This window comes from Streptomyces sp. NPDC001220, assembly GCF_053597895.1.
Window position 1 is genome coordinate 222,830 of sequence record NZ_JBSFJE010000013.1, and the last position, 57,671, is coordinate 280,500.

General features: G+C 73.4%; 45 protein-coding genes (2 of these 45 running past the window's edge). 26 read left to right on the forward strand and 19 right to left on the reverse strand.

Going from position 1 to position 57,671, the window contains the following annotated elements; translation table 11 throughout:
* On the reverse strand, positions 1–593 hold the 5' end (the start) of the coding sequence (locus ACWDGI_RS29725) for an SGNH/GDSL hydrolase family protein (RefSeq protein WP_450764153.1). 724 nt of this gene lie to the left of the window's left edge; 593 of the gene's 1,317 nt are visible here — the first part of the coding sequence; it begins with the start codon at positions 591–593; the stop codon falls past the left edge of the window.
* Between the two features lie 422 nt (positions 594–1,015).
* Between ACWDGI_RS29725 and ACWDGI_RS29730 the strand changes: the two genes are divergently transcribed.
* Positions 1,016–1,810 (forward strand): pectate lyase, encoded by a 795-nt coding sequence (locus ACWDGI_RS29730; protein ID WP_450764155.1) that lies wholly within the window; start codon positions 1,016–1,018, stop codon positions 1,808–1,810.
* Between the two features lie 198 nt (positions 1,811–2,008).
* On the opposite strand, the gene ACWDGI_RS29735 is transcribed toward ACWDGI_RS29730, so the two are convergent.
* Positions 2,009–3,307, reverse strand: a complete 1,299-nt coding sequence (locus tag ACWDGI_RS29735) for a lanthionine synthetase LanC family protein (RefSeq protein WP_450764157.1) — start codon at positions 3,305–3,307, stop codon at positions 2,009–2,011.
* Between the two features lie 100 nt (positions 3,308–3,407).
* A complete protein-coding gene (locus ACWDGI_RS29740) occupies positions 3,408–4,163 on the reverse strand; it encodes a PaaX family transcriptional regulator C-terminal domain-containing protein (protein ID WP_450764158.1) in 756 nt (251 codons plus the stop codon).
* 71 nt (positions 4,164–4,234) lie between these two features.
* Here ACWDGI_RS29740 and ACWDGI_RS29745 point away from each other — a divergent pair, with 71 nt between their 5' ends.
* Both ACWDGI_RS29745 and ACWDGI_RS29750 read left to right on the forward strand, forming a co-directional pair.
* Positions 4,235–5,896 (forward strand): acyl-CoA dehydrogenase family protein, encoded by a 1,662-nt coding sequence (locus tag ACWDGI_RS29745; RefSeq protein ID WP_450764160.1) that lies wholly within the window; start codon positions 4,235–4,237, stop codon positions 5,894–5,896.
* 128 nt (positions 5,897–6,024) lie between these two features.
* Positions 6,025–8,004 (forward strand): HEAT repeat domain-containing protein, encoded by a 1,980-nt coding sequence (locus ACWDGI_RS29750; protein WP_450764162.1) that lies wholly within the window; start codon positions 6,025–6,027, stop codon positions 8,002–8,004.
* Between the two features lie 27 nt (positions 8,005–8,031).
* Here ACWDGI_RS29750 and ACWDGI_RS29755 read toward each other — a convergent pair whose 3' ends face one another.
* Positions 8,032–8,625 (reverse strand): Rv1733c family protein, encoded by a 594-nt coding sequence (locus ACWDGI_RS29755; RefSeq protein ID WP_450764163.1) that lies wholly within the window; start codon positions 8,623–8,625, stop codon positions 8,032–8,034.
* A gap of 295 nt (positions 8,626–8,920) precedes the next feature.
* On the opposite strand from ACWDGI_RS29755, the gene ACWDGI_RS29760 reads away from it, so the two are divergent.
* The 3 genes from ACWDGI_RS29760 to ACWDGI_RS29770 all read left to right on the forward strand — a co-directional run bounded on the left by ACWDGI_RS29760 (position 8,921) and on the right by ACWDGI_RS29770 (position 11,704).
* Positions 8,921–9,598: a uracil-DNA glycosylase gene (locus ACWDGI_RS29760; protein WP_450764165.1), complete on the forward strand. Its 678-nt coding sequence runs from the start codon at positions 8,921–8,923 to the stop codon at positions 9,596–9,598.
* 107 nt (positions 9,599–9,705) lie between these two features.
* On the forward strand, positions 9,706–10,635 hold the full coding sequence (locus tag ACWDGI_RS29765) for an N-acetylglucosamine kinase (protein ID WP_450764363.1): 930 nt from the start codon (positions 9,706–9,708) through the stop codon (positions 10,633–10,635).
* A 142-nt stretch (positions 10,636–10,777) separates the two neighbouring features.
* Entirely contained in the window at positions 10,778–11,704 is a 927-nt protein-coding gene (locus ACWDGI_RS29770) for a sirohydrochlorin chelatase (protein ID WP_450764167.1), read from the forward strand.
* Between the two features lie 155 nt (positions 11,705–11,859).
* Here the strand turns inward: ACWDGI_RS29770 and ACWDGI_RS29775 are convergent, their stop codons facing one another.
* Together ACWDGI_RS29775 and ACWDGI_RS29780 are read right to left on the reverse strand one after the other, a co-directional pair.
* Positions 11,860–12,891, reverse strand: coding sequence for a lactonase family protein (locus ACWDGI_RS29775; protein ID WP_450764169.1), 1,032 nt, complete (start codon positions 12,889–12,891; stop codon positions 11,860–11,862).
* Positions 12,892–13,010: 119 nt separating this feature from the next.
* Positions 13,011–14,498, reverse strand: coding sequence for an FUSC family protein (locus ACWDGI_RS29780; protein ID WP_450764365.1), 1,488 nt, complete (start codon positions 14,496–14,498; stop codon positions 13,011–13,013).
* Between the two features lie 238 nt (positions 14,499–14,736).
* Between ACWDGI_RS29780 and ACWDGI_RS29785 the strand changes: the two genes are divergently transcribed.
* Both ACWDGI_RS29785 and ACWDGI_RS29790 read left to right on the forward strand, forming a co-directional pair.
* Entirely contained in the window at positions 14,737–15,213 is a 477-nt protein-coding gene (locus ACWDGI_RS29785; protein ID WP_450764171.1) for an Lrp/AsnC family transcriptional regulator, read from the forward strand.
* 154 nt (positions 15,214–15,367) lie between these two features.
* A complete protein-coding gene (locus ACWDGI_RS29790) occupies positions 15,368–16,810 on the forward strand; it encodes an MFS transporter (protein ID WP_450764173.1) in 1,443 nt (480 codons plus the stop codon).
* Between the two features lie 52 nt (positions 16,811–16,862).
* Here the strand turns inward: ACWDGI_RS29790 and ACWDGI_RS29795 are convergent, their stop codons facing one another.
* Both ACWDGI_RS29795 and ACWDGI_RS29800 read right to left on the reverse strand, forming a co-directional pair.
* Positions 16,863–17,894 (reverse strand): methyltransferase, encoded by a 1,032-nt coding sequence (locus ACWDGI_RS29795; RefSeq protein WP_450764175.1) that lies wholly within the window; start codon positions 17,892–17,894, stop codon positions 16,863–16,865.
* A 219-nt stretch (positions 17,895–18,113) separates the two neighbouring features.
* The gene (locus ACWDGI_RS29800) at positions 18,114–18,893 is read right to left on the reverse strand and encodes a LysR family substrate-binding domain-containing protein (protein ID WP_450764177.1); all 780 of its coding nucleotides are present in this window, start codon (positions 18,891–18,893) and stop codon (positions 18,114–18,116) included.
* Between the two features lie 350 nt (positions 18,894–19,243).
* On the opposite strand from ACWDGI_RS29800, the gene ACWDGI_RS29805 reads away from it, so the two are divergent.
* The 7 genes from ACWDGI_RS29805 (at position 19,244) to ACWDGI_RS29835 (ending at position 33,515) form a co-directional block, all read left to right on the forward strand.
* On the forward strand, positions 19,244–19,636 hold the full coding sequence (locus ACWDGI_RS29805; RefSeq protein WP_450764179.1) for a DUF5997 family protein: 393 nt from the start codon (positions 19,244–19,246) through the stop codon (positions 19,634–19,636).
* Positions 19,637–19,848: 212 nt separating this feature from the next.
* Positions 19,849–20,703 (forward strand): DUF4132 domain-containing protein, encoded by an 855-nt coding sequence (locus ACWDGI_RS29810; protein ID WP_450764181.1) that lies wholly within the window; start codon positions 19,849–19,851, stop codon positions 20,701–20,703.
* The gene (locus ACWDGI_RS29815; RefSeq protein WP_450764182.1) at positions 20,700–25,649 is read left to right on the forward strand and encodes a hypothetical protein; all 4,950 of its coding nucleotides are present in this window, start codon (positions 20,700–20,702) and stop codon (positions 25,647–25,649) included. Before ACWDGI_RS29810 ends, ACWDGI_RS29815 begins: the two co-directional genes overlap by 4 nt.
* 76 nt (positions 25,650–25,725) lie before the next feature.
* Positions 25,726–26,889: an ATP-binding protein gene (locus ACWDGI_RS29820; protein WP_450764184.1), complete on the forward strand. Its 1,164-nt coding sequence runs from the start codon at positions 25,726–25,728 to the stop codon at positions 26,887–26,889.
* 4 nt (positions 26,890–26,893) lie between these two features.
* A complete protein-coding gene (locus ACWDGI_RS29825) occupies positions 26,894–30,376 on the forward strand; it encodes a vWA domain-containing protein (RefSeq protein ID WP_450764186.1) in 3,483 nt (1,160 codons plus the stop codon).
* Complete coding sequence (locus ACWDGI_RS29830; protein ID WP_450764188.1) at positions 30,373–32,451, forward strand: hypothetical protein; 2,079 nt, start codon at positions 30,373–30,375, stop codon at positions 32,449–32,451. Before ACWDGI_RS29825 ends, ACWDGI_RS29830 begins: the two co-directional genes overlap by 4 nt.
* A gap of 158 nt (positions 32,452–32,609) precedes the next feature.
* On the forward strand, positions 32,610–33,515 hold the full coding sequence (locus ACWDGI_RS29835) for a LuxR C-terminal-related transcriptional regulator (protein ID WP_450764190.1): 906 nt from the start codon (positions 32,610–32,612) through the stop codon (positions 33,513–33,515).
* 8 nt (positions 33,516–33,523) lie between these two features.
* Here ACWDGI_RS29835 and ACWDGI_RS29840 read toward each other — a convergent pair whose 3' ends face one another.
* Entirely contained in the window at positions 33,524–34,783 is a 1,260-nt protein-coding gene (locus tag ACWDGI_RS29840; RefSeq protein WP_450764192.1) for a DUF4241 domain-containing protein, read from the reverse strand.
* A 176-nt stretch (positions 34,784–34,959) separates the two neighbouring features.
* Between ACWDGI_RS29840 and ACWDGI_RS29845 the strand changes: the two genes are divergently transcribed.
* Positions 34,960–35,700, forward strand: coding sequence for a class I SAM-dependent DNA methyltransferase (locus ACWDGI_RS29845; RefSeq protein WP_450764194.1), 741 nt, complete (start codon positions 34,960–34,962; stop codon positions 35,698–35,700).
* Between the two features lie 52 nt (positions 35,701–35,752).
* On the opposite strand, the gene ACWDGI_RS29850 is transcribed toward ACWDGI_RS29845, so the two are convergent.
* From ACWDGI_RS29850 to ACWDGI_RS29865, 4 genes are all read right to left on the reverse strand, one after another.
* The gene (locus ACWDGI_RS29850) at positions 35,753–36,214 is read right to left on the reverse strand and encodes a hypothetical protein (protein WP_450764196.1); all 462 of its coding nucleotides are present in this window, start codon (positions 36,212–36,214) and stop codon (positions 35,753–35,755) included.
* A complete protein-coding gene (locus ACWDGI_RS29855) occupies positions 36,211–36,639 on the reverse strand; it encodes an ATP-binding protein (protein ID WP_450764197.1) in 429 nt (142 codons plus the stop codon). The genes ACWDGI_RS29850 and ACWDGI_RS29855 overlap by 4 nt, the downstream gene beginning before the upstream one ends.
* Before the next feature lie 318 nt (positions 36,640–36,957).
* On the reverse strand, positions 36,958–37,746 hold the full coding sequence (locus ACWDGI_RS29860; RefSeq protein ID WP_450764199.1) for a zf-HC2 domain-containing protein: 789 nt from the start codon (positions 37,744–37,746) through the stop codon (positions 36,958–36,960).
* A gap of 25 nt (positions 37,747–37,771) precedes the next feature.
* On the reverse strand, positions 37,772–38,374 hold the full coding sequence (locus ACWDGI_RS29865; RefSeq protein ID WP_450764201.1) for a sigma-70 family RNA polymerase sigma factor: 603 nt from the start codon (positions 38,372–38,374) through the stop codon (positions 37,772–37,774).
* Between the two features lie 616 nt (positions 38,375–38,990).
* Between ACWDGI_RS29865 and ACWDGI_RS29870 the strand changes: the two genes are divergently transcribed.
* The 4 genes from ACWDGI_RS29870 to ACWDGI_RS29885 are packed head-to-tail and all read left to right on the forward strand — an operon-like array spanning position 38,991 to position 41,038.
* The gene (locus tag ACWDGI_RS29870) at positions 38,991–39,287 is read left to right on the forward strand and encodes a plastocyanin/azurin family copper-binding protein (RefSeq protein ID WP_450764203.1); all 297 of its coding nucleotides are present in this window, start codon (positions 38,991–38,993) and stop codon (positions 39,285–39,287) included.
* A complete protein-coding gene (locus ACWDGI_RS29875) occupies positions 39,284–40,288 on the forward strand; it encodes a metallophosphoesterase family protein (protein ID WP_450764205.1) in 1,005 nt (334 codons plus the stop codon). The genes ACWDGI_RS29870 and ACWDGI_RS29875 overlap by 4 nt, the downstream gene beginning before the upstream one ends.
* On the forward strand, positions 40,285–40,737 hold the full coding sequence (locus tag ACWDGI_RS29880) for a hypothetical protein (RefSeq protein WP_450764207.1): 453 nt from the start codon (positions 40,285–40,287) through the stop codon (positions 40,735–40,737). The genes ACWDGI_RS29875 and ACWDGI_RS29880 overlap by 4 nt, the downstream gene beginning before the upstream one ends.
* A gap of 28 nt (positions 40,738–40,765) precedes the next feature.
* Complete coding sequence (locus tag ACWDGI_RS29885; protein WP_450764209.1) at positions 40,766–41,038, forward strand: hypothetical protein; 273 nt, start codon at positions 40,766–40,768, stop codon at positions 41,036–41,038.
* 6 nt (positions 41,039–41,044) lie between these two features.
* Here ACWDGI_RS29885 and ACWDGI_RS29890 read toward each other — a convergent pair whose 3' ends face one another.
* The gene (locus ACWDGI_RS29890; protein WP_450764211.1) at positions 41,045–41,467 is read right to left on the reverse strand and encodes a secondary thiamine-phosphate synthase enzyme YjbQ; all 423 of its coding nucleotides are present in this window, start codon (positions 41,465–41,467) and stop codon (positions 41,045–41,047) included.
* Positions 41,468–41,552: 85 nt separating this feature from the next.
* Between ACWDGI_RS29890 and ACWDGI_RS29895 the strand changes: the two genes are divergently transcribed.
* Positions 41,553–42,629 (forward strand): NAD(P)-binding domain-containing protein, encoded by a 1,077-nt coding sequence (locus tag ACWDGI_RS29895; protein ID WP_450764213.1) that lies wholly within the window; start codon positions 41,553–41,555, stop codon positions 42,627–42,629.
* Between the two features lie 33 nt (positions 42,630–42,662).
* On the opposite strand, the gene mltG is transcribed toward ACWDGI_RS29895, so the two are convergent.
* Both mltG and ACWDGI_RS29905 read right to left on the reverse strand, forming a co-directional pair.
* Positions 42,663–43,514 (reverse strand): endolytic transglycosylase MltG, encoded by an 852-nt coding sequence (gene mltG, locus ACWDGI_RS29900; RefSeq protein WP_450764215.1) that lies wholly within the window; start codon positions 43,512–43,514, stop codon positions 42,663–42,665.
* Positions 43,515–43,717: 203 nt separating this feature from the next.
* The gene (locus ACWDGI_RS29905; protein ID WP_450764217.1) at positions 43,718–45,649 is read right to left on the reverse strand and encodes an ABC transporter ATP-binding protein; all 1,932 of its coding nucleotides are present in this window, start codon (positions 45,647–45,649) and stop codon (positions 43,718–43,720) included.
* Positions 45,650–45,743: 94 nt separating this feature from the next.
* Here ACWDGI_RS29905 and ACWDGI_RS29910 point away from each other — a divergent pair, with 94 nt between their 5' ends.
* Positions 45,744–46,196 (forward strand): MarR family winged helix-turn-helix transcriptional regulator, encoded by a 453-nt coding sequence (locus tag ACWDGI_RS29910; protein WP_450764219.1) that lies wholly within the window; start codon positions 45,744–45,746, stop codon positions 46,194–46,196.
* Positions 46,197–46,288: 92 nt separating this feature from the next.
* Here the strand turns inward: ACWDGI_RS29910 and ACWDGI_RS29915 are convergent, their stop codons facing one another.
* Positions 46,289–47,716, reverse strand: coding sequence for a cation:dicarboxylate symporter family transporter (locus tag ACWDGI_RS29915; protein WP_450764221.1), 1,428 nt, complete (start codon positions 47,714–47,716; stop codon positions 46,289–46,291).
* Between the two features lie 186 nt (positions 47,717–47,902).
* Complete coding sequence (locus ACWDGI_RS29920) at positions 47,903–49,507, reverse strand: peptide-N4-asparagine amidase (RefSeq protein ID WP_450764223.1); 1,605 nt, start codon at positions 49,505–49,507, stop codon at positions 47,903–47,905.
* Between the two features lie 129 nt (positions 49,508–49,636).
* Here ACWDGI_RS29920 and ACWDGI_RS29925 point away from each other — a divergent pair, with 129 nt between their 5' ends.
* On the forward strand, positions 49,637–51,157 hold the full coding sequence (locus ACWDGI_RS29925) for a M1 family metallopeptidase (protein ID WP_450764225.1): 1,521 nt from the start codon (positions 49,637–49,639) through the stop codon (positions 51,155–51,157).
* Between the two features lie 213 nt (positions 51,158–51,370).
* On the forward strand, positions 51,371–53,362 hold the full coding sequence (locus ACWDGI_RS29930) for an N-acetylmuramoyl-L-alanine amidase (RefSeq protein WP_450764227.1): 1,992 nt from the start codon (positions 51,371–51,373) through the stop codon (positions 53,360–53,362).
* A gap of 24 nt (positions 53,363–53,386) precedes the next feature.
* Here the strand turns inward: ACWDGI_RS29930 and ACWDGI_RS29935 are convergent, their stop codons facing one another.
* The gene (locus ACWDGI_RS29935; protein ID WP_450764229.1) at positions 53,387–54,163 is read right to left on the reverse strand and encodes a L,D-transpeptidase family protein; all 777 of its coding nucleotides are present in this window, start codon (positions 54,161–54,163) and stop codon (positions 53,387–53,389) included.
* A gap of 199 nt (positions 54,164–54,362) precedes the next feature.
* On the opposite strand from ACWDGI_RS29935, the gene ACWDGI_RS29940 reads away from it, so the two are divergent.
* Together ACWDGI_RS29940 and ACWDGI_RS29945 are read left to right on the forward strand one after the other, a co-directional pair.
* On the forward strand, positions 54,363–56,246 hold the full coding sequence (locus ACWDGI_RS29940) for an ABC transporter transmembrane domain-containing protein (RefSeq protein WP_450764231.1): 1,884 nt from the start codon (positions 54,363–54,365) through the stop codon (positions 56,244–56,246).
* Positions 56,243–57,671, forward strand: the 5' portion of a protein-coding gene (locus ACWDGI_RS29945) for an ABC transporter ATP-binding protein (protein WP_450764233.1). Its footprint extends 353 nt past the window's final position; the window shows 1,429 of its 1,782 coding nt (coding positions 1–1,429); the start codon lies at positions 56,243–56,245; its stop codon lies off the right edge, out of view. Before ACWDGI_RS29940 ends, ACWDGI_RS29945 begins: the two co-directional genes overlap by 4 nt.

Consider the following 57,671-nt stretch of genomic DNA (forward strand, 5'->3'; position numbering starts at 1 on the left):
CCCTTGACGAGGTACGACGTGGTGCGCGACCCCGGATGCGAGGTGAGCGCCAGATCGGGCTGGCCCTGCGCGGTGTAGGCGGTGACGGTGACGTTGGATCCGGGGGCCAGCTCGAAGTCGACGGGATCGGAGACGACCTGGGCGCCGACCGGGACCACGGTCGCGGTACGGCCCGAGAAGGTGACCGGGTGCAGGCTGCCCGGCACGATCGCGCTGACCCCCGCCCGCCCGTCCCGCGGGAACACCACGGTCACCGCGGTGAGCGGGAGCGGGGTGTCGCCGTAGGCGTTGGAGAAGCGCAGCCGCAGCCGATGGCCGCCGGTGGTGACGCGGACGGTCTGGCGCAGGGTGGTGTCGACCAGTACCGACCTCTCCCCCGTGAAGGGCGTGGGCGGCAGGTTGCCGGCCTCGGTGAGCTGCGGCATGCCGGTCCAGGTGTTCACCCAGTGGCCGCCCCGGTCCGGCTGCGCGCCGGCCGGCCGGGGAGCGCGGACCAGCGCGGTGACGGCCGTGGCGGTCACCGCCAGGGCGAGAGCCAGGACGCAGGCGCTGAGGAGCGTGACGAGCGGTGTTCTGCTGGACTGCGGCTTCACGGGGGCCTTCCTGACGAGGGACGACGGCGACGCCGTCGTCGACTGACCGTGCAGGTGGTGCCGTCGCGGGTGTCTGCGGGTGGGGGCCGGGCCGTTGCCCGTCGTGGCTCCTTTCCGGTCGCGGCTCGGTGCGGCGTCGTGCGGGATCCACCGGCATCGTGGCATGGACATGGCCGCCATGGAAGCGCTCCCACGCGAGTTCGGGAGGCGAGGCCCGGATGAGAACCGATGCTGCGCGAGGCGTTGACTAGAAAGCGCTTGCATCCTACGTTCCGTTCAGCACCGTGACCACCGAGCCCGGCAATGGTCCCCGCCGGGCAGGTGACTGCATTCCCGGTTCGACCAGTTGGACGCCGTTCACATACACGTTCATTCGTCGAACCTCCAGAAGGACCCCCCACTCGACAGAAGGCATACGGGACATGACTTCACGAGCACGAACCAGCGCGCGGACACTGGCGGGCGGACTGGCCGCTTTCGGACTCTCGCTTGGCATGATCATGACTGGCGAAGGACGGGCGAACGCGGCCACCTGGCCGACCGCGAGCGGCAGCCAGGCCGTCACCGCGACCATCAAGCTGTCGGGCACGAAGGACTACGGGATGCTGCGCCTGTACGGCAGCGGCGACCTCGGCAGCGGTGGCCAGAGCGAGGACCAGGACCCGATCCTCGACCTGGCAGCCGGCACGGTCCTGAAGAACGTCATCATCGGCGCGCCCGCCGCGGACGGCATCCACTGCGAGGGCGGTTGCACCCTGCAGAACGTGTGGTGGGAGGACGTCGGCGAGGACGCGGCGACCTTCCGCGGCTCCTCCTCGTCCAACGTCTACACCGTCTCCGGCGGCGGCGCGAAGGAGGCCAGCGACAAGGTGTTCCAGTTCAACGGCGCCGGGACGCTCAACGTGTCGGGCTTCGCCGTGCAGAACTTCGGCAAGCTGGTCCGCTCGTGCGGCAACTGCTCCACGCAGTACAAGCGCACGATCAACCTCAACACCATCGAGGCGACCTACAAGGGCAGCGCGCTCGTCGGGATCAACACCAACTACGGCGACAGCGCGACGCTGAAGAACATCACGATCGTCGGGGACAGCGGCAAGAAGATCGTGCCGTGCCAGAAGTACATCGGCAACAACACCGGCGCGGAGCCTCCGACGAACGGAAGCGGGCCGGACGGGACGTACTGCAAGTACGCGAGCTCGGACATCACCTACAGGTGAGCCCGAGCGGTGGGGTCGTCGCCCCCTACCGGGCGGCGGCCCCACCGCAGCGGGTCCGTGTCCGCTCCGGGGCGGGACCCGCACCGGTGTACGGGCCGAACGAGGGGACGGGGAGCGGGAGTCGGGGATGACGGCGGAGAACGTCGAGCCCCGGCGGGTCATGCGGACAGGCCGGTCCCGCACCCCCGGTCCGTCACGTCACGTCACGGCGTCGGTGGCACCGTGGTGGGCCGTGGCCCGGGCGGGCACCGGAGGCTGGTCCGGCCAGGCGAACGCGTACCGGGGATCGCCGCCGCGGCTCAGCCGTACGAAGCGCAGGAGTTCGCGGACGATGCCCGCGTTGCCCATCGCCCAGCCGGTGCGCGGTTCGAGGTCGCTCGGGGTGGCCCGGTGTTCGGTGTTGGACCAGCGAGCGCCGTCCTCGTCCCGGATCGCGCGGGCGGCCAGGTCCGCGACGAGGACCTGGGCGAAGTCGTACGGGTCCTGCTGTTCGGCGATCCGGTCGCAGGCCAGGGCGAGGACGCCCGCGGTGCCGCAGCAACGGCCGTTGTTGTCCCAGAAGCCGGGGCGCAGCCGCTGGGGCAGGCCGGAGTGCGTCACCGTGTGCCAGCAGCGGTCGGCGAGGGCGGTCCAGCCGGGGTCGGCCGTGACGTCCCGCAGCAGCCGGAAGGCCTGGGCGTCGCCGGCCGGGCCGTGGCACCAGCCGTAGCTGACGGGATCGATCACGTCGGGGCGGAACTGAGGGGTGGAGTGCGGCACCAGGAAACCCTCCGGCCCCGCCTGGTCACGCGCCACGACGTCCGCGGCACCGGCCAGCGCCAGTTCGACCAGATCCGCACGGCCGGTGGCGCCGCCGACCCGGGCCAGCGCCAGGACGATACCGAGCCCGCCGTGTGAAATATGGTGCAGGCGGGAGTCGACACCCGTGCGATGGGGCCACTGGACACCCGCCGGAGTCGGCTCCGCCGTCCGCAGATACGGTTCCACGGCCAGGACGGCCAGTTCGGGGTCGCCGGCCGCGAGTGCCCCAAGGCCGATCCCCGCGTTCCCGCCCATCAGCTCGAACAGGTCGCCCCACCGGGTGCCGTCGAAACGTGACCGCACGACCGTCAGCGCCCGGTCGGCCGCGGCACCGGCGGCGTTGTCGCCGAGTTCCTCCTGAAGTGCCCGCAGGACGAGCGCCATTCCGGTACGGCCGAAGTACAGGGAATCGTCGTCGGCGCCGTCGACGGCGTCCGCGATGCTGCGGCCCGTGCGCAGGGCGGTGTCGGCGTAGGAGTCGTCGCCGAAGTGCCGCCACGCCTCCAGGAGCACCAGGACCTGCCCGGCCGTACCGCGGTAGAACATGGGGGTGAGTTCGTCGTCGGAGCGGCGGTCCGGCCAGGCGAGTGCCCCTCCGGATGTCTCCCGGGCGGACCCGGTCAGCCACCGCAGCCCGTCCAGCGCGAGTCCCTCGACTTCGTCAACCGCCACTGTCGTGGCCTGTGATGCAGTCATGGACCCACTCTTCCATGATCTCCAGGGGGCGCCCAGGCCGGAGCCCCTCGGAGCCCCGGAACCCGGGGCTCTTCACCGGCCGATCCGGCGTCCGGTGGCGTCAGCCGGCCGGATCCCCCGCCGGCTCGCCCAGTTCCGCACGGTAGGCCGCGTAGGCGGTGCGCAGTCGGTCGCCCGGCCAGTCGGCGGGCAGGAGTTCCGGCGGCAGGACGGGGTCCGTCAGCAAGTGACGTACGACCGCGGCGAAGAGCGTCAGGCGGTCGGGGGGACGAGGGGATTCGGCCGCGCGGGTCAGCAAGGCGCGGGCGGTGTCGGACCAGGCGGTCAACGGCCAGAGGTGCGCGGCCAGTTCGGGGGCGGGGCGGGAGGGACGGGCCGTGCAGGGCTCGGCGATCGCCAGCACCTCGTCGGGGAGGGGTCTGGTGAGGTTCGCCGGGCGCAGCCAGACGCCCTCGCGGAGTTCGGCCAGGCGCAGGGCGGTCAGCCGGTTGCGCAGGTCCGCGCGTTCGGCGGGGCCGCGGCCCGTGGTCGTGATGATCAGCATTTCCCAGTCGCCGTCCCACGCGCGCGTGCGGGGCCGTACCGCCTCGTCCTGACGCCGCTGGCGGGCCAGGAGCCGGTCGCTGAGGCCGTAGACGGCGTCGTCGGTGCGGCGCAGGTCACCGGCCGCCGTCATCCGGCTGAGCGCGGCCCGGAGTGCGGAGCCGCCGACCCCGAACGGCTCCACGAGGCGGAGCAGGTCCTTCACGGGCAGCCGCGGCGGATGCGTGCCCAGCAGCAGGCTCAGCACGACCGACCGGGCGGACAACGGCCGAAGGTCGACGCCGGCGGGCTCGGCGGACACGTTCATGCGCATGGTCACGTACTGTACGTGCGGCTTGTTATTGCATCATTGCTACAGTCGTAGCGGGAGTGCAACATGGATCCATGGACTCGACCGCCGCGCTTCCGCAGCCGCAGTACGCCACTCACGACGTCACCAACCAGCCACCGCCGCTCGCCCCGTACGACGCCTCCGACGATGCGGCCCTCCTGGAGGGGCTGCGCCGGGAGGGCGCCGAGTGGGCCGAGCAGGGGATCCGGCAGCTCGGGGCGCGAGCCGGGAGCGCGGAGGCCCAGGAGTGGGGCGAGCTGGCCAACCGGCACGAGCCGGAGCTGCGCAGCCACGACCGGTACGGCAACCGGATCGACGAGGTCGACTTCCACCCCAGCTGGCACCACCTGATGCGGACGGCCGTGGCCGAGGGGCTGGCGGGGGCGGCCTGGGCGGACGACCGGCCGGGCGCCCATGTCGCGCGGACGGCCGGCGGGCTGGTGTGGGGCCACACCGAATCCGGCCACGGCTGCCCCACCTCGATGACCTATGCGGCGGTCCCCGCGCTGCGCGCCACACCCGAGCTGGCCAAGGTGTACGAACCGCTGCTGACCAGCCGGGAGTACGACCCGGAGCTACGGGTGCCGACCGAGAAGCCGGGCCTGCTCGCCGGCATGGGGATGACCGAGAAGCAGGGCGGTTCGGACGTCCGGACCAACACCACGGCCGCCACGCCCACCACCGAGCCGGGCGTCTACACCCTGCGCGGGCACAAGTGGTTCACTTCGGCGCCGATGTGCGACGTCTTCCTGGTGCTGGCCCAGGCACCGGGCGGGCTGTCGTGCTTCCTCGTGCCGCGCGTGCTGCCCGACGGCAGCCGCAACACGTTCCGCGTCCAGCGGCTCAAGGACAAGCTCGGCAACCGGTCGAACGCGTCCTCCGAGCCGGAGTTCGACGGAACCGTGGCCTGGCTCGTCGGGCCCGAGGGGCGGGGTGTGAAGACCATCATCGAGATGGTCAACTGCACCCGGCTGGACTGTGTGATGAACTCGGCGACCCTGATGCGCAAGACGCTCGTGGAGGCCGGTCATCATGTGCGCCACCGCAGCGCGTTCGGCGCCCGGCTCGTCGACCAGCCGCTGATGCGCAACGTCCTGGCCGACCTGGCGCTGGAGTCGGAGGCCGCGACCACGCTCACGCTGCGGCTGGCCGGCGCCGCCGACCGCGCGGTGCGCGGCGACGAGCAGGAGCGGGCCTTCCGGCGGATCGCGACGGCCGTCGGCAAGTACTGGGTCACCAAGCGCGGCCCCGCCTTCACCGCGGAGGCCCTGGAGTGCCTCGGCGGCAACGGCTACGTCGAGGACTCCGGTATGCCCCGCCACTACCGCGAGGCACCCCTGCTGTCGATCTGGGAGGGCTCCGGCAACGTCAACGCGCTCGACGTGCTGCGGGCGCTCGCCCGTGAACCCGGCGCCGCCGACGCCCTGTTCGGGGAACTCGCCCGCGCGCGCGGGGCGGACGCCCGGCTGGACGCCACCGTGACCCGGCTGAAGACGGAATTGGCGGAAACCGATCAGGCGGGCGCCCGCCGGCTGGTCGAGCGGATGGCGCTCGCGCTCCAGGCCTCCCTGCTGGTCCGCTACGCTCCGGCCGCCGTCGCGGACGCCTTCTGCGCGTCCCGGCTCGGCGGCGACTGGGGGTACGCGTTCGGCACGCTGCCCGCCGGAGCCGGGCTCGACGCGATCCTGGAGCGGGCGCTGCCTGGCGGGGACTGACCCCTCCACGGAGGGTCGTCGCCCGGCGACCGCCGACGGATCGCACACAGTCGTCGTCCGATTCCGCATTGTTGTCAGTGCCGTGGTGCAGACTCCTGAGCAGGTGGTACTCGCCCGGGGAGGACAACGTGTTCACGGGGATCGACGAGGTCGACTGGGCCTCGCTGCGGCACGCGTACGGCAGCGCGGAGGACGTGCCCGGCCTGCTGCGCGCACTGGCCTCGCCGGACGCGGCCGAACGAGAGGTCGCGCTCGACGGGATGTACGGCTCGGTGCACCACCAGGGGAACGTGTACGACTCGACGCTCGCCTGCGTCCCGTTCCTCTTCGCGCTCGCTTCCCGCGCGGAGGTGCCGGACCGGGGCGCCATAGTCGAACTGCTGGTCAGCATCGGGGCGGAGGGCGCCGGCCCGCCGGCCCAGGCCGCGGTGCGCGCGGGGGCCGAGGCCTTCGTGCCGCTGGCCGACGACCCGTGCCCCGGGGTACGGCGGGCGGCCACGGCCGCGCTGGTCCGGTTCCTGGACGAACCCGTGCGGGTGCTGGAGCTGCTGCGCCGGCGGATCACGGTGGAGCGCGACGAACAGGTGCTGCCCACCCTGACCGCGGCCCTCGGCCTGTTCGTACGGCGCCATCCCGCCGACGCGGCCGGGGCGGTGGAGCTGCTGGTCGCGCAGAGCCGGCCGCCGCACTCTGCGGGGATGCGGCTCGCCGCGCTCGGCCAGCTGGCCCTCGGTGCGCCGGAGCGGCTGCCCGCCGGCCTGGTGCCGACGGCGGTCCGGCTGCTCCGGGAGCGGTCCGGGCGGCGCGCCGCACATCCGGACCGGATGGAGCCGGACACGCTGGTCGGCCGGATACGGCGGCTGCGGCCGTCGGACGAGGAGGGTTCGTATCTGCTGCGTACCCTCCACCGGGCGCTGGCCGACCGGGTGGCCGACCGGATCGCTCTGCTGGTGGGCCAGTTGGGCAGTCCGGACGCGATGGACCGCTGCAACGCGGTGCGGATGTCGGCGGGGCTGTTCCGGGAGTGGCGGGCGGACTTCAGCGCGCCCGTCTCGTTGATCGGCGCCCAACTGGGCTGCCAGGAAGACCAGTTGCGCGACGCGGCCGTCTCGGTGCTCGCGGAGCTGTTCGGGCTGGCCGCGCCCGCCGCCGACGAACTGCACGCCCTGGTGATCGCGCGGCCCGACCTGTGGGTGCACACCTGGGAGCGCGGCAGACCCTCGCTGGGCGGACCGCTCAAGGCGCTGGCCAGAAGCGGCGATCCGCGCGCGGTCCCGGTCCTGGCCCAGTTGCTGGCGGGCCCGGCGGCTCCCGCCGGGCTGGGCTTCGAGGTGGTCCGGCTGGGCCCGGCCGCGGCTCCGCTCGCCCCCGCGCTGCGGCACCGGCTCGGCCAGGTCCCGCTGGACTCCCCCGAGGCCGCCGAACTGGCCGCTCCGCTGTTGGCGGCGCTCACCGCCCTCAGGGATCCGGCAGCGGTGCCCGAGGTGCTGCGGCTGCTGCGCGGCGCGCCGGACGGACTCGGGGCGCGGGAGGCCCTGGCAGGGCAGGCGGTGCGCGCACTCGACGCCCTGGGTACGGCGGCCCGGGCGGCGACGCCGGTCCTGCGCGGGCTCCTCGACACCGGGCACGCGGCCCTGGCGGCGGGGGCCCTGTGGGCGGCGGAGGGCGACGCCGGCGCCGTACTCCCTGTGCTGCTGCGGGAGTTGACGCACGGTCACGGCCGTAGCACCCGGACGGCGGCCGAGCAGCTGGGGCGGCTCGGGGCCGCCGCCCGCGACGCGCTGCCCGCGCTGCGCGTGCTGGCGGCATCGGGCCGGGTGTGGGAACGGACCGCGGCGGCGCAGGCCTGGTGGCGGATCGACGGGGATCCGGATCCGGTGCTGCCGGTGCTGCGGGCCGCCTGGGCGGAGAATCCGTACGCCCGCGGTGCGATCGCCGAGTGCCTGGCGGAGATGGGCCCGGCGGGCGCACCGCTGCGCGACCTGCTGACGGCCGAACTCGCCACCGGCCGACGGCACACGGCCCGGCCGGGCGGGTACGGCAGCCACGACATCGCCCGGGACGAGCGACTGCTCGCCAACTGCCGTACGGCGCTGGCGAGTCAGTGACCCCGAAGCCCCGGAGCGGGCGCCGGCTCAGCCGATCGTCCGGCCCCACTGCGGCCCGAGCCGCGACCACTCCGCGTCCCAGCGGTCCATCCGCCGCCGCTCCAGCCGGCCGCGCACCACGAGCCCGGCGACGAAGGGGACGGCGGCCGAGCTCAGCCCGACCAGAGCACCGATCAGCACGGACCGGAAATGCGCCTCGGACGCGGTGGCGGGCCGCGTGACCAGATGCCCCTGGAGATCCGTCCAGACGGTGACCGGGGTGCCGACCTTGCTGCCGGCCGGGACCCGGGCCTGGCCGGTGTGCGCGGAGCCGTCGTCGACGGTCCAGCCCACCCTTGCCCAGACCCGTTCGCCGCCGGAGGACTCGGACTTCGGCCCGGAATTTCCTGGGGCCTTGTCCATGACATGGGCCACGACCGGGTGCCATTCGGCGCGCTCACGGGCCAGACCGTCCTCGACCGACCGGGCCGCCGCGAGCCCGCCGAGCACCCCGGCCAGCAAGGTGAACAGCCAGGCGCCGAGCAGCACCCAGGCCTCCAGTGTGTCGGCGCGCCGCTTCAGCGGGTTGCTCCGCCAGCGCCACAACCAGACCTTCGGACCACGGAACGCCTTCAAAGGCATCCTCCTCACGCGCGCACGGACAGCCCGGACCGCCCTCCCATACGGGAGAGGCCGCCCCGTTGCTCACGGCGAACCTCCGAGTCGACGGTCGCACGACTGAGCCCGCTCGCGCAGGCGTCTCCCGGAACGAGTCCCGGCACCTTGTTCGGCCGGGCCGGCACGGCCGCCGCGACCTGTGCCGGCGAAGGGTCCGGAGGCCGCGGTTTCTGTCATACGAGCCGACGGTCCGGTCATCCTCGGTCGTCCCGCGACCGCGGCTTGATCACCGACCTGTGTACGGCAGTAGGGTGACGCCGTGGCACCACGACCCTTGCATGAAATCGTCGAACCGGGCTGGGCGAAGGCCCTGGAACCCGTGGCCGGGAAGATCGCCGCGATGGGCGACTTCCTGCGCACGGAGATCGCCGCGGGACGCACCTACCTCCCGGCCGGGCCGAACGTCCTGCGGGCCTTCCAGCAGCCCTTCGACGACGTTCGCGTCCTGATCGTCGGCCAGGACCCGTACCCCACCCCGGGGCACGCGGTGGGCCTGTCGTTCTCGGTCGCGCCCGAGGTACGCCCGCTGCCGGGCAGCCTGATCAACATCTTCCGCGAGCTGAACACCGACCTGGGGCTGCCCCAGCCGTCCAACGGCGACCTCACCCCCTGGACCCGGCAGGGCGTCCTGCTGCTCAACAGGGCGCTCACGACGGCTCCACGCAGTCCGGCCGCGCACCGGGGCAAGGGCTGGGAGGAGGTCACCGAGCAGGCGATCCGGGCACTGGCCGGGCGTGGCAAGCCGCTGGTGTCCGTCCTGTGGGGCCGCGACGCGCGCAACCTCCGTCCGCTGCTGGGCCAGTTGCCGGCGGTGGAGTCCGCGCACCCCTCGCCCATGTCGGCGGACCGCGGTTTCTTCGGCTCCCGCCCGTTCAGCCGGGCCAACGACCTGCTGATCCAGCAGGGGGGACAGCCGGTGGACTGGCGTCTGCCGTGAGCGCAGGCGGCGGCAGGGTCCCCGGCGTCCAGGGCCGCGCCGTCGGTTCCGGGGGCACCGAGGGCCTCGGATCCGGCTTTCTCGCCGTCGACTCCGGCGGTTCCGGGCTGCGAGCCGTCGTAGGTGTACCGGGGCGGGAACCGTCGGTGCCGCGGGAGTCCCGGGAGCCGGTGCGGACGGGCGCGCGAGGCCTCGACCCCGGGCATCTGCTGGAGCAACTCCTGCCCATGGCACGGGCGCTGATCGGCGAGTACGGCCTGGACGGGGTGCCGACGGCGGTCGTCGGCGCCGCCGGACTGGCCAGTCTCGGGGACGCCCTGCGCGCCGACCTGCCGGACGCGCTGGCCCGTGAACTCGGTGTGCGGACGGTCGCCCTGGCCGCCGACGCGGTGACGGCGTACGTCGGCGCCCTGGGCCCCCACCCGGGCGCGGTGATCGCCGCCGGTACGGGGCTGATCGCGATCGGCACGGATCTGGCCGGGTGGCGCCGGGCGGACGGCTGGGGGCATCTGCTGGGCGACTGCGGCGGTGGCGCCTGGATCGGCCGGGCGGGCCTGGAGGCGGCGCTGCGCGCCTTCGACGGGCGGGACGGCGGCTCGGCGGCGCTGCTGGCGTGCGCCGAGGAGCGGTTCGGGCCGCCGGCCGGGCTGCCCGGGCAGCTCTATCCGCGCGCCGACCGGCCCGCCGTACTGGCCTCCTTCGCCCCGCTGGTCGCCGACTGCGCCGCCCACGACCCGGTCGCCGCCGGGATCCTGCGCGCGGCGGCCCGGCACATGGCGGAGTCGGCAGCCGCCGTCTGCCCGACGGCCGGTGCGCCCCGAGTCGCCCTCACCGGCGGCCTGTCCGAACTGGGCGACCCGCTTCTGGTGCCGCTGGCCGAGGAGTTGGCGAGGCTGCTGCCGAGGGCCCGGCGGGTTCCGGCGGAGGGCGGTCCGCTGCACGGAGCGGTACGCGTCGCGAGTGACCTGGTCACCGGACGGCTCACTCTGCCGGGTGATGAAAAGCTGCTCTCCGTAGTACATACAAAAAGGGATTGATCCCACTGCGACACGAAGTGTCCGACACCTGACGGGATCACCTCCGAATCATGCGTAACTCATCAGACAAAACCGGACGGATACCGCTCACCTGCACCCTCCCCGAACAGGGGAGCCCAATAAGCCAGTAACATGCGTCGCCATGAGCTCCCCCACTGGGCCCGCGTCCGGCCTGCCAGTACGAATGCCGCGACCTCGCCAGCCCGGGCGGCACCGCCGACCCGAGCCGCTGGTGGCTCCCGAGGACGCGCCCGCGCTCGTCCTCGCGGTGCCGGGTACGCCCAGCGCGGTCACGCGCTCCCTCGCCGAGGAGGTCGTGAGCATCGCCCGCTCCGAGCTGCCCGGCCTGGACGCCCGGATCGGGTACCTGGACGGGGACGACGCGGAGTTCCCCACCCTCCAGTCCGTGCTCGCCCGCGGCGCCGAGGAGCGCGCCGCCCGCTACGAGCAGGCCGTCGCCGCCGGTGTCGAGGGCGTCAAGATGCCCGACGGCCCGGTCGCGGTGGTCGTGCCGCTGCTGGCCGGCCCGGACAGCGCGCTGCTGCGCCAGGTCCGCCAGGCCGTCATGGAGAGCCGGGTCGCCGCCGATCTGACCGACGTCCTCGGCCCGCACCCGCTGCTCGCGGAGGCGCTGCACGTGCGTCTCTCGGAGGCCGGTCTGGCCCGCGCCGACCGCGCCCGCCTGTTCACCGTGGCCACGGCCGCCGACGGCATCATCCTCGCCTCCGTGGGCGGCGAGGAGGCCGTGCAGGCCGCCGGGATCACCGGCATGCTGCTCGCCGCGCGCCTGGCCGTGCCGGTGATGGCAGCGGCGCTGGACCAGGAGGGTTCGATCTCCTCCATCGCCGAGCAGCTGCGGGCGTCGGGTTCGCAGCAGCTGGCGCTGGCGCCGTATCTGATCGGTCCCGAGATCGACGGGGGCCTGCTGACGGCGGCCGCCGAGGAGGCGGGGTGCGCCACGGCCGAGCCGCTGGGTCCGTACCCGGCGATCGGCAAGCTGGCGCTGGCCAAGTACACGACGGCGCTGGGGATCGCTCCGCAGCAGCCGCAGGGTGCGCCCGTTCGCTGAGTTGACGTGTGTGCCTCGACGGGTCCCTTCCCGGAAGGGACCCGTCTGCCGTTTCGGGAGTGGCGCGGCGGGTCTTCGACCGGCCGCCCGGTGGGGTCCGAGGGCGCCCACCCGGCGGAGCCGCGCGCCCCTTACGGGGCGCCGTCCGGCCGGGCTCAGTCGAAGATCACGCAGGACGCCGCCGGGAGTTCCACCGAGCCGTCGTAGCGTGGTACGCCCGTCTCCTGGTCGACGGTGAACCAGGTGATGTCCCCGGACCGTTCGTTGGCCGAGTAGAGGAAACCCCCGGATTCGGTGAGGTCCCGGGGCCAGTGGCCGCCGCACGGGACCGTGGCCGTCAGGTGGAGTTGGTCCCCGTCGACGGCGAACGTCGTCAGGACGTCCTCGCCCCGGGTCGCCGTCCAGACGAAGCGGCCGTCGGGCGATACGACGATGCCGGACGGATAGGCGTCGCCGGCCGGGGCGCCGGGCAGTACCGGGGTCTCGGCCAGCGGCTTCAGGGCGCCGGTACCGGCGTCCCAGCGGCAGACCGTGACGGTCGGGGTGAGTTCGTTGACCACGTAGGCGTACCGGCCGCCGGGGTGGAAGGCCAGGTGGCGTGGGCCGGAGCCGGGGCGCAGGGCGAACTCGCGGTGGACGGCGAGGGTGCCCTCGTTCAGGGTGCAGACCCGGACCGAGTCGGTGCCGAGGTCGACGCTGACCGCCCAGCGGCCGCTGGGGTCCGGCTGCACCTGGTGGGCGTGCGGGCCGCGCTGACGGCGCTCGTGCGGGCCCGAGCCGGTGTGCCGGAGCACTCCGGAGGCGGCGCCGGCGAGGGTGCCGTCGGGGCGGACGGGGACGGCGCTGACACTGCCGGAGCCGTAGTTGGCGGTCAGGACGTGACCGTCGAAGACGCTGAGGTGGGTGGGGCCGCTGGCGTCGACCGGGACCGGCGGTCCGGCGAGCCGTGGCTTGTCGTCGTGGACGTGGTACGCGGCCACCGCGCCGTCGGCGGTCTCGCTGACCGCGTACAGGGTGTGGCCGCCGGGTGCGAGCGCCAGGAACGACGGGTCGGGGACGCCGTCGACGCCCTCCAGGAGGGCCAGGGCACCGCTGTGCGGATGGACCGCCGCCGTGACGACCCCCGGCCCGCCCGCCGCCGTGAACGATCCGATGAACGCCCTCCGCCGCCTGCCGCCCTCTGCCACCGGTGTCCCCTCTCGGTCTTCTCGGTTCTCGCCACGAGCCGGTACGAGTCAGTACGAGCCAGTCCCGGGCCGACGGTAGCAGTTTGCGGTCTAGACCAAGATGTCCGGGGCGGCGCGTCTCAGGCGCCGACCAGGGGTGAGCCCGAGGGGGCGCGCAACGGCTCGGCGAGTTCGGCCAGTGCGCGCTCCAGGCCGTGCAGATGGGCCAGGGCGGGCTCGGTGGGCGGTTCGGCCGGGCCGGTGCTGTGTGCGGAGCCCAGGGTGAGCGCCTCCACGGCCGCCTCGACCCGCCAGCAGGCGGCGGCCAGCCGGGCGTCGTGGGAGGCCTCGGGGTCGGCGGCGACCGCGACCAGGCCACGGATCTCCCGAGCGCAGTCGTCCAGCAGGGCGAGGACGCGGCGGGCGCGGCGCCTGCGGCCGGGCATCGGGGTGAGCGGATGGACGAGGGGCGCGACCGAGAGCCGTACCCGGCCGAGCAGCTGCTCCAGTTCGGCCACCCGGGGTGCCGGGTCGGCGATGGCGGACCCGGCGAGCCGGGCGGCGGCCTCGGCCGTGCAGGCGTGGACACAGCGCAGGGCGCGCTGGATCCAGGCGTCGGTGATGAGGTGGGTGGTGACCGGCAGCACGAACAGCACGGCGAGCCCGGCGCCGACGGCGCCCACCGCGGTCTCGGTGAGCCGGAGCGCCAGCAGGCCGGGGGTGAGGACGCCGAGGAGGCCGTAGAGGAGCTCGGCGAGCAAGGTCACCCAGAGCATCATCCAGGTGTAGGAGACGGCGGCCGAGTAGAAGATGCCGAAGACGGCGACCGCGACCAGCACGGCGGTGGGGACGGGCGCGCCGTGCACGGGGACGGCGACGAGCAGGCCGAGCGCGATGCCGAGGACGGTGCCGAGGACCCGGCGGAAGCCCCGGACCAGGGTCTCGCCGCGCGAGGCGGTGTTGACGAAGATCCACCAGGTGGCGCCGACCGCCCAGTACCAGCGCTGGCCCGACACCGCCTGGCCGACGACCAGCGCGAAACCCGCGCCCGCGGTGGCCTGGACCGCCTGCCGGGTGGTCACCCGGGCCAGGCCGCTGCCGGCGGGCGGGGCGGGTACCGGCACCGGGGGCAGGCGGCGCTCGTAGCACCACAGGCCGAAGCGGACGGCGGCCGCGCCGAGCACGGAGAGCAGCACGGCGGCGTACAGCTCGGGCAGCTGTCCGGGCGTGGCGTGCAGGAACTGGGCCACGAAGTAGGTCATGAAGGCGAACACGCCGAGGCTGTGGCCCCGCGGCCCCCAACGGCGCGCGTACACGCCCGCGCCGACCACGGCGAGGAAGACCAGGTCCCGCGCGACGGGCACGTCGTGCAGTCCGGCCGCGGCGGCCAGCACGGGGAGGCCCACGGCGGGCAGCAGCGCCGTGGTGACGGCCTGCCCGCGCACGGTGGCGTCGGCGACCGTGAACAGGGTGAGCAGCGCGGCGAGCCCGCCGGTGACGGCGCCCGTGAGGGAGTGCCCGGCCGCCCCGCAGAGCACGACGGCGAGGCCGATGCCCAGTACGGCCCGGGCGGCGAAGCGCAGCCGCACCCGCCCCGGGTCCGGAGCCGTGAACACCCTCTTCAGCACTGCTTTCCCTCCCATGGACCGCACCGAATGGCGCCGCGTGGACGGCACAGAAATGGCGCCGCGGGGATCCGCAGCGCCATCGACACCCCCATGAGAGCATCGCCGGGGCGATCGGCTCAAGTGTTCCCGATGTGACTGAGCCATCGGCCCACTCCCAGCCCACGAGTCCGGCCACTGGGGGCACCAATGGCCCAGCTCGGCGCGGACCGGCTGTGAGCCATTGGTACAGTCGCGCTCCATGACCGTGGACGAGCTCGACACCCGCATCCTGCGCCTGCTGCTGGAGCAGCCGCGCACCAGCGTGCGCGAGTACGCCCGGATCCTCGGTGTCGCCCGCGGCACCCTCCAGGCCCGCCTGGACCGGCTGGAGCGGGACGGTGTGATCACCGGCAGCGGCCCCTCCCTCTCCCCCGCCGCCCTCGGCCACCCGGTGCTGGCCTTCGTGCACATCGAGGTCACCCAGGGCCACCTCGACGACGTGGGGGACGCGCTGGCCGCCGTGCCGGAGATCGTGGAGGCGTTCTCGATCACGGGCGGCGGGGACCTGCTGACCCGGGTGGTGGCGCGGGACAACGCGCACCTGGAGGACGTGATCCAGAAACTGATCAGCCTGCCGGGAGTGGTACGCACCCGCACGGAGGTGGCCCTGCGCGAACGCGTCCCGTTCCGCCTGCTGCCCCTCGTGGAGTCGATCGGCCGGACGGCACGGGCGTAACGGCCTGGGCGAAGCGCACCCCACGAGAACGCCCGCAGGGCCGCACGCTCATCGCCGGCGGGCGCCCGCCGAGGGTCACCCTGACGGACCTGTACCGCCAGCCGTTCGCTCCGCCGGTCGTGCGACGTCTGTGGTGACTGCATAGCGTGGCGGCATGACCACGACCTGGGCAAAGCCGCAGCGACCGGCCACCGAGGACCGGCGGTGGCGGGCGCTCGGGGTGTGTCTGGCGGCCGGCTTCATCTCGCTGCTCGACACCTCCATCGTGAACGTGGCACTGCCCTCGATCGAGCACGGGCTCGGCGCGACCGAGGCCGCCCAGTCCTGGGTGGTCTCCGGCTACGCCCTGACCTTCGGGCTGGCGCTCGTACCGGCCGGCCGGCTCGGCGACATGCGCGGCCGGCGCCAGGCCTTCCTCCTCGGGCTGGCCGCGTTCACGGTGGCGTCGGCGGCCTGCGGCCTCGCCGCGAGCCCCGACTGGCTGGTGGCGTGCCGGCTGATCCAGGGCGCGGCGGCGGGCACGGTGGCCCCGCAGACCTCGGGGCTGATCCAGCAGATGTTCCAGGGCGCCGAACGGGCCAGGGCCTTCGGGCTGCTCGGCAGTGTCATCGGCGTCTCGACGGCGGTCGGTCCGCTGGCGGGCGGCCTGATCATCGACGCGGTCGGTACCGGCGACGGCTGGCGCTGGGTGTTCTTCGTCAACCTGCCGATCGGGGTGGCCGCGTTCGCCGCCGGACTGCGGCTGCTGCCCCGGTTCCCCGCCTCGCCCGGCCGACGGGAGGAGTTCGACCCCGTCGGGGTGGTGCTCCTCGGCGCCGGGGTGCTCGCGCTGATGCTGCCGCTGGTGCAGGAGCAGCAGTGGACCGGGCGGCTGAAGTGGGCGCTGCTGCCGGTGGGCGGAGTGCTGCTGGGCCTGTTCTGGGTGTGGGAACGGCGGCAGGGACGGCTCGGACGGGCACCCCTGGTCGATCTGGAGCTGTTCTCGCTGCGGTCCTTCACCCTCGGCGCGCTGATCAGCCTGAGCTACTTCGCGGGCTTCACCACGGTCTTCTTCGTCCTCGCCCTGTTCCTGCAGAACGCCGCCGGATACAGCGCGCTGGCCTCCGGACTCACGGTGCTGCCGTTCGCGGTCTCCTCGGCGGTCGGTGCCGCCCTCGGGGGCCGGATGGTGGTGCGGCACGGGCGCAAACTGGTCGTCATCGGCCTCAGCGGGGTGGCGGTGGGACTGCTCGGGATCGCCGCGGTGGCGTGGCTGGTGCCGTTGGAGGACCTGGGGTGGGCCGCGGCGGTGCCGATGATCGTCGGCGGGATCGGCTCCGGTCTCACGGTCTCCCCCAACACGACGCTCACGCTCACCCGCGTCCCGGTGAAGCGGGCCGGCGCGGCCGGCGGGGTGCTGCAGACCGGCCAGCGCGTCGGCTCGGCGGCCGGGATCGCCGTGGTGGGCTCCGTGTACTTCGCCCACCTCGCGAACGGCGGCCCGGCCACCGAGGCGCTCCAGCTGGGCCTGCTCACGTCCGTCGGACTGATCCTGGTGGCGCTGTGCCTGGCGACCGCCGACATGCGCGAGCGGTCGCGGGTGCCGGAGGACGACTGAGCCCAGGGTGTTCCGGGCCGGGATCTCCTGAGCGGCACCGCCTCGGGATCTCCTAGGCGGCCACCGCCTCCAGCACCGAGAGCACGGTCGGGGTCGGCACGATCCTCGACAGCTTCAGACCGGCGGACTCGAACAGCTTGGCGAACTCCGGTGCGGTGCGTTCCCGGCCGACCAGGGCCGCCATCAGCAGCAGGTCGAGCGCCTTGGCCTGATGGGGTGCGTTGCCCGGCGGAACCACCGCGTCCACCACCAGGACCCGGCCGCCCGGCGCCAGCGCGGCACGGCAGCGGTCGAGGAGGGCCACACACTGCTCGTCCTCCCAGTCGTGCAGGATCCGCTTGAGCACGAGGACGTCGCCCTTGGGTACGGCGGTGAAGAAGTCGCCGGACTCGGTGCTCCAGCGCCCCACGGTCCCGGGTGTGTCCAGGCGGTGCCCGGCCAGGACGTGCGGCCGGTCGTACAGCACGCCGTGCAGACCGGGGTGGTGGTCGAGGACCGTCAGCAGGAATCCGCCGTGGCCGCCGCCCACGTCCACGACCGTTCCGCCGGGCGGGAAGTCGCAGGCGGTGGCGATGGGCTCGTTCTCGGCGTCGGACATCGCGGCCATACCGCAGTGGAAGACGTCCGCGGTGTCCTCGTCCTGCGCGAAGTAGTCCCAGAACGGCAGCCCGAAGAGGGGCTCGAACGCGGATGTGCCCTCGCTGACACAGCGGCTCAGGTCGGCGGTCGGCAGCCACATGCTGCGGTCGGTGTTCATCAGGACGGCCGAGCGTGCCGAGCAGGGTGCGTCGCTGCGCAGGGTGTCACCGGCGGAGGTGAGCCGGAAGCGGCCGCCGGCGTCCTCCTCGAAGACGCCGCGCGTGGCGAGCAGCCGGAGCACCCGGTAGAGGCTCCGCGCGTCGGTACCGGTGGCCGCGGCCAGTTCGGCCGGGGTACGGGGGCCGTCGGCCAGATGGTCGGCCACCCCGACGACCGCGGCGGCGCGCAGGGCGGCCGGGAACAGGTAGCCGAGCGATTCGTTGACGAGGAACGCGGACGACGTACGGGGGTCGACGGCTTCGTCCGGGGCTACTTCGGGGCTCACGGGCGCCTCCAGCGCTGATCTCCGGGATGTCCGGAGGCATCGTGACATCGCGGGGGCCCTGGATCGGGGAGGGTGATCGGGGCGCGCGGGAGCAGACCGGGAGCGGTCACGAAGCCCGGCCCCGACGGATCCCGTACGGCGTATCGCCCTAGCCCTGCGCCCGAGGCCCGCGGGCTGGTGACCGGCCGACCGGCGACACGTGACCGGCCTATCCGTGACTCATGACCGGCGGCGGGGCTTTCCGCGTTTCGCGGGCTTGGCGGACTGGGTGCGCTTGGCTCCGCCGGTCCCGGACCGGCCCTGCGCGCCGCGGCCCGCCGCGGTCGCCTTCTGTGGGCGTTTCGGCTGCGTCCGCCCGCCCTGGGATCCCTGCGGCGCCTGTTCGGCCTGGCGGCCGCGCGTGCTGTTGACCGTGCGGCCGCGGACGATGCCGATGAAGTCCTCGACCAGGTCCGTGGTGGCCTCCTCGGGCCAGGACAGGGCGACGGTCGACTGGGGGGCGTCGGTGAGCGTCCGGTAGGTGAGGTCCCGGCGGTGGTGCAGCCGGGCCAGCGACTGCGGGACGACCAGCAGGCCGACGCCGGCGGCGACCAGTTCGACGGCGTCCTCGGTGGTGGCCGGGCGTTCGAAGGCGGGCTCGCCGGGTGGCGCGTCCCAGTCGAAGACGTCGTCCAGGGGGTGGAAGAGGACCTCGTCGGCGAGGTCGGCGACGGTGACCTCCTCGGCCGCCGTGATCACATGGTCCTTGGGTACGACGACCACCGAGGCCTCGGTGTAGAGGGGGATCGCGCTGAAGAACGTACGGTCCACCGGGAGCCGTACGAAGCCCGCGTCCGCGTCCCCCGCGCGCAGCATGTCGGACGCCTCGGCGGCCGTGACCTGGTGGAGGCTGAGGGGGATGTCGGGCAGCCGCTCCTGCCAGATCCGTACCCATTTGGCGGGCGTCACGCCCGGGACGTACGCGAGCCGGAACGACGGTGTTTCCTCCGAGCCTGTCACCTGGCCAGGTTAACCGGCCGGAGACGGCAGCCCCGCATCGGCCGGAGACGGCAGCCCCGCATCGGCCGGGGGCGGCAGCCCCGCATCGGCCGGAGACGGCGGCCCCGCATCGGCCGGAGACGGCAGCCCCGCATCGGCCGGGGGCGGCAGCCCCGCATCGGCCGGAGACGTCGGCCCCGCATCGACGGTGCTGGCGCCCTCGCGTCAGCCGTGGCCGGCGCGGCCCAGGTCGGCCGTGGCCGGCGGGCCCCGCGTCGGCCGTGGTCGGCGGGCCCCGCGTCGGCCGTGGTCGGCGGGCCCCGCGTCGGCCGTGGTCGGCGCCTTCCTACCCGGCCGATACCCTTGACCTCATGAGTTCGCACCAGACCACCCAGACGATGAAGCCCGCGACCGCGGCGAAGAAGCTGGGTGTGTACCTGCCCGCCACGCCCGCCGCTTTCCAGGAGGGCGTCGTCTCGCGCGCCGAGCTGACCGAACTCCAGGCCGACCCGCCCGAGTGGCTGCGCGAACTGCGGGCCAACGGGCCGCACCCGCGTCCGGTGGTCGCGGAGCGGCTGGGCGTGTCCATCGCGGGGCTGGCCCGCGGCGGGGTCACCGAGCCGCTCACCACCGAGCAGATCGAGGAGCTCAAGCGCGAGCTGCCCGAGTGGCTGGCGAAGGAGCGCGCCACCCAGGCGGAGGTCCGCAAGGAGGGCGCACGGCTGAAGAACCTGAAGCGTGAGAAGGAGGCGGGGCAGGGCTGACGTCCTCCCCCGACCGACTTCCGCACGGCCCTGGTCCAGGCGTCTCCGCCTGGACCGGGGCCGTTCCGGTATCCCGCCTCACGCCTCCCGGCGGCCCCTGTCACCCCTGATGAGGGGCGGTTCTCCGCCGTCGCCGGGGACCGTGGAGGGCGTTGTCAGTGGTCTCCCCTACAGTCGCCATCACTTGATCACTGCGGTGCGGGGAGGCACGCATGGGGTGGGTGACGGCCGGGGACTACGAAGTGGCCCTGGACGACGGGAAGGTGGTCTGCCGCAACGCGGCGGGACGGCGGCTGAAGTCCGTGCCCGCGAAACTCGCGGACGATCCGGCGGTGGTGGGACTGCGGCAGCTCACCGAGTGGCTGGAGCGGCACGAGCGGCAGTGTCTGACCGATGTGGAACGGTGGTTGACCCGTTCGCTGTCGGTGCCGCTGGAGGTCCTCACCCGGGTCTGGCCGGACCCGGCCTGGCAGGCCGCGCTGCGCGACCTCGTGGTCACCGGCGCCGACGGCGAGGTCGCCGGCTTCCTGCGGGACGCCGACGCCGAGCGCGGGCTCGGCCTGGTGGATCTCGACGGCGACACCGTGCGCATCGCCCCCGACCTGGTCCGGCTGCCGCACCCGGTGCTCCTCGAAGACCTTGAGGAGCTGCGGGAGTTCGCCGTCGAGCTGGGCGTCGAGCAGAAGGCCCAGCAGCTCTTCCGTGAGGTCTGGCACCGCCCGGCCACCCTGGACGCGGACGCCGCCCAGGTCGAGGAGTACGCGGGCGGGGTGTTCAAGGAGCTGCGCTTCCTGCACGGCAGGGCCACGCAGTTGGGGTACCGGGTGCGCGGCGGCCATGCGGTGTGCTCCGTGCTGGAGGAGGGCCGCGGGATCGAGGCCCGGGTCTGGGTCGGCGACTTCGACGCCTACTACGAGACCGAGACCGGTCCGCTGGTGTGGACCGATCCGGCGGGCCGGGCGCTGAAGCTGGGTCAGGTCGGCCCGGTCGCCTGGTCGGAGGGCATGCGCATGGCGGCGGCACTGTACGCCGGACGGGACATCGAGGACGAGGAGCGGGCGGCATGACCACGTACGACGACACCACCACGGCCACGCTGCTCGACGCCGGCGCGATCCTGCCGTCGGGCACCACCCGGCGCGAGGACGCCGACGTCCTGACGGCCCGCACCTACACCCACCCCGCCCTGGAGGACCGCCCGGTGGTGCGCCTGGTGCCGGGCACCCTCGGCGAGGCCGAGGACCTGGCCCTGGAGTTCCTCGGCCTCGCCCGGGCCCCCGAGACGCCCGAAGTCGGCCAGGTGCGCCGGGAGACCCTGGGCTTCCCCGCCTGGGCGCTGGTCCACGACCCGGCCAACGGCCATCACGCCCTCGCCCTGGTCAAGGACGTCGAGCGGCTGGCCCGGCAGGCCAAGTCCAAGCCGGGCAATGCGAAGGAGGGCTTCGAGGCACTCGGCGAGCGGCTCGGCCGGGCGGTCCCGCACTTCCTGCCGACCTTCTACGAGCAGGCCGCGCGGGTCTTCCTCCAGCACGAGAACACCACCTACGCGGCGGCCTTCTTCGGCAAGGCCCGCGAGGCGGAGCGGGTGCACGCCCTGGCCGTGGACGAGGAGCGGCAGCGCGCGGTGTTCCTGGAGTTCGCCTTCGCCGGGGCGCTCACGGTCAAGGCGCTCAAGGAGTACGTGAAGGACCTCGCCCGGCGGCTCGAACCGGCCACCGCCTGGGCGCAGTTCCGGCAGCTGACGGTGGAGCGCTGCGCGGCCGGGATGCCCCCTTACGCCTCGCTGCCGCAGGACGCGCGCGGGCTGATCAAGGCAGCGGGTCTTGCCCGGGTCACCGAGGAGTGTGCCCTGGTCGCCGACCTGCTCGCCTCCCCGGCGGCCGTACGGGCGCCGGCCTCCTTCTGGAACGCCTACCGCAGTGTGCTGCCGGTCCTCGCCGAGGAGCGTCCGGAGATCCGGGTGCGGCTGCTGGAGATCATGCCGGCCGGGCTGGGCCGGGAGGTGGCGGACGACGAGTTCTGGCTGGCGCTGCTTGCGGAGTGCGGGGCGGACCTGCTGCTCACCGACGACGGCGGGGACGTGGACGCGGCGGACTGGCTGAGCCGCTGGGCCCAGCACCGCAAGCACGGGGCCGCGTACTCGCGCCGTTCCCCCGCGACGCTGGCGCTGGTCGAGCGGATGGCGCCCCGGCTGCGGGCGTCCGGACGGCCCGTGGACCTCTTCACCGGCCGCTGGCAGGCCGGCGCCGACCTCGATCTGCTGGACCTGTGCGTGGCGGAGGGCGTCGCGCCCGCCGTTCCGGACGCGGACGTGCAGGTTCATCTGCCGCTGAGCATCTGGTTGCGCGACGAGCGGCCCGGGCAGCGGGATCTGAAGGCGCTGGCAGCCGAATCCCGTTACCGGGCCATGCTGTTCGAGGCCGTCGAAGAGCTCGGGCGGGGTCAGGGGCCCGCGGATCTCCCCAGGGTGGCCGCGCATCCGGTCCTCGGCGACGTGCTGCGCGAGTGGCTGCAGGAGGCGACCTCGGAGTTCGCCGCCGCGACCGGACTGCCCGGCGCCGGCTCCAGGCTGGAGCGGCTGCGCCCCTTCCGGACGGTGGTGCAGGAGAGCCCGCTCGCCGTCGGCCGGCTCAGCGGGTACGACGTCGTCCCGGTCCTCGGCCGTACGCTCCGCGCCGGAATCCTCGACGAACTGGGCTGGCCCGCGCTGGAGGAGGCGCTGCGACTGCTCGACTCCGAGGTGCGCAACAACCAGGACAACGCGCTGTCGGTGACCGAGGCATGGCCCGCACTGATCCTGGCGCGCGGTCACAAGGCGATCGTGGTCGGCCCCGAGGGGGTGCTGCTCACGCACGACCTGCGGCTGCCGACGGACCTGGACCGCTGGCAGCGGCCCCGGTTCCGTTACGTCGACGGCGAGTTGCTGGTGCTGTGGCGGGACGGCTCGAAGCAGCACGGCTACTGGTCGAACCGCCCGTCCGAGGTGTTCGCGCTCGGCGGTGAGCAGGTGCCCGGCTGGTGGTCCGGCATGGACGCGGCCAACGCCTCGGTGCCGCTGCCCGGTGGCGGCCGGGCCACGGGCGGCCGCACCCTGCACGCCGGGGACACGGTCCTGCCGCCGAGCCGCCCGGTGCTGGGCGACGGCACCACCTACTGGCGTCAGGGCAGGCAAGGGCGGCAGTCGGTGTGGCTGGAGTACGACCCGGCGACCGGTGAGCACGGACGTGCCTCGCTGCCGGCGCTGCTGGCGTCGGCGGTCCGCGAGGACGCCTCGCTGCTGCACGGTTCCTGCGAGGTGCTGCCGTTGCAGCCCGGTCTTGAGCACAGCCCGTTCGGTACCGACGGCACGGTCCTGGGGCGCTGGGTGCGCACGGAGGGCGAGGGCGCCGAGGCCCGGACCGTCGCCGGCACGCCGGACGGTCGGACGGCGACCCTGCGGGCGGCCCGCAACGGCCGGGTTCCCGGGGTGCCGCTGGGCGCGCTGCGGCTGCCGGGCGGGGCGGAGCCGATCGCCACGCAGACGTACCAGAGCGTCGCCCTGCACGCGGGCGACGGCACCGAGCTCGGGCGGGTGTCCTTCGGCGAGTCCGGCGGGGCGTACGCGGCCGGTACCCGGCTGGTGCCGCCGGTCGCGTTCTGGCACGCGCTGCGCCCCCGCGACGAGCAGGGCTCGGGCGTGCTGCGTGCCCTGACCGACGAGGCGGCCGGTGCGCTGATGGCGGCGACGGCGACGGCGCTGGACGAGCGCCGGCAGGCGCTGGCCCGGGCCGGGCAGGACGACGGGGCGAGGGCCGCGGTGCCGGCCGCCGACGACGTCGCCCTGACCGCGGTGGCACGGTCCCTGCCCGGACTCACCGACCGGCGGCTGCTGACCGGTGTCGCCTCCCTGGTCCGGGCGGCGCTGCGGGTCGCCGAGTCGGCCGCGTCCCTGGCCACGCCCCCGAAGGAGCGGCCGCGACAGCCCCGGCAGCGGACCGAGGGCATGTTCGCGGACTACTCCCCGGAACATGGCGGGGACCGGACGCTGCACGACGCCGTCGCCGGAGTCGTGTCCCTGCAGAACGCGTGGCAGAGCGGCTGGGCCGCGCTGCGTCAGATCCGCTCGGTGAACCACGTGCTGTCCGGCAGGCCCGCCGACGGCAAGCCGCTGCCAAGACCCGAGCGGCTCGACGCCGTCGGCGACGGCTGGCTGAGTGATGAGCACACCGTCCCCGGCATCGGCGCGATCTGGCCGGCCGTCCTGGGCGCGCTGCGGCCGCTCGCCTATCGCGCCGCTTCCCCGGCCCTCACCGACGTCCAGCGCGAGCCGCTGCTCCTGCTGTTCGAGGCGCTGGCCGAGGGACCGCTCCCCGGGCTCGGGACCACGCTGCGCGAGGTGGTGCTGAGCGAGCCGCACGACAAGCAGCAGCGGACGGGCCAGGTGCTGCGCCGGGACGGCCGTACGGTGGTGATACTCGGCTGCCAGAGCGTGGACGCCCGGCTGGGCCAGGTCGAGTGGCTGGCTCTGGACCACGATCCGTCCGGGGCGTTCGGTGCCGTCGGGCACTTCACGCTGGTCCGGGAGACCCGGCATGCCGGCGGGATTCCGGCGGACCGGCTCGCGGCCCTGACCCGGCTGGTCCGCGAGAAGGGCGCCGCACCCTGGCGGCCCGGCGCTCCCGAGGCACTGGTGGCCGCGACGCACGACGGGCTCGGTCCGCTCCAGGCCACCGTGCTGCTGGCCGGCCATCCGCAGTCACCCGGTGCCGAGGGCCTCGCCACCGTCGGTCTCAAGCCTCGTCAGCGCGGCTTCGGGGCCGAGCTGCTGAACTCCCTGGGCCTCGACGAGCAGCGGGCGCTCCTCGGCGCGCTGCTGCCGGACGACCCGGCCGAGCTGTGGACGAGCGGCCCCGACACAGCGTCCGCGGCGCGGCTCTGGACCGAGCGCCTCGGCACCCTGGTGCGTCTGCCGGAGGACCTCAGCACCGAGCTGGCCGGCATGGGCGTCCGTCATGCCGAGGCCGTGCTCAACCCCGCGCGTACCCCGTGGCTCACCCGTACCACGGTGTTCCGGCCCGGCAAGGACGGCGACCTGGCGCCCGCCGACCCGTCGGCGGTACCCGGTTCGTATGCGCTGGCCGGGGCCGTGGAGAGCCTGGCGGCGCTCGCGTACCTGCTGCCGTACGGGCATCCGCTGCGGGCCGGGCTGACGGACGGACTCACCGCGCTGCGCCGTCGCCTGGCCGACCCCGAGCTGCTGCTCGAACTGGGCCTGGACTGGACGGAGAAGGGCGGCCCGGCCTCCGTCCAGCTGCGCAAGGTCTTCGGCCTGCCCGAGTCCGGCGGCGCCGACGCCGACGGACTGACCCGGGCCGGCGCCACGCTGGTGCTGCGCCCCTGGTACTCGGACACGGAGCACGTCATGATCCGGCCGGCCACGCTGAGCGGACCGGACGACTCCGTCTTCGGGCTCCTGGCGGGCCTGCTCGGCGAGGGGCGTACCACCTCGTTGCGCGCCGTGCAGACGATCCTCGGCGGTGACCTGGACCGCGCCCTCGCGGCCGAGGGACCCGCGGGGTACGCCCAGGACCCCACGGTCAGCGTGCCCGCCCTGGTCGCCGAGGTCGCTTCGGCCCACGGACTGGGTGAGGACGCGGCGGCGCTCTACCTCCAGTTGCTGGCGCTGCCCGATCCGACCGACCGCAACTGCGCGCGCTGGACCGGCTGGAAGCCCGCCCGGACGAAGAAGGCACGCGCCGAACTGACGGCGAGCGCTCTGGTGGTCGAGGCCAAGCGCCCACGAGCCGGCCGCACCCTCTTCCTGCCCGGCGGCTGGCGCGACCTCAAGGCCCCGGCCCTGCCGGTGGAGACCTGGAAGGAAGCGCTCTACCCGGTCTCCGACGGCGAACGCACCGTGCCGCTGGTCCCGGTGCCGGAGCTGTTCGCCCGCGCCTGGGAGCGCGTGCGGGCCGGGGACGCGCCCGCGTACGAGCAGCTGACCACGCGAGCGACCCGCGGCGGCCGCCGCCGATGACCCCGCACCGCGCCACCGCCCGCACCCGCACCGCCGCCGGCACCACCATCCGTACCACCGCGAAGGACGACCACCGATGACCGCCAGTGCCGCTCCGCTCCGCCAGATCGTGCCGCCCGAGGAACGGTACGCCACCGAACTGGCCTTCCTCGCCGCGTACGACGCCGGGCCGCGCCCGCCCGCCTGGCGGCTCACGCCCCGCGCCGTCGTCACCTTCGTCATGGGCAGCGGCGGCCAGGCGCTGCGGCTGCCCGACGACGCCCAGGCGCCGGCGGGGGTGCCGCGCCGGCTGGTCGTGGAGGACAAGTTCGTCGGCGACCGGGCCCTGGTCGAGCGCTGTGTGGTGACACTCGCGGGTGAGCGGGGTCTGCTGCTGGTAGGCGAGCCCGGTACCGCCAAGTCGATGCTGTCCGAACTGCTGTCGGCCGCCGTGTGCGGCACCAGCGGGCTGGTCGTGCAGGGTACGGCGGGCACGACCGAGGACCAGCTCAGGTACGGCTGGAACTACGCCCTGTTGCTCGCCCAGGGTCCCAGCAGGCAGGCGCTCGTCCCCTCCCCGGTGCTCACCGCGATGTCCCGGGGCGCCGTCGCACGGGTGGAGGAGGTGACCCGCTGCCTTCCCGAGGTCCAGGACTCCCTGGTGTCGCTGCTGTCCGAGCGGCGCATCGCGGTGCCCGAACTGGCGGGCACGGAAGACGCGTTGGCGCATGCCGCGCCCGGCTTCACGCTCATCGCCACGGCCAACCTGCGGGACAAGGGCGTCTCGGAGATGTCCGCCGCGCTCAAGCGCCGCTTCAACTTCGAGACCGTGGGCCCGATTCCGGACCTGGACGCCGAGACCGCGCTGGTACGCGGCCAGGCGCGGGCGTCCGTGGAGCGGGCCGGAGCGCCCTTCCAGGTCGACGACGCGGTGCTCGAGGCACTGGTCACGGCGTTCCGGGATCTGCGTGAGGGACGGTCGGCGGAGGGCTGGGAGGTGGAACGTCCGTCCACGGTGATGAGCACGGCGGAGGCGGTGTCGGTGGCGGGCGCGCTGGCCCTGGCCGCGGCCTACTTCCCCGGGGACCGCGACGTCCTCGGCCTGCTCCCGGGTCATCTCCTGGGCGTCGTGCGCAAGGACGATCCCGCCGACGCGGCCCGGCTGCGCGGCTACTGGGACGGCCCGGTACGGCGGCGCGCCGAACAGGGCTCGGCGACCTGGCGCACCCTGTGGGACCTGCGCACGGTCCTGGAGGCGTGACCTCGTGACCGACTCCCCCGAGGCGGCCCTCGCGGCCCTCACCGACCCCGCCGGGCCGTACCTGATCGGTGTACGGCACCATGCGCCGTCCCTGGCGGCGGCGCTGCCCGCGCTGCTGGACGCGGCGAAGCCGGACGTGCTGCTCGTCGAGCTGCCGGCCGAACTGCAGGACTGGCTGCCGTGGCTGGCCCACGAGGAGACGCGGGCTCCGGTGGCCCTGGCGGCGGCACCGGCCGACGGCAGCGCCGGCCCGGCGTTCTATCCGTTCGCGGACTTCTCCCCGGAGCTGGCGGCGGTGCGGTGGGCCGCGCGGGGAGGCGTGCCGGTCGTGGCCTGCGATCTGCCCCTGGCGGACCGGGGATGGCGGGAGAGGGAGGCTGCGGCGCAGGGTCCGGGCCACCTCACCCATGCCCTGCGCTCCCGGCTGACGGGGCGTCCGGGGGACGACCTCTGGGACCGGCTGGTGGAGGCGGCGGCGCCCGGTTCGACACCGGAGGCACTGCGCCGGGCGGCGCTGCTGACAGGGTGGGCGCTGCGGGAGGAGTCGACGGTCTCGGAGGTGGATCTGCGGCGGGAGGAGTGGATGCGTTCCAGGCTGGCGGAGGCCACGAAGGAGGGTGAGCGAGCGACCGTAGTGGTCGGCGCCTTCCACACTCCGGCACTGGTGCGTCCCCTCAGCGGCGCGGGGCTGCAGTCGACGTGCGGCTACCGCCGCCCGGACGCGAGCGGCCCGCACCCGGCCGCGCCCGAGTGGACAACCTCCCTCATCCCCTACACCTACGCCCTTCTGGACGAGCGCTCCGGCTACCCCGCCGGCATCCGCGACCCCGAATGGCAGCACATGGTTCTGGAGACAGCGGGCGATCCTCCTGCCCTGGAACACGCGCTGACCCGCGCGGCCGTCGGTGTCTGCGCCGCACTCCGGCAACAGTGCCACCCCTCGGGCCCGGCCGACGCCAGGGAGATCACCCGCCTCGCCGGAGACCTCGCCCGCCTGCGCGGGCTGCCCGCAGCGGGCCGCGGTGAACTGGTCGAGGCGACACAGACCGTGCTGGCACAGGGCGAGCCCTACGGGCGGGGCCGAGCCGTCGCCCGGGCGATGGAGGCCGTACTGGTCGGCACCCGCGTCGGCCGTCCCGCACCGCAGGCGCCCCGTTGCGGCCTCGCCCCAGCGGTGGAGTCCGAGTTGGCCGCTGTCGGCCTGCCCGGCCCGGCAGATCGCGGCCCAGCCCGTGACCTGCGGCTCGATCCCCTGCGCTCGGACCTCGACCGGCGCCGCGAACTGCTGCTGCGCCGCCTGGCGTTGTGCTCGGTGCCGTACGCCGAGCACAGGCCGGTGGCCGGTACCGGCGGTGCCGACGCCCTCACCTCGCGCTGGGAGGTGCGCTGGACTCCGGCCACCGCCGCGATGCTGACGGCCGCCGGGGTCCGCGGGGTCACCCTCGTCCAGGCGGCCGAGGGGCTGCTGCGCGAGCGGAGCCGCAAGGAGCACGAGGCGGGCGGCCCCACGGCGGCGCAGGTGCTCGACGGTCTGCAGCAGGCCGCCCACTGCGGTCTGCCCCGCCTGGTCGACGAGCGGCTCGACGACACCGCCGCCGTGCTCCCGGACGCCGGCACCCTGCCCGAACTCCTCGGCGGGCTGGCCCTGCTGGACCGCCTGCGGGCCGGTCATGTCGCCGGTCTCGACTCCGACGCGGACCGTGCGGCGCGGACGGTCGCCGTGGCCGAGCTGCTGACCGCCGCCGCGGTGCGCCAGGTGGACGGCCTCACCGGTTCCGAGGACCCGGCCGACGCTCACGCCCTGCTCGAACTCGCGCATCGTGCCGATCTGTTGGGGGGTATCCGGCTGGCCGACGCGCTGGCCCGGCTGGCCGCCGACGGGTCCCCGTTGATGCGGGGTGCCGCCGGAGCCGTTCGTGTCCTGCTCGGTCAGGAGGACCCGGGGGCCCTCGGGGGCAGGGTCGCCTCCTGGGTGGACGGGGCTGTAGACGCCGAGTCCCGGACCGCGCTCACCGCCCGGCTGACGGGGCTCCTGACGGCCGCCGGGCGGCTGCTGGAGGCGGCGGCCCCGGCGTTGGAACCCCTGGTCGGCCGGGTGTCGGAGCTGTCCGACCGGGACTTCCTAGATCGGCTGCCGGCCCTGCGCGGCGGTTTCGACACGCTGAGCCCGGCCGACCGCGGCCGTCTCCTGGCCGGTGTCGAGGAGCGTCTGGGCACCGACCGGGTGGCCGACACCGGCACGATCGACCCGGCGGCGCTGGCCACCTGGACCCGCGCGGATCTCGCCGCCCGCGAAGCCCTGCGCACGCTGGGCCTGTTGCCGCCGCGCCGGGAACGGACGGAGGCCGAGCCCGGCACCGCTCCCGCGCTCCCGGCGGACCATCGGCTGGACCCCGCCGATCGCTGGCGCCTGCTGCTCGGCCGCCGCACCGATCGACTTCCCCAGCGGGCACGCGCCTTGGCGACCGCGCTGGACGAGTTGTACGGCAGCGGGCGCGGCGAGGGCAGCCGGGGCGACCTCGGGGGCGGGGGCGGCGGCGGGCGCGAGGCGCCGTATCCCGGGGTGCGGGAATGGTCGGAGGAACTGGCGGCGCTGTTCGGGCCGGGCGTCCGGGAGGAGGTGCTGGCGGCGGCCGCCGCGACCGGCCGTCAGGACGTGCTGGCCGAGCTGGATCCGGACAGCGTGCGCCCCTCCGTGGACCTGCTGCGCTCGGTACTGCGGCACGCGGGCGGGCTGCCGGAGGCCCGGCTGGCCGCACTGCGCCCGCTGGTACGACGCCTGGTCGACGCGCTGACCCGGGAGCTGGCCACGCGGTTGCGTCCCGCGTTGCACGGTACGACGGTGCCTCGACCCAGCAGGCGTCCGGGCGGCGGCCTCGACCTGCCCCGGACGCTGCGGGCCAACCTGGCCACCGCCCGCCGGGCGGCCGACGGCACGGTCCAGGTGATCCCGGAGCGCCCGGTCTTCCGGACCCGGGCCCGGCGCGCCGCCGACTGGCGGCTGGTCCTGGTCACCGACGTGTCGGGGTCCATGGAGGCATCCACCGTCTGGGCGGCGCTCACCGCCTCGGTGCTGGCCGGTGTGCCGACCCTGTCCACGCACTTCCTGGCGTTCTCCACCGAGGTCATCGACCTCACCGACCATGTCGAGGACCCGCTGGCACTGCTGCTCGAGGTCAGTGTGGGCGGCGGCACCCATATCGCGGCCGGGCTGCGGCACGCGCGTGAGCTGGTGACGGTGCCGTCCCGGACGCTCGTCGTCGTGGTCAGCGACTTCGAGGAGGGCTATCCGGTCGGCGGGCTGCTCGCCGAGGTCAGGGCACTGGTCGGCGCGGGCTGTCAGGTGCTGGGCTGCGCCGGCCTCGACGACTCGGGGCGCCCCCGGTACTCCACCGGGATCGCCGGACAGCTGGTGGCCGCCGGGATGCCGGTCGCCGCCCTCAGCCCCCTCGAACTCGCCCGCTGGGTAGGGGAGAAGATCGCATGAGCCTCGAACTGCCCCCGGTCGCCCCGGCGGTGACAGCCGACCTGGTGACGGCCCTCTCGCCCCGGCTGCGCAAACGGCTGGACGCGGGCATCGCCAAGCTGGCGGCCCGCCCAGTGGTCCGGGACGGCGACACCGTACGCGTCACCGTCGACGACGAGGGCTCGGTGCTCGAACTGCACGCCCCCGAGGGCGTCGTGGCCGACGCGACGGCCATCCGCTGCGGCTGTCTGCTGGCCCCGGACTGCCTGCACCGTGCGGCGGCGGCTTCGGCGGCCCCGGTGGCGGACCCTGCCGCGCCCGCCCCGACGGCCGACGCCGGCATGGCAGCACAGAACACCGAATCGCTTCCGGCAGTCCCGGGGCCGGGGGCCGACTCCGTTGCGGCAGTGCCGGGCGCCGACGCGAGCGTGGCAGCACGGGGCGCCGACGCGGGCGTGGCGACGCCAGTCGCCGACGCGGGCGTGGCGACGCCAGTCGCCGACTCGGCCGTGGCAACTCAGGGAACCGACGCGGGCGTGGCAACGCAGGGAACCGACGCGGGCGTGGCAACGCACGACCTCGACGCGGGCGTGGCAACGCAGGGAACCGACGCGGGCGTGGCAACGCAGGGCGCCGACGCGGCCTCGGACGTGCCGGTGGCGGGCGTCTCCGAGACTGCCGGGAGCGCCGGGAAGCCGGGGGCCGACTCGGTCACACCGACGGCCCCCGCTCCCGCCTCCGAGGAATCGGCCACGCCCCCTCAACACGCTGCGGCCGAAGCGGTTTTCGACGCCGGGGCCGCCGTGCTCGACGCCGGTACCGACGGTTCCGGCGCCGTGCTCCAGGCGGAGCTGCTGCGCGCCGCGCACGCCGCGCGCCTCGCCGGGCTCCCCCGGGCGGCCACGGCGGTGGTCTCCGTGGTCACCGCGTTGCGTGCGGCCCGCGCGGCCGACCCGGCTTTCCGGCTCGCCGACCTGGTCGCCGCCCTGTCGGAGACCCTGTACGTGGCGCACCGCCTCCCGTTCGCGGCGGGTCCGGAACTGACCGGGCTGCGCGGCTCCGTACGGCAGCCGTACACCCCGGACGGTTCGCTGCGGCTGTACGGCCTGTTCTCCGAGCCCGTGCTGAGCGCGAGCGGTCATGCCGGTGCCGTCACCTGGACCGCCGACGCAGACGGCCGTCTGTACACGGTCTCGGACGTGGCCCCGGGCGGCGCGGGCCGGGCGGTGGGCGCCGCCGACCGCGCCGTACGCATCGGCGACACGGCTCTGACGCACCGCGAGTTGGCGCGGGCGGGACTCGCGGTGTCCGGGGCGACGGTGTCGCCGACCGGACGGCTGGGGGCGGGCGCGGGGGTACGGGCCGTGCGCGCGTCCGGTGCGGACTGGCGGGCCGAGCCGCTGGACCGGCTCTGGGCGGTGCCGGTGGCCGAACAGGTCGGGCGAGCCCTGAGCGGGGGGCACGATCTGCTGTTCCTGGAGGTCACGCCGGCCGGCGTGGTAGGTGAGGCGGCGGGCGACGCTCTGCTGGCCGACTGCGGCGGCGTGCCGCTGCGGCTGACGGCGGCGCACGACCATCCGGCGCTCCCGCACCGCCACAACCTGCGGTTGCTGTCCGCCGCCCGGGGCGGCCGGCTGCGCGTGATCGCGCGTCTGGTGGCGGCCCCGCACGCCCGCGCGCAGCTCCTCGCGACCGAGCACCCGACGCTCGCCGGGAACCGTGTCGACGTGGGCCTGGACCGGCTCCAGCACGCGGATCTGCCGGCTCCGGCGCAGGCCACCGCCGTGCCCACGGCCGAGGAGGCACCTCTGCACCTGCTGCACCGCCGGGTCGAGCAGGCGGCTTCGGGCGGCCGGCGTGTGCTGGCCTTCCCGGGGAACACGGCGGCGGACACCCGCCGGCTGCACCGGCACGGTCTCGCCACGGCCGGGGATATCCTCGACGAGTTGCTCGCGGCCGCGGCGGAACGCTCGCGCGACGTCTTCGGTCGCCTGCTGCCGGCGGACCCGGGCCGGTTCGCGCGGGCCTGGCTGACCGCGGCGCGCTACGCGGACGAGGTCGACCGTGTGCTGTGCGCCGCGGCCTGGGGCGGGTGACCGGGCCGACGACCGGTGCGGGCCGCCACTCCCCCGTGCCGGCGGCCCGCACGACCGGAGTCGTCGAACCCGGTCCCGGTGCCCGGTTGAAGCATGCGGCAGCGGGCTGTCGCATGGGTATGCGTATAACTGCGTAGGGCGCGGGCAGAGAGGAACACGTGTTACTGGGGCTGGAGGGGGCCTACGAACGCCTCACCGGGCTGGCCGTGGCCGCGTTGAACGAGCGCGAGCCCGAACGGCTGTGGCCGCTGCTCGCCGACGCGGTGACCGACCTGTGCGGCGGCGAGACGTTGATCTACAAGCTGGACGACTGGAACGAGGGCGAGGGCACCCTCGGTATGTCGGCAGCCGCGGCCGCCGAGTTGGGCCGGCTGGGCCACCGGGAGCTGGGCGTGCTGCGCTCGGGCTACCCGTTCGCCCACCACTACGCGGGCGGCCTCGGGCGTGTCCCCGTCACGGCCCGTCGGCTCGCGGGCAAGGCCTGGACGGCGAGCGAGACCGCACAGGTCCTCGGCCGGGCTCTGGACCTGGACCAGGTCCTGGCGCTCCCGCTGCCCGGCACGGTCACGCCGATCACCGGCTGCCTGGTCTACCGCTCCGGTGCGGACTTCACCGAGGACCACCTACGGACCGCCGAGCGCGCCCAGCCGCTGCTGGCCGCCGTCGAGCAGCAGCGCCAACTGCTCGAACAATGGCGCCGGTCGGCCGCGACGGCCGGCGAACCGGAGGAACGCGCGGCGGACTGCGCGCTGACGCCCCGTGAACTCACCGTACTGCTGCTGCTCACCGACGCCCTGACGGCGGACGCGATCGGCCGGCGGCTGGGCATTTCGGCTCGCACGGTGCACAAGCACGTCGAGAACATCTACCGCAAACTGGGCACCCGCGACCGTCTCAGCACCGTCCTGCACGCCCAGCGCCTGGGCCTGGTGCCCGCCCCCGACCGGTCGGCGGGCAGAAGGCGTGCGCCGGGCCACGGGCGTGCGCCGGGCCGCGGACCGTCACCGGGCAGTGGGCGCCCGAAGGGCAGTGGGCGGCCGCCGGAGGATCACAACGACCGGTAGCCGGGGACTCACAACGGCCGGTAGTCCGAGAGCCGGCCGGTGACCACGACGACGGCGACCACGTCACCGGAGGCCCCCCGGCCCAGCCACACCGGCCGGCTGCCGTCGCCGTCGGTGCAGAAGGTGACCAGGTCGCCGCCGGTCTTCTCGTCGGTGACCCGCAGGGCGCCGTCCCTGACCTCCTCGACGCCGTCGTCGCCGTCCCCGTCGATGTAGCGCCGGAAGGTCCCGGCCAGTGTCTCCCAGCCGGCGGCGTCGGCGAAGGAGCCCTGCGCCGCGTCGGTGCCGAATCCGTAGGCGTGGCCGTCCAGCAGCAGCCGGGGGTCCTCTCCCGCCGCGAGCCCCAACTCCCAGGTGACCGCCGGTTCGTCGGAGATCAGCAGTCGTATCAGGGGTTCTTCCGACACTGGGAAGGGTTCACCGTAGTAGTCGCCCTCGCCTACGAGGACAGCCGTCTGCAGGCGATACTCGCCGGGCGGGATGCGCTCGGTGAGTTCCCTGGGGGTGCCCGTCAGGGGGTCGGCGACCACCAGGCGGCCGCTCGGCACCCGGAGGGTGGTGATCTCCTCGACCCGGTCGACGGTCAGCTCGCCCTCCTTCTCGGTGACGAAGGTGTCGCCGGCGAACCGGTTGCCCGGCCGGAGGAGTTCCTGCACATCGAACTCCGGCCGGTACGGCCGGGGCGCTCTCCACAGGGATGCCGGCGGCTCCTGTCCGTCGCCGGACTCGTCCGGATCGGAAGCCGGGGTCTCGCCCGGATCGGAAGCCATCGACTCGTCCTGGCCGTCGGCCGTACCGACACCGAAGGCCTCCCGGGGGATCCACCACTGCGCTTCCGGCAACTCCTTCCAGCCGTGCCGGGACGAGCCGGTGTCGCCCTGTTCCTCGACGATGTACTGCGCCCGGCCGCCGGGCGTCAGGTTCAGCGTGGTCCGCCAGGCGTCGCGGGCCCGGTCGGGCTGGTCCGGTGTGGCGTAGCGCCGTTCCACGACCTGCCGCATGAACAGCCGGCCCGGCTCCAGCAGCCGCAGGTCGAACTCGCGGGTGCGGCGCCCCAGTTCGTCGTACATCCAGTGCCCGACATGGAGGTCGGACCAGGCCACGAGGTACACCGCCACGGGCTCGGCGCGTCCCGGCTCATGGTGGATCACCACATACGGTTCACCCTCGTCGTCGCGTCGCCGTGCCCCCGCCGCCGAGAGCGGCCGGTACGGGCGGCGGGTCCCGGCGTCCCAGCCCTGCGCGTACGAGATGTCCACCGTGGTCATGTCCCCCACCCGATCTGCCGTGATCCGTCCGTGCGGCCCCTGTGGAAAGACCGTACCGGCCGCCACCGACAACGCGGGGCTCAAGGGAATGCGATGGAATGCGAGCGAATCGGCGGGAATCGAAGCCGTGAAATTGCGTGGACGGCGGTTCCGGCGCCCCGGCAGAGTGGCCGCCCATGACGAGCAGTGAGCTGTGGAGCCGCGCCGAGGCCGACCGCTACGACGCGGAGGAGACCGAGATGACCTCGGCGGCCGTGCTCGGGCCGACCGTCGAGTTCCTCGCCGAACTCGCCGGAGAGGGGAGGGCGTTGGAGTTCGCCATCGGAACCGGCCGGGTGGGGGTGCCGCTCCGGGAGCGTGGGGTGCCCGTGGTGGGCATCGAGTTCTCCGAGCACATGGCGGCCGCGTTGCGCCGCAAGGTCGACGCCGAGACCCTGCCGGTGGTGGTCGGGGACATGGCGACGACCACCGTGCCCGGCGAGTTCACCCTGGTCTACCTCGTCTACAACACGATCTCGAACCTGCTCACGCAGGACGAGCAGGTCGAGTGCTTCCGCAACGCGGCCCGGCATCTGGCGCCCGGCGGCCGGTTCGTGATCGAGTTGGGGGTGCCGCCGCTGCGGCTGTTGCCGCCCGGCCAGGTGGCGGTGCCGTTCGACGTGTCCCCGGGGCACATCGGTTTCGACACCTTCGACCTGGTCGAGCAGATCCTCGTCTCGCACCACCTCACCCGCGACGGCGAGGACGGCCGCTACCGCCGTGACGACTCCCGGCACCGGTACGCGTGGCCGGCCGAGCTGGACCTGATGGCCAGGATCGCGGGGCTCGAACCGGAGCGGCGCGTCGCGGACTGGGACGGTTCCCCGTTCGCCCAGGACTCGACGAAGCACATCTCCGTGTGGCGCAGGCCCGGGTAGCCGGCGGCGGGGGGGCTGTTCAGCCCTGGGGCCCTGACGGGTCGGGCCGGCTTCAGGTGCCGGGCCGCCCGGCGGACGTCCAGGCTGCGTATTCCTGGCGGACGTAACGGCGGCGGCCGAGGCCTGGTGTGACCGCGTCGGGCAGGTGCGGCCCGGCCACCAGGTCGGGCCGGCGCCGGTCGTGCGCCACGAGTTGTCCGGCGGTCTGTGCGGCGGCGCCGGCCGGCCCGGGGTCGGAGCTCTGCAGGGCCATACGGTCCATGAGGGCCGCCCGGCGCAACAGCCAGACGCGTTCGGCGACCGCTGCGTCGGCCGGCGGCCCGGCGACGGTCCTGGCCTGACGGCCGTCGCGCTCGGCCCCGAGGGCAAGCACCTGGTGCATTTCGCGGCGCAGGTCGGGCGCGTTCGCGTACGCCTCGTGCGGGGCCGGAGCGCCGATCCCCTCGCCGGCGCCCCGGGTGACGCTCTCGTCCGGTACGCCGGGGCCGACGCCATGGCGTGCGGGGGCGGTCATGCCGAACACCTCAGGCAGGCGCGGACCTCGCGGCCGCTGCGCGTCTGGTGGATCTCGGTCGACTCCGCGAGGCACTGGACGATGCCGGTGCCGCGGCCGTGCTCGTCCGGGGCGATGTCGGGGCGGGGGCGCTCCACGGCGGTGCCGGAGTCGCTGACCACGATGTGCAGGGTGCCGAGGTCGAGCATGAGCAGCAGGGTCATGCGCTCGCGGCCGTACCGGGCGGCGTTGGCCGCGAGTTCGTCGACGATGAGAACGGCGGAGTCCCGCTCGCTCTCGGGAACGCTCCAGGTCTCCAGCAGGTCGGCCGCGAAGTGCCGAGCGGCGGGAACGTGCGCCTCCTGCGCGGGCAGGGTGAGCAGTGCCTCGCGGCGGCAGAGCGGGGAGAGCAGTGAGGTCAGTCGGGGCGAATCGGTTACAGACATGGTCTTCTGACTCTTCCGTGGATGTACGGAGACCGGAATGTGGGAGACCGGAATATGGGAGACCGGATCGTGGGAGACCGCCGAGACATTCGATGAGCGGTCGGTATGCCGGATCCTGTAGAGAAGCGTTCATTCAGTTCCACGGACGACGCATGCCGATCGGTTCGAGTAGTTCGCACCTTTTGTGACGTATTTCCTGTCAGGGCAGGGCCGGCGGAAGACACACGGATCGTCGGGCGGCCGGGGACGGACAGACCTGTCCCCCGACTGGACACCGACGCGTCGAGCAGGCCCAGGGGCGTGAGACCCCTCGCGACCTCACGCCCGGATCGTGACGAGCTTCTGACCGTCGCCGGCGACGATCTCGAAGTGCTCGATGGCACTCGGAGCCATGGGGACCGCACCTGGGACCGTGGTGCCAGGGGGGTATTCGCCCGCCCGCCAGGTGGCGCCGTCCGCCCTGACCCCGCCGTGCCCGACCGCCTGCAGCCGGCAGGTGATCCCGGCCGGCGCCCCCTTGGCGGAGACCAGCAGGACGCTGCCCCAGGCAGAGGGGGAGACCTTCACCGAGGCGGTGACGCCGGTGCTGGGATCGTTTCCGGAGAAGGTGCGCACGGGAGCGGTCGCGGTCGGTCCCGGCTGCCTCGCCTCACTGCTCAGGGACCCGGCGGTCGCCAACCAGGTGCCGACGGCCGCTCCCGCCATGAGCATCAGGGAGGCGGCGGCGCCCGCCAACTGCAGCCGCCACGTCCTGCGGCGCCGGGCCGCGGCCTGCCGCAGCAGCCTCTCCAGCACCCCCGCCTCGCGCGCCGGCGGCACCCCCGTCGGGGCAGGCCGCGCGGGCAGGGTGCCCTGCGCGCTCTCGGCCGCCCGCGCCACCAGCCGGCCCGCCAGGTCCTCATCGGCGGCCGGCACCGTCCGGCCCGCGGCTTCGGTCGCGGTCACCGTCGCCAGCAGTGCGGGCAGTCCCGCCAACTGTGCGTGTTCCGCCCGGCACTCGGCGCACTCCGCGAGATGGTCACGCACCTGTTCCATCTCAGCCGGCGGCAGCGTGCCCAGGACGTACCCTCCCAGCGCCAGCCGGAGGGCGTCGCGCTCCGCACTCATGGTCGCCACCTCCCGCACGGCGTGGTCATGGCTCGATGCCCCGTTCCCGCAGCGCCAGCCGCAGGGCGTGCAGGGCGTAGTACGTCCGCGACTTCACGGTGCCGAGCGGGATGCCCAGCACCTGCGCGGCCTCCGCCATGGTCCGGCCCCGGTAGTAGGTCTCCAACAGGACGGCGCGATGGTCCGGGGACAGCGCCCGGAGGGCGTCGGCCACCGCCCAGCTCTGCAGCGCCTGCTCGATCTCGTCCTCGCCCGGCGCCTGCTCCGCGGCCCGGTCGAGCGCCTCGCCGCCGACCTCGGCCGGCCTGGCCTGCCGGGCCCGGTGGGCGTCGATGACCAGGTGCCGGGCGACCGTGCACAGCCACGCCCGGGCCGGGCCCCGCGCGGGCTCGAACGCGTCGGGATGCTGCCATGCCCGCAGCAACGTCTCCTGCACGACGTCCTCCGCCCATTGCCGGTCACCCGAGGTCAGCCGAAGCGCGTAGTGGAGCAGTGGCCCCGCGTGCTCGACATACAGGGTGCGCAGCAGTTCCTCGTCCGTGGTCGAAAGTGTCCCTGTACCAGAGACACGGTCCGCGGAGCGATCCGGATCGGTCCTCGGGCCACGTTTTCGGGAACGCCAGGACATAAGACGATCGTCGCGCACACTTACGCCTTTGTCCTGTGATGCACCGCATCGTCGCGATCACTCTCCGTGAGCACTACCAGGCTCACGCGTGCGGGACACCGGAGGCCCGACCAGCCCGCGGCGGCCCCACGAAAGCACCAGCAGAAAACACCACAAAAAGGTGCGAACCGACCGAACCGTTCGCTCCCGCCGCCCGTGGAGTCACACAAGAGCCGACGTACGCGGTACGCCTTGCCCGCACCTCAGGCCGATCCCGGCCCTCGGACAGGGAACTGCCGCCTACCGCCCGAGACTTCGCTTCGTCCGCGCACTCGGTCGGCCTATCGCCCAACTCAACCGATCACGAGGAACGAACAGCATGTACCCGTACCTTCGTACACCAGGCCGGCGGTCACGCACCGCGGCCGGGCTTGCCGTCGCCTCCGCCGCCACCGCCGGCGCGCTGGGGCTCCTGAGCGCGTGCGGCCAGTCGCCGCATTCCTCACCCACCGGCGCCGGCGCCGTCACGCCGGGGCAGGGCCAGCATCGGACGGCCGGGATGCCCGGCGCCTCCGGCCCGGAAAGCGCCGCACGCTCCGCTCGCGGCGCCGCACCCATGCCCAACATGCGCATGCCCATGAGCCCCCCGAGCACCGGGACGCCGACCGAGCCGGTGGCCGGGGACGCCGTAGCGATCAAGAACTTCGCGTTCTCCCCGGCCACCGTGAAGGTCAAAGCGGGCACGACGGTGACCTGGACCAACCAGGACACCGACCCCCACACCGTCACCAGCTCCGGAACGGGCGGCCCGTTGCATTCGGCCGCCCTGACCACCCACGGCGCCTACAGCTACCGGTTCACCCGACCCGGCACCTACGCCTACCTCTGCACCATCCATCCGTTCATGACCGCCACCGTGGAGGTGACCCGATGACCGAGTACCTCGACCCTCACCAGGAAGCACCGACCGGCGGCGCCGAGCAGCCCGCCCGGGAACACGACATGTCCCGGCGCCAACTCCTCCGGCATGCGGGATGGTTCGGCGGGGCCGTCGTGCTGACCGTGGCCGGTGGCGAGGTGGTCAGCCACATCGCCGGCTCCCGGGACACCGCCGCAGGGGCCGCTCCGGCGGCACTCGCCACGACGGCGAACGGCGCACTGCGATTCGTGCAGGTCTCCGACAGCCACATCGGCTTCCAGGGTCCGGCGAACACGGACGTGGCCGGCTCCTTCACCGAAGCGATCCACCAGGTCAACTCGCTCGGTTTCCGGCCCGACTTCGTCATGCACAGCGGCGACCTCACCCACCTTTCCACGGCAGCACAGTTCGACCAGGTCAGACAGATGATGACCGGCATGGAGACCGACTGTGTCTTCACCGTGCCCGGCGAGCACGACTCCATCGGCGATGCGGGCCGCGCCTACCGGCGGACCTTCGGCAAGGGCACGCTCGGCGACGGCTGGTACAGCTTCGACACCCACGGCGTGCACTTCATCGCCCTGGTCAACACCCTGAGCCCGGAGAAGCTCGGTCATCTGGGCCACGAACAGATCGAGTTCGTGCGCAAGGACCTCAAGGGGCTGCCGTCGGACACACCCATCGTGGTCTTCAGCCACATCCCGCTGTTCGCCATGTACCCGCGGTGGGGCTGGAGCACGGACGACGCGTTGCAGGTCATCGCGTTGCTGCGGCGCTTCTCCTCCGTCACCTGTCTCAACGGGCACGTCCACCAGCTGTTCACGAAGACGGACGGCAACATCACCTTCCACTCCGCCACCACCACGGCCTACCCGCTGCCGAAGCCCGGCCGGGCTCCCGCCCCCGCCCCTCAGGTCGTCCCCGCCCGACAGCTCAAGGACGCACTCGGCATTCGCACCGTCGGCTACCGCCGGGGCGACCGGGAGCTGGCGATCAAGGATGAGAGGCTGACATGACACCCGGAAGACTCCTCGACCCGGCCCTGCGGGTGGCGACCGCCGCCACGCTCGCCACGAGCGGATACGTCCACGCCCGGCTCTACGCCGACGGGTACCGCTTCATCCGCGTCATCGGTCCCCTGTTCCTGGTCCAGGCGAGCGTGTCCTTCGCGGTCGCCGTCCTGCTGCTGATCGGGATGCCGCCGCTGCTGACGGTCGCCGCCGGCGGCGTGGCGCTGGGCGCCCTCGGCGGATTCGCCGCCTCACGAACCGTGGGCGTCTTCGGATTCACCGAACACGGTCTGCAGCCCGCCCCACAGGCCCTGCTCAGTCTCCTGGCCGAAACCGGGACCCTGCTGCTCCTCGCCGTCCGGCAGGCGAGCGTGACCAGGCGGCGCCGTGCTGCCCGGCCTCCCCTCAGGCCACCGGTCTGGGACCGGGTCACCCTCCACACACCGCCCAAGTGACGAAACCACGGAACCAGGGAGTCTGCCCATGTCACCGCGACCACGCCCAGCGACCGCCGGACCGAGCCCGCACCTGCGCAGGCTGAGGGACAGCGTGCGCGCCCTGCTCGGCCTCGACGACGACACGGCCGTCGTGATCCGCCAGTTCCAGTACACCGACCCCGGCCATCCACCACGGAAGACCGTCGTCGCCGTGCTGCCCATGGACGGTGAGGCACACCGCTGGACGCTCCACCGTCCTCCCGACCAGATCACCGAGCAGGCCCTACGGGCCGCGCTGCTCCCCCACCCGCCGGACTGACGGCCGTCATCCGAGGAAGCTCAACCGGACCCGGCGGTCGGGGTTGTCCTTGTTCGTGTCGACCAGGCACACCGACTGCCAGGTGCCCAGTGCCAGATGGCCGTCGATCACCGGAAGGGTGGCGTGCGGGGGTACGAAGGCCGGGAGGACGTGGTCGCGGCCGTGGCCGGGACTGCCGTGCCGGTGCTGCCAGCGGTCGTCGGCGGGGAGCAGGGTGTGCAGGGCGGCCAGCAGGTCGTCGTCGCTGCCGGCGCCGGTCTCGATGACCGCGATCCCGGCCGTCGCGTGCGGCGTGAAGATGTTCAGCAGGCCGTCGCGGCCGGCCGCGGCCTCGCGCAGGAAGGCTTCGCAGTCGGCGGTCAGGTCGACGACCCGCTCGCGGGTCCCGGTGGCGACTTGGAGCACTCGTGTGGTGAAGGCATCCGACATGCCCCCATCCTCGCCCATCCGCCGGGCCGCCCGCGTCGGCGGCCGTGCCGGGAAGATCCCCACCCGGCCCTCTGTTGGTAGAAGCGTGAACAACTTGCGCGAGGTCGAGGTAGTCGTCATAGGCGCTGGTCAGGCGGGTCTGTCCAGCGCCTATCACCTGCGGCGCACCGGTTTCGAGCCGGATCGCGACTTCGTGGTCCTGGATCACTCCCCCGCCCCCGGCGGCGCCTGGCAGTTCCGGTGGCCGTCGCTGACGTACGGCAAGGTCCACGGGATGCACGCGCTGCCGGGCATGGAGCTGACCGGGGCCGACCCCGCGCGGCCGTCCGCCGAGGTCATCGGGGAGTACTTCGCGGCCTACGAGCACACCTTCGACCTGCGGGTACGGCGCCCGGTGAACGTCCGCGCGGTGCGCGAGGGCGAGGGCGGACGGCTGCTCGTGGAGACGGACGCCGGTGACTGGTCGACGCGGGCGCTGATCAACGCCACCGGCACCTGGGACCGGCCGTTCTTGCCGCGTTACCCGGGTCAGGAGACCTTCCGCGGGCGGCAGTTGCACACCGCGCAGTACGCCGGGCCCGAGGAGTTCGCCGGGAAGCGGGTGGTGGTCGTGGGCGGCGGCGCCTCCGGCACCCAGCATCTGCTGGAGCTCGCCCCGTACGCGGCCGCCACCATCTGGGTCACCCGGCGGCCGCCGGTCTTCCGTGAGGGACCCTTCGACGAGGGCGCGGGCCGGGCCGCGGTGGCGCTGGTGGAGGAGCGGGTACGGCAGGGGCTGCCGCCGCGGAGCGTGGTCTCGGTGACCGGGCTGCCCCTCAACGACGCCATCCGGCAGGGCCTGAAGGACGGTGTCCTGGACCGGCAGCCGATGTTCGACCGCCTCACCCCGGACGGGGTGGCATGGAACGACGGCCGGCATGCCGACGCCGACGTCATCCTGTGGGCGACCGGTTTCCGCGCCGCCCTCGACCATCTGACGCCGCTGCGGCTGCGCGAGCCGGGCGGCGGGATCCGCGTCGAGGGGACCCGTTCGGTCGTGGATCCGCGGGTCCACCTCGTGGGGTACGGCCCCTCGGCCAGCACCATCGGCGCCAACCGCGCGGGCCGCGAAGCGGTCCGTGACATCAGGCGGCTGCTCGCGGGGGAACCGGTCGCCGCGTGAGGCGTGCGGCGTTGCGGGTGACGTGCCGGCGCCTCAGCCGGACGACTGCGAGGCCTGCGGTGACTGCGGTGACTGCGGTGACTGCTGGGCCTTCCTCTTCCGCTCCGCGTTGAAGTCGGCGACATTGCGCTGGTGCTCGGCGTAGTCGGCGGTGAACCGCGTGTCCCCCGGCTTGACCGTGACGAAGTACAGCCAGTTCCCCGGCGTCGGGTTCATCGCGGCGCGCATGGCGTCAACACCCGGGTTGTCGATCGGGCTGGGCGGCAGACCCATGCGCTGGTAGGAGTTGTACGGGTTCTCGACACGGGTGTCGTCCGCCGTGGTGTCCAGGGTGCTGCGGTTGAGGCCGTAGTTGAGGGTGGAGTCCATCTGCAGCGGCATGCCGCTCTGCAGCCGGTTGAAGACGACCCGGGCCACCTTCCCCATGTCGGCCTTGTTCGCCGCCTCGGCCTGGACGATGCTGGCGATGGTCACCGCCTGGTAGACGTTCATCGCGTCGCGCTGCGCGCCGGCCGCGACGGGCGCCCCGTCGAACCGCTGGTTGGCGGTGTCGACCATGAACCGCAGCACGGACTGCGGGGTCGCGTCCTTGTCCAGGGGATAGGTGGCCGGGAAGAGGTAACCCTCCGGGTTGCCCCCGGCATCGCCGGGCAGCTTCAGGCCCGCGGTGCCGACGGACCCCTTGGTGCTGCCGGCGGGCAGGGCGAGCGCCTTGTCGACGGCCTCGTAGATCTGGGACGCGCGCCAGCCCTCGGGGATGACCAGGGTGGCGGACCTGACGGCCGCGCCGTGGGCCAGGATCAGCAGCGGCACCGTCACGGCGGCGCCCGCCACGACGGCGACGGCCGCGACGAGGAGGAGCCTGCCCCGACGCGTCAGCCGCATCCTGTTCCGCCGGATCACCCCCGGCCTGATCGTGTTCCGTCGGACCGCGCTCCCTCGGACCGCTTTCCGTCGCGGAGTGTTGATGTGCATGCGGGAACGTTAGCCCGCACAAAGCCCCAAACCCGACATATCGTCAGCTTGTCGACCCCATCTTGTCGCCTTGGGCTCGCCGAAGGCGACTTGGGGAACGCGACCTGCCGACTTCAGCCCGTCGGCGGAGTCACCCACTGACGCCCCCGGTCGCCCCGTCGGCGCCCCGGCCGTCTGGCCGTCTCCCACTGGGTCGCGGCGTCGGTTCCGGCCGGCCCCTCCCCCGCCGTCTCCGCTGCCGCCGCCGTCTCCACTCGGGCATCCCGGCGCACCAGCGCCGCGTACCGTCCGTCGAGTTCCAGCAGTTCCTCGTGCGTGCCCCGTTCGGCCACCTGGCCGGAGTCGAGGACGACGATCTGGTCGGCGCCGCGGATGGTGGACAGCCGGTGGGCGATGGTGAGGGTCGTCCGGTTGGCCGACAGGGCGTCGATGGCTTCCTGCACGGCGTGTTCGGTGCGGTTGTCCAGGGCGCTGGTCGCCTCGTCGAGGATGAGGACCGGCGGGTCGCGCAGGATGGTGCGCGCGATGGCCAGCCGCTGCTTCTCACCGCCGGAGAAGCGGTGACCGCGTTCGCCGACGACGGTGTCGTAGCCGTCGGGCAGGGCCGCGATGTGGTCGTGGATCTGGGCCGCGCGGGCGGCCGCGTGGAGTTCCTCGTCGGTGGCGTCCGGCTTGGCGAAGCGCAGGTTGTCGGCGACCGAGGCGTGGAAGAGGTACGTCTCCTGGGAGACGACGCCGACCGCGCGGGCGAGGGTGTCGAAGTCGAGGTCCCGGACGTCGACGCCGTCCAGGGTGACCCGGCCGCCGGTGACGTCGTAGAGCCGGGGCACCAGGTAGCCGAGCGTGGACTTGCCGGCGCCGGTCGGGCCGACGACCGCCAGGCTGCCGCCGGCCGGGACGGTGAGGTCGATGCCGTCGAGGACGGGGCCCACCTTGTCGTTGTGCCTGTCGTAGCGGAACTCGACCTTCTCGAAGCGCACCTCGCCCTTCACCCGGTCGAGGTGGACCGGCTCGTCCCGCTCGGTGATGTCGATGGGCAGGTCGAGGTACTCGAAGATGCGCTGGAAGAGGGCGAGCGAGGTCTGGATCTGGACGCCGGTCTGCAGCAGGCTCACGGCCGGGCGGAACAGGCCCTGCTGGAGCGAGACGAAGGCGACGATGGTGCCGAGCGAGATCTGCGGACCGTGCAGGTGGAGGGCCATGCCGGCGGTCCAGTAGATGACGGCGGGCATCGCGGCCATCACGATCGTGATCACGGCCATCCGCCAGCGGCCGGCCATGTTGGAGCGTACTTCCAGGTCGACGAGTTGCTCGGACTCGTCCGAGAAGGAGGCGGTGAGCGAGTCGGCGCGGCCCATGGTCCGGCCGAGCAGGATGCCGCTGACGGAGAGCGACTCGGTGACCGTGGCGGCCATCGCCGCCATCTGCTTCTGGCGTTCGGTGGTGATCTTCTTGCGCTCGTTGCCGACCCGGCGGCTGATCCACACGAAGGCCGGGAGCAGGACCATCGAGACGATGGTGAGCCGCCAGTCGAGGGCGATCATCGCGACGATCGTGGCGACCACACTGGTCAGGTTGGAGACCAGGGAGGTGGCCGTCGAGGTGACGGTGGCCTGCATGCCGCCGATGTCGTTGGCTATGCGGGACTGCACCTCGCCGGTGCGGGTGCGGGTGAAGAAGGCGAGCGACATGCGCTGGAGGCGGCCGTAGACGGCGGTGCGCAGGTCGTGCATGACGCGCTGGCCGACGGTGGTGGATATCAGCGTCTGCAGGACGCCGAAGATGCTGGTGAGGACGGCGCTGAGGATCATGCCCAGGGCCAGCAGGCTGAGCAGTCCGGTGCGGCCCTGCGGGATCGCGGTGTCGAGGATCGCCTTCAGGAGGAAGGGGGTGGCGACCGAGACCAGCGAGGCGGCGCCGACCAGCAGGCCGACGACGGCGAGCCGGCCGCGGTAGGGGCGGAAGAGGCGGAGGATGCGGCGCACCTGGCGGGGTTGTCCGGCCGAAGTGCCGTCGGGGGTCCAGTTGATCTCGTCTCGGGGCATGGCTCCTACGGAGGGTGTGGTGTGTACGGACTCACGGAGCATAGCTCACTGTTACCTATACTCACAATGAACATAGTCCTGATATTGTTCCCGTATGAGCACCCCCGATTCCGACGGCCCGCTCGCCGAGCAGCTGCTACGCCTGACACGCCGGGTGTGGCGCATCCAGAAGCGCCATCTGCAGGCGCGGGATCTGGGCGTCACCCCGGCCCAGTCTCGGCTGCTGCGCACCCTCGCGCACTACGACGCTCCGCCGCGCATGGCCGACCTCGCCGAGCGGCTGGAGGTGGTGCCGCGCGCGGTGACGACGCTGGTCGACGGCCTGGAAGCGAGCGGCAAGGTGTGCCGGGTGCCGGATCCGACGAACCGCCGGGTGACCCGGATCGAGATCACGGACGAGGGGCACGAGACCCTGCGCGAGCTGCGGGCGGCCCGGAGGTCCGCGGCCGAGGAGATCCTGGCTCCGCTGTCGGAGGAGCAGCGGGAGGTGCTGGGCGGCCTGCTGGACACACTGGTCGACGGGGCGGCGGTCGCGAAGCACTGCTGAGACACGCGGTCGCGAAGCACTGCAGAGACACCACGAAGCGGCTCCCCTCCGGGATTCGGGAGGGGAGCCGCTCCGCTTCCGCGTTCCGCACGTCAGCGTTCGGACACGAACCCCTGGTCCGGCACCTGCGCGGGCACCTCGACCTCGGCGACCGGGGCGTCGGTGACCGGGACGTCGGCGGGCGCGACGTCGGTGACCGGGGCGCCCGCGGACGCGACCTCGGTGGCCGCGACCTCACCGTCCAGCGCCTTCTTCGCCCGCTCGACGTCCAGCGCGCCCTCCCAGCGGGAGACCGCGAAGACGGCGACGCAGTTGCCGAGCAGATTGGTGACGACGCGCATCGAGTCCATGACGCGGTCGACGCCGAGCAGCAGGGCGACGGCACCGGCCGGGATCGCCCCGAGCGAGGAGGCGGTCGCGGACAGGGCGAGGAAGGCCGAACCGGGGATGCCGGCCATGCCCTTGCTGGTGAGCATCAGCACCAGGACCACGGTGATCTGCTGACCCAGGCTCAGATCGACACCCACCGCCTGGGCGATGAACAGGGTGCCGATGGAGAGGTAGAGCGAGGCACCGTCGAGGTTGAAGGAGTACCCGGTGGGCAGCACCAGACCGACGGCGTCGTCGCGGGCGCCCGCCCTGCGCAGCTTCTGCATCACGCGGGGCAGCACGGACTCCGTGGAGGCGGTGCCCAGCGCGAGCAGCAGCTCCTCGCGGATGTAGCGGACGAACTTCCAGAGGCTGAGGCCGGTGACCGCCTTCAGGGCGACCGCCAGCAGGGCGACGAAGAGCGCCGCGGCCGCGTAGCACAGCACGATCAGCTTGGCGTAGGTCTCGATGACACCGAGGCCGTACTGGCCGATCAGCACGGCCATCGCACCGAAGACGGCGATCGGCGCGAGGCGCATCACGAAGCCGACGATCGCGAAGATGATCTCCTGCGCCTGCTCGATGGCCGGCAGCACCTGCGGCACCTTGGTGTGGCCGAGGTGGAGCAGGGCCGCGCCCACCAGGCAGGCCAGGACGAGCACCTGGAGCAGGGAGTTGTCGGCGAAGGCGCCGATGAAACTGGTGGGCAGGGCTTCCAGGACGAACTCGGTCGTCGAGGGCAGCGAGCCGCCGCCCGTCTTCGCGTCGACCGCCTTGGCGCTCAGCGTGGCCGGGTCGACATGCATGCCGGAGCCCGGCTGGACGACGTTGGCGGCGACCAGGCCGATGACCAGCGCGAGCGTGCTCGCCACCTCGAACCAGATCAGGGCCTTGAGCCCGATCCGCCCGAAGGCCTTCAGATCACCGGCCTTGGCGATGCCGACGACGACCACGCAGAACACCAGCGGGGAGATGATCGTCTTGATGAGCCGGGTGAAACCGTCGCCGAGCGGCTGCAGGTCCGAGGCGAAGCCGGGCCACAGCTTCCCGACGACGATTCCGAGCACGAGCGCGCAGGCGACCTGCGCGAAGAGGGAGGTACGCAGTATGCGTGCGACGCGTCGCGGCAGGGACGGTACGGACTGCGGCACGGGCACTCCTGGTGTGGGGGTTCGACTCGCGGAAGCCGAGGGGGACTTCCGCGACGGCGGGACTTCTGCCATACGGAAAGTGGTTTCCGTGTCGATCACTCTGGAGGCTTTCTTGATCCCGTCCGAGACCACCGTGTATCAGCCGGGTAAATCACGCCCCTGGTGACGCATCGCACACAACTCGGCTCAGCAGCCGCTGCGATCCTCCGTCAGCACCCCCTGTTCGGTGGCGAGCGAACGGTCGTAGCACCCGCCGGACCCGTACAGCCGGTAGCGCTCGCTCGACGTACCGACCGCGTGCCGCTGGTCGCGCGGCACATTCAGGGTGTACGTCGCGTCACCGCGGTAGGTGTCGTCCAGCCGCGACCACCCGCGCCCGGGTCGGCGGACCGCCGCCCGGTCGCCGAGGGTGAGTTCGGTGCGCAGGCGATCGTCGGTGCCCACCGTGGTGGCGCCGTTCATCGTGTACGTCCGGTCGGTGCGTGTCGTCCGGGACGTCCCGGCCGCCTTCACCGTGACCCTCTGGTCGTCCGTCCAGACGGCGTCGAGCGCGTCCGTCGTCTCACCGTCGTTCCAGCGGTGCGCGGACGTGTTGGCCAGCGTCCGGCTGACGGTGGTGGCCACCCGGCCGTGCGAGGTGTCGACATACCCGGAGACGGTCAGCCGGTGCCCGGCGTCGGTGTCGACCCGGTACTCCCCCGAACCCGGGCTGTACACCGAGGAGTTGACGGGGTCGGAGGTCCTGACCGCGGTCAGCTCACCGGTGACGTGGGCGCGGTGCGCGTCCTGCCAGACCAGCACGTTCACGGGGGCGCTCCAGCCGGCCTGACCCTCGGGCACCCCGGCGACCGACACCTCGACCCGGTGCGGGCGGCCGTCGTCGAGAAGCCCGGCGAACGGCGTCAGGTCGTATTCGATCGGCTTGACGTCGAAGGCGCGGGGGCCCGGAACGACGTACCAGAGGAAGGGGTTCGACCAGCCGCCGGTCCACACGTTCGGGAACGGCGCGGCGATTCCGGCCGGCCGGCCGTCCACCGCGATCTGCACCTCGCGGTACGGCCCCTTGTCCGCCTTGCAGGAGTACGACGCCGGGTCGGCCACCGTCAGGTACCAGAACTCCTCGCAGCCACCGCCGGACCCGGTGGCGTACACCTCGGCGACGATGCGCTCGCTGTTGCGCGGGGTGGTGAGGGTGGTGCCGCCGTCCAGGGTGAGCACCTTGTCGGGGACCGTGGCCCGGGGGCGCCCCGCGTAGAACGTGAGCGTGACCTTGACGTCGATGACGCCGGTGTACGTGTCGTCGACGACGTTGCCGATCAGCATCTCGACGTCCCGCGTGCCGCGGAAGGTGTCGCTGTAGCGGGTGACGTCCTTCTCCACGTGCCACTCGATGCCGTCGGGCGAGGGCTCGGGGGTGGAGGTGCGCAGTATCTCGACGCCTCCGACGTGCAGATAGCCGAGCCGGTCGTACTGACGGCCCTTCACCTTGCCCTCGAGCCGCAGCACCACCTTGCTCCAGCGGTCGCCGCAGCCCTGGGGCGGCGTGTAGGTGCCCCGGTACGGCGTGAAGTCACGGAACTGGGCCTCGGCCAGGGTGACTTGGCAGGACTTCGCACCCTGGGGCACGGACACCGGCGGGGCGGCGGTCACCGGGTCGTGCCAGTCGGTGCCGAACTCCGCCGGGACGTCGGCGGCTACGGCGGCGGAGGCACCCGTACCGAGGAGCGCGCTCACCAGGAGGGGCACCCCGGCCAGCCCGGAAAGCATGGACATGACGATCCGTCTTCTCATGGCCGGAGTTCTACGGGGAGTTGACCTCCGGCCGCAATGAGGAGACCGGCCGACCGCTCCGCGACCCGCGCGACCCAGCCCAGGAGAACAAAAAGTGCTATAAGCGGATCTTACTGACACAGTGCTCCCATGGAGATCACGACCGCTCGCGTCCGTCGCGCGGCCCTCGCCCTCACCCTCGGCGGTGCCGTCGCCCTCACCTGCGACGCCGTGCTCGCCGGCCTCCCGCACCGGAGCCACGGCTCCCCCGCCCCCGGCCCCTCGGCCGCCGCCTCCGACCCCGCCCCGGCGCCCGGCGCCCCGGGCATCGGCGACCCGCTGATGCCGCTGGACGGCAACGGCGGCTACACGGTGCGCCGTTACACGCTCGACTTCGACTGGCGGGCGCCGGAGACGCCGTTCGAGGCCGGCGCCACCATCAGCGCCACCGCCACCCAGGCCCTGTCCCGGTTCGACCTGGACTTCGCCGGCAACACGATGCACAAGGTCACCGTCGACGGCGCACCGGCCACCGCCGTACGGGACGGTGACGAACTCGTGGTCACGCCCGCGCGACCGATCCCCCGCGGCCGCGCGTTCGCCGTCCGCGTCACCTACACCGCCGACCCCACCCAGCGCCGGCGGCGCGGTGACGCGATCCGGGAGTACGGCTGGGTGCCCACCGCCGACGGCACCCTGCTCTGTGCGCAGCCCGACGGCGCCAAGCTGGTCTTCCCGGTGGACGACCACCCCAGCCTGCGGGCCCCGGTCACCTTCCGCATCACCACCCCCGCGGGGCTCCGCGCGGTGGCCAACGGCCGGCTCGTCGACCGCGCCCAGCGGCCGGGCGGGCGCGTGCGCTGGACGTACGACTCCGAGGAGCCCATCGCCGCCCAGCTGATCCAGGTGGCGATCGGGAGGTTCACGGTCGTCGACAGCACGGGCCCGCGCGGGCTGCCCGTCCGGGACGTGGTGCCGGACGCCCTGGTCGCGGACACCGAGGCCGACCGCGCGCTCACTCCGGAGCACCTCGCCTGGCTGGAACGGCGGCTCGGCCCGTACCCGTTCCGCCGCTACGGCGTGCTGGTCGGGGACACCGACCTGCCGGTGGCGCTGGAGACGCAGTCGCTGTCCGTCGTGCCCAAGGACGACCTGCTCGGCGACCGGGTCGACGCCGAACGCAATCTCGTCCACGAGCTGACCCACCACTGGACCGGGGACAGCGTCGCCATCCGGCGGTGGTCCGACCTGTGGCTGAGTGAGGGTCATGCCCGGTTCTACGAGCGGCTGTACTCCGACGAGCACGGCGGCGTCCGCATGGAGGACGCCATGCGGGACGCGTACGAGCAGCACGACCAGTGGCGCCACGACGACGGAGCCCCCGCCGAGCCGACGGAGCCGACGCTGTTCAAGGTGATGCGGTACGACGGCTCGGCGCTGGTGCTGTACGCCCTGCGGGAGAAGGTCGGTGACGAAACGTTCGACCGGATCGAGCGCACCTGGGTGACCAGGTACCGGGGCCGCGCGGCCGGCACCAAGGACTTCGTCGCGCTCGCCTCCGAGGTCGCGGGCGAGGATCTGACGCCCTTTCTGACGCCCTGGCTGTACGGCCCGGACACCCCGCCGATGCCCGGGCATCCCGACTGGCGGGTGGACCCGGTCGAGGACTGAGTCGGGACGTCCGGCGACCGTCCCTCGGACGCGATCCGCTGCCGCCGACCGGGTGGCCTCTGCCGGACCGCTGGTCCACCCGGTTGACGTTCGGCGCGCCGTGCCGCGCCGGACACGGAAACGTACGGGGGGTGACGTTAAGGGCGATCCCTTCGCCCTGGTTGCGACGAGCGTGGTTGGAGACCCTCAGCAAGCGGTTGGAGACCCTCCGGTATGAGAAGAACTGTCGCCCCACGTGTACCCGGCGCCCTGCGGAACTGCCGACTGACGGCCTGTCTGCTCGCGACGGCCGCGCTGCTGCCACCGCTGCTGATCCTCCCGGCATCAGGCGCCGACGAGGCGGAGGACCAGCGCCTGCAGAACGCCTTCACCGATGCCGCCCGCGAGTTCCACGTGCCGCGCAGTGTGCTCCTGAGCGTGTCCTACATGCAGTCCCGCTGGGACTCCCACCCGGGCACCCCCAGCGTCGCGGGCGGCTACGGGCCGATGCACCTGGTGGAGACCGGCACCGGCCGCGCCCCCGCGCCGGCGGCGGCGCCGGCGGCACCGGACGGCCGTGGGAACAGCCCCCTCGCGGGGACGGTGTTCGCCGCGGGCGGGCACGCCGTGCAGCCGGCGGACCTGGAACGCGCCGCACGGCTGATCAAGGTCCCGCCCGCGGCGCTGCGGACGGACGCCGTCGCCAACGTACGCGGCGGCGCGGCCCTGCTGGCCACCGCACAACGACATCTCGGCAAGCCGCTCAGCAACAACCCGGAGGACTGGTGGCAGGCGGTGGAACGTTTCCCCGGCACCCGTGACATCGCCACGGCGACGACGTACGCCGACGACGTCTTCACCCTGATCCGCCGGGGAGCGCACCGCACCACCGCCGAAGGCCAGGAGGTCACGCTCCCCGCCTCCCCCGGCGTCCGCTCGCACCCCGGCCCGCAGGTCCCGCCCCGGCCCAAGGAGGTCGAGTGCCCTCGGGACCTGGCCTGTGACTGGCTCGCCGCGCCCTACGAGGAGATCGACGAGGACGGCGACTACGGCAACCACGACCTGGCCGACCGGCCCCGGGACCAGAAGATCGAGTACATCGTCATCCACGACACCGAGTCGACACTGCCGAACATGTTCAAGACCGTGCAGGACCCGACCGAGGCGTCCTGGCACTACTCGATCCGCTCCAGCGACGGCCATGTCACCCAGCATGTCAGGACCAAGGACGAGGCCTGGCACTCGGGCAGCAAGTTCGTCAACGGCCGTTCGATCGGCATCGAACACGAGGGGTTCCTCGCCCACCCCGGCACCTGGTACACGGAGCAGATGTACCGGTCCTCGGCCCGCCTGGTGCGCTTCCTGGCGAAGAAGTACGGCGTCCCGATGGACCGGCAGCACATCTTCGGCCACGACAACGTGCCGGCCCCGACCGGCGACAGCATCCCCGAGATGCACGAGGACCCCGGTCCCTTCTGGGACTGGCGGCACTACTTCGACCTGCTCGGCGCGCCGTTGAAGGCCACGGCCGGACCGGACAGCGACATGGTGATGATCCTGCCGGACTACGCGACCCACAAGCCGCGGTACACCGGGTGCGAGGGCGACGGGAAGCGGTGCCAGCCGCACGGCTCCAGCGCCGTCCGCCTGCACACCCAGCCGGCCGACGACGCCCCGCTGATCCAGGACCCGGGCCGCAGGCCGGACGGCGACGAGTCCACCGAGGACGTCAGCGACCTCGGTTCACGTGTCTCCACCGGCCAGACCTTCGCCGTCGCCGACCGCCGGGGCGAGTGGACGGCGATCTGGTTCCAGGGCAACAAGGCCTGGTTCAAGAACCCCAAGGACCACCCGACGGCCGTCGGCGCGAGCGGCCGCATGGTGACACCGAAGGAGGGCCTGGACGAGATCCCGGTGTACGGACGCGCCCTTCCGGAGGAGGAGGCCTACCCGGAGGGAATGGAGGAGGAGTCGGACTCACCGCTCCCGTACAGCCTGCGGGCGGGCCAGCGCTACGTGACCCAGTCCGGTGTCGGCAGTTCCTATGTCGACAGATCGACCTTCTCCGGGACGCCCCAGCCCGTGGTTCTGGGTCAGGAGAGGTACTACGAGATCCAGTTCGGCCACCGGCTGGCCTACGTCCGGGCGAACGACGTGGACCTGGTGCACGCGAGCACCGGCACGGCCGGGGCACCCGAGCAGCAGCCCGGCCCGGCCGGCCGGTGACCCGGCGCGGCACCCGGGGTCGCGCTAGGCCAGCAGGTCCGCCCGGTCTCCCATCACCACGACGGGATCGCGGTCCGGGTCGAGGGTGCGGAGCAGGAACCGCATGGCCTCCTCGGAGAGGCCGATACAGGCCGAGGTGCCGCTGCCGTGGTCGAGGTGCAGCCAGATCTTGCCGCCCCGTCCGGCTCCCCAGGGACGGGCGGCGTCGTGCGGCGGTGCGCCTCGCAGCCGGTTGTAGTCGATGGCGATGACGTAGTCGAAGTCGTGCCGGTACGCCGGCCTCCAGTAGGACGGGGGCGCGTAGGCGGTCACGTCGTGGCTGTAGGAGAGCCGGGTGCCCGGGTCCGGGAGCACGCCTCCCGCGTCGGTGACGGTGAACACGCCGACCGGACTGCGTCCGTCGCCCGCGTAGTGGTCGGTGGTCCAGCCGTTCCGCCCGTTGTGGGCGGGCCAGCTGCCCACCGGGCGCCAGCCGTCGTCCCGCCGGCTGTAGAGCACGGCCGTGGCGTCGGCCGAGTCGTCACCCTCGCCGTACACCGCCAGGACCTGGCCGGAGTCGGCGGGGATCTCCGCGTGCAGCCGCTCGCCGACGCCGGGCAGCGCGGCCGGGTCGCCGACGGAAACAGCCGGCCAAGGCTGCGGGACCCTGCTCGCCCGGACGGCTGCGCCCGGCGACCCCGACACGCCGTTCTTCGCACTGCCACCGTTCTCCGGCCCCCCGCAGCCGGCCAGGGCCATCAGGACGGTTACGGAGGCCACCGCCGTCACGACCGTCGCACACCGAACGCTCTTGATCTGCACCCGGCCATCCTGACATCACATATCGGCACATTGACTGACTTTACGAACAAAGGCGCGCGTGTTGGACGGCGAGCCCCTGACCGGAAGGCGGCGGATTTCACCGTCCGTCCGGGAAAACCGTTTGATTTCGACCACGCTCCGACGCGAACCTTTCACGGCTTGTCGCCACCTTCCCCCCGACACGAGCCGCTGGGACGTCATGCAAATTCAAGATCTTCCGTATTCCGATCCGGGCGTGCCGGACGCACGTTCGGGTCCCCGATTCCTGTGGTGGCTCGGGCGGAACCAACTGGGTGGCCAGCTCAAGGCGCTGACCTGGGGACTGCTGCACTTCGTGGCCGTCTCCGCGCTGCCCTTCTGCGTGGGGTTCGCCGTCCAGGCAGTCGTCGACCGCTCCAGCACCCGTCTGGCGCTGACGGGCGGTCTGCTCGTGCTGTGCGGTGCGGCGATCGCCGTCGGCGACACCTTCCTGCACCGGGCCGCCGTCACCAACTGGATCACCGCGGCCGCCCGCGTCCAGCAACTGCTCGCCCGCAAGGCCGCCCAGCTGGGCTCGGCGCTGACCCGGAGGGTGGCGGCCGGCGAGGTGGTCGCCGTCTCCACCGGCGACGTCGAGAAGATCGGCTGGTTCGTCGAGGCGGTCTCCCGGTTCACCGCCGCCGCCCTGACGGTCGTCGTGGTCGGCGTCGGCCTGCTCTTCTACCAGCCCGCACTCGGCTGGGTGGTCGCCGCGGGGCTGCCGCTGGTGGCGCTGGCCGTGCTGCCGCTGCTGCCCCGGGCGACCCGGCGCGCCGACTTCCAGCGCGCCAAGGCCGGCCGGGCCACCGAGTTGGCCTCGGACACCGTGGCGGGGCTGCGGGTGCTGCGCGGCATCGGCGGTGAGGACCTCTTCCTCGACCGCTACCGCCGTGCCTCCCAGGAGGTGCGCCGGGCCGCCGTGCGCAGCGCCCGGATGTGGTCCCTGATCGCCGCGATCCAGGTGCTGGTGCCCGGGCTGCTGCTGATCGCGGTGGTCTGGTACGGCGTCCACCTCGCCCGGCAGGGCCGGGTCACCGTCGGCGAACTGGTCACCGTCTACAGCTCGGTCATGATCCTCAACTACCCGTTGCAGCACTTCACCGAGATCGCCATGGCGTACTCCTTCTCGCGCCCCTCGGCGAAAAGGGCCGCGCGGGTGCTCTCCCTGGAGCGGGCCACCGACACCGGCGGTTCGCGCGCGGACGCGGTGCCTGACGGTGACCTGTACGACCCGGACACCGGTCTGCTGGCGCCCGCGGGCCGGCTGACCGCCGTGGTCTGCGGCGACCCCGACGCGGCCGGCCACCTCGCCGAACGGCTGGGCGGCCACCCCGCCGAGGCCGCCACCTCCGTGCTGCTCGGCGGTGTTCCGCTCGACGAACTGCCCCTGGAGACCGCCCGCACCGCGGTACTCGTCCAGGACAAGGACCCGGTCCTGCTCTCCGGTTCGCTGCGCGAACTGCTCGACGTGCCGGCCTCCGGCGCCGTAGGGGCCGAGGAGGCGCTGGCCGCCGCCCAGTGCGCGGACGTCCTGGAGGCCCTGGTCCAGGGCTCGTTGGACGTCACCGACCCGCTGGACGCCCGGATCACCGAGCGGGGCCGCTCGCTGTCGGGCGGCCAGCGCCAGCGGCTCGCGCTGGCCCGGTCGCTGATCACCGACCCCGAGGTGCTCGTCCTGGACGAGCCGACCTCCGCCGTCGACTCGCACACCGAGGCGCGGATCGCGGAGGGCCTCCGCGAGGTGCGGTCCGGCCGTACGACCGTGCTGTTCACCTCCTCGCCGCTGCTGCTCGACCGGGCCGACCGGGTCGTCCTCGTCCACGAGGGCGAGGTCGAGGCGGTCGGCGTGCACCGCGAACTGGTGCGCACCGACCCCCGGTACCGGGCGGTGGTGACCCGCGAGACGGACGACGAGACCGCCCTCCGGAACACGAGGGACGAGGACGCCGCCCTGCGGGGCGGTGCGCTCGAGCAGACAGAGGACGCGCTACGAGGCGGCACGCCCGAGGAGAAGGAAGCCGCGCTGCGAGGCAGCGCGCTGGAAGAGATCGAGGAAAGCGCATGATCGGCGTCGCACCACCGGAGTACGACCCGGCGGCCCCGACGACGGCCACCACCCTGCCCGTCGGCGCCACCTCGACCGTGCGCGCCTACGTGGCCGAACTGTTCCGCCGGCATCGCCGGGCCCTCTCCGTCCTCGTCCTGGTCAACACCGTGGCCGTGATCGCCTCCATGGTGGGCCCGTACCTGCTCGGCGGACTGATCGAGCGGGTGTCGGACGGTGCCCGTGACCTCCATCTGGGACTGACCATCGGCCTGTTCGTGCTCGCGCTGGCCGTCCAGGCCGTCTTCGTGCGCGAGGTACGGCTGCGGGGCGCCGTGCTCGGCGAGCGGATGCTGGCCGACCTGCGCGAGGACTTCCTCGTCCGGTCCGTCGGGCTGCCGCCGGGCGTCCTGGAGCGGGCGGGCACCGGTGATCTGCTGTCCCGGATCACCACCGACATCGACCGGCTCGCCAACGCCATGCGGGAGGCCGTGCCGCAGCTGTCGATCGGCGTCGTGTGGGTGGTGCTGCTGCTCGGCGGCCTCGTGGTCACGGCGCCGCCGCTGGCCGCCACCGTGCTGCTCGCCCTCCCGATCCTGGTGATCGTCTGCCGTTGGTACTTCAAGCGGGCGCCCGCCGGCTACCGCTCCGAGGCCGCCGGGTACGCGTCGGTGGCCGCCGCCCTCGCCGAGTCCGTGGACGCCGGGCACACCGTCGAGGCACACCGGCTCGGTGCCCGGCGCATCGCCCTGTCCGAACGCCGGGTCAAGGAGTGGACGGCGTGGGAGCGCTACACGCTGTGGCTGCGGTCGGTCCTGTTCCCGGCCATGAACGCCACCCACACCACCGTGCTCGGCTCGGTGCTGATGATCGGCGGCGCCCTCGTCCTCGACGGCCGGCTCGACGTGGGCCAGCTGACCACGGGCGCCCTCATCGCCCAGATGCTCGTCGAGCCGGTGAACCTGATCCTGCGCTGGTACGACGAGGTCCAGGTCGCCCAGGTGTCGCTGGCCCGGCTGGTCGGCGTCCGGGACATCGAGCCGGACGCCGGTGACACCTCGCTGGCCCCCGAGGGCCGTGAGGTGCACGCGGACGAGGTCCGCTTCGGCTACCTGCCGGGCGTCGACGTGCTGCGCCGGGTCTCCCTGGAGGTCGCGCCCGGCACCCGCCTGGCCCTGGTCGGGCCCTCGGGTGCGGGCAAGTCCACCCTGGGCCGGCTGCTCGCCGGGATCTACGCGCCCCGCGACGGCCGGATCACCCTCGGCGGCGCCGAACTGTCCCGGATGACCGCCGAAGGGGTCCGCTCCCATGTCGCCCTCGTCAACCAGGAGCACCACGTCTTCGTGGGCTCCCTGCGCGACAACCTGCTGCTCGCCCGGACCGGCGCCGAGGACGCCGAGCTGTGGGCGGCCCTGGGCGCGGTGGACGCGGACGGCTGGGCGCGGG

Bases quoted from the DNA above. Each gene is read 5' to 3' on its own strand.
- ACWDGI_RS29845 (WP_450764194.1), top strand. From the start codon at position 34,960: ATGACGAGCAGTGAGCTGTGGAGCCGCGCCGAGGCCGACCGCTACGAC.
- ACWDGI_RS29925 (WP_450764225.1), top strand. From the start codon at position 49,637: ATGGAGATCACGACCGCTCGCGTCCGTCGCGCGGCCCTCGCCCTCACC.
- ACWDGI_RS29815 (WP_450764182.1), top strand. From the start codon at position 20,700: ATGACCACGTACGACGACACCACCACGGCCACGCTGCTCGACGCCGGC.
- ACWDGI_RS29745 (WP_450764160.1), top strand. From the start codon at position 4,235: ATGGACTCGACCGCCGCGCTTCCGCAGCCGCAGTACGCCACTCACGAC.
- ACWDGI_RS29810 (WP_450764181.1), top strand. From the start codon at position 19,849: ATGGGGTGGGTGACGGCCGGGGACTACGAAGTGGCCCTGGACGACGGG.
- ACWDGI_RS29885 (WP_450764209.1), top strand. From the start codon at position 40,766: ATGTCACCGCGACCACGCCCAGCGACCGCCGGACCGAGCCCGCACCTG.
- ACWDGI_RS29905 (WP_450764217.1), bottom strand. From the start codon at position 45,649: ATGCCCCGAGACGAGATCAACTGGACCCCCGACGGCACTTCGGCCGGA.
- ACWDGI_RS29875 (WP_450764205.1), top strand. From the start codon at position 39,284: ATGACCGAGTACCTCGACCCTCACCAGGAAGCACCGACCGGCGGCGCC.
- ACWDGI_RS29735 (WP_450764157.1), bottom strand. From the start codon at position 3,307: ATGACTGCATCACAGGCCACGACAGTGGCGGTTGACGAAGTCGAGGGA.
- ACWDGI_RS29860 (WP_450764199.1), bottom strand. From the start codon at position 37,746: ATGAGTGCGGAGCGCGACGCCCTCCGGCTGGCGCTGGGAGGGTACGTC.
- ACWDGI_RS29910 (WP_450764219.1), top strand. From the start codon at position 45,744: ATGAGCACCCCCGATTCCGACGGCCCGCTCGCCGAGCAGCTGCTACGC.
- ACWDGI_RS29790 (WP_450764173.1), top strand. From the start codon at position 15,368: ATGACCACGACCTGGGCAAAGCCGCAGCGACCGGCCACCGAGGACCGG.
- ACWDGI_RS29830 (WP_450764188.1), top strand. From the start codon at position 30,373: ATGAGCCTCGAACTGCCCCCGGTCGCCCCGGCGGTGACAGCCGACCTG.
- ACWDGI_RS29755 (WP_450764163.1), bottom strand. From the start codon at position 8,625: ATGCCTTTGAAGGCGTTCCGTGGTCCGAAGGTCTGGTTGTGGCGCTGG.
- ACWDGI_RS29855 (WP_450764197.1), bottom strand. From the start codon at position 36,639: ATGTCTGTAACCGATTCGCCCCGACTGACCTCACTGCTCTCCCCGCTC.
- ACWDGI_RS29785 (WP_450764171.1), top strand. From the start codon at position 14,737: ATGACCGTGGACGAGCTCGACACCCGCATCCTGCGCCTGCTGCTGGAG.
- ACWDGI_RS29920 (WP_450764223.1), bottom strand. From the start codon at position 49,507: ATGAGAAGACGGATCGTCATGTCCATGCTTTCCGGGCTGGCCGGGGTG.
- ACWDGI_RS29730 (WP_450764155.1), top strand. From the start codon at position 1,016: ATGACTTCACGAGCACGAACCAGCGCGCGGACACTGGCGGGCGGACTG.
- ACWDGI_RS29770 (WP_450764167.1), top strand. From the start codon at position 10,778: ATGAGCTCCCCCACTGGGCCCGCGTCCGGCCTGCCAGTACGAATGCCG.
- ACWDGI_RS29880 (WP_450764207.1), top strand. From the start codon at position 40,285: ATGACACCCGGAAGACTCCTCGACCCGGCCCTGCGGGTGGCGACCGCC.
- ACWDGI_RS29840 (WP_450764192.1), bottom strand. From the start codon at position 34,783: ATGACCACGGTGGACATCTCGTACGCGCAGGGCTGGGACGCCGGGACC.
- ACWDGI_RS29870 (WP_450764203.1), top strand. From the start codon at position 38,991: ATGAGCCCCCCGAGCACCGGGACGCCGACCGAGCCGGTGGCCGGGGAC.
- ACWDGI_RS29805 (WP_450764179.1), top strand. From the start codon at position 19,244: ATGAGTTCGCACCAGACCACCCAGACGATGAAGCCCGCGACCGCGGCG.
- ACWDGI_RS29940 (WP_450764231.1), top strand. From the start codon at position 54,363: ATGCAAATTCAAGATCTTCCGTATTCCGATCCGGGCGTGCCGGACGCA.
- ACWDGI_RS29820 (WP_450764184.1), top strand. From the start codon at position 25,726: ATGACCGCCAGTGCCGCTCCGCTCCGCCAGATCGTGCCGCCCGAGGAA.
- ACWDGI_RS29890 (WP_450764211.1), bottom strand. From the start codon at position 41,467: ATGTCGGATGCCTTCACCACACGAGTGCTCCAAGTCGCCACCGGGACC.
- mltG (WP_450764215.1), bottom strand. From the start codon at position 43,514: ATGCGGCTGACGCGTCGGGGCAGGCTCCTCCTCGTCGCGGCCGTCGCC.
- ACWDGI_RS29850 (WP_450764196.1), bottom strand. From the start codon at position 36,214: ATGACCGCCCCCGCACGCCATGGCGTCGGCCCCGGCGTACCGGACGAG.
- ACWDGI_RS29740 (WP_450764158.1), bottom strand. From the start codon at position 4,163: ATGCGCATGAACGTGTCCGCCGAGCCCGCCGGCGTCGACCTTCGGCCG.
- ACWDGI_RS29930 (WP_450764227.1), top strand. From the start codon at position 51,371: ATGAGAAGAACTGTCGCCCCACGTGTACCCGGCGCCCTGCGGAACTGC.
- ACWDGI_RS29865 (WP_450764201.1), bottom strand. From the start codon at position 38,374: ATGTCCTGGCGTTCCCGAAAACGTGGCCCGAGGACCGATCCGGATCGC.